Origin of the sequence: Pseudomonas sp. WS 5027, assembly GCF_012985695.1 — a bacterium.
Classification (GTDB): domain Bacteria; phylum Pseudomonadota; class Gammaproteobacteria; order Pseudomonadales; family Pseudomonadaceae; genus Aquipseudomonas; species Aquipseudomonas hygromyciniae.
On the sequence record NZ_JAAQWU010000026.1, the window covers coordinates 1 to 55,443 of the forward strand.

Genomic DNA, 55,443 nt, shown 5'->3' on the forward strand with positions numbered 1-55,443 from the left:
CCAAGCCCTGGTAATCCTCGCCCGCAAGCTCTGCCGGGTGGCATTCGCGCTGATGAAAAACCAGAGCGAATACCAACCGAACTTAAGGTTGCAGGGTTTACCTGCAACATAGAATCTCCCACATTGGAATTTCAGTGGGTTTTGGAGTTGGGTCAGTAGTGATACCACTTCACTTCCAGCATCACTTCGTTCACCGGTGTGGCCATGTGGCTGAACTCGCGCTGTGCGCTCAGGCGTACGCCGAGGTTACGTGACACTTCCCACTGCTGATTCAGGCTGATACTACGGCGTACTTCGCCATTGGTGAAGAAGTCGCCCTTGGCCTCCAGGCTGAGGTTACCCAGCGGGTTTTTCCACAAGACCCCGGTGTTGAAGCCGGCCGCCGGGGAGATGAATTCGCTGAAGTCGTTGTTATGTTCCACGCGCACGGTACCGAGGGCGAAGCCGAGCATGTCGTCGTGCAGTTGCCAGGTGCCGCCGGCACCGCCATTGACGTGGCTGACCAGGGTTTCGTCGTCATGTTTGCCCGGCACTCGCTCAAGGCCGCCGGTGACTTGCCAGGACAACGGCTGCAGCAGTTCATTACGCGGGGTCAGGGAGCGGATGGTCGCCAGGTCCAGTTGCTGCAGTTGCCAGTTGTTGCCTTCGTACTGGCGCAGTTTCATCTGCAGGATTTCGATCTGCGCGCCCAGTGGGAAGCCTTCGGCGTTGTCGTTGAGGTCGTGGTACGCCATGCGCAGGCCGTATTCGCCAAAGGCCTTGTCGCCACGGGTGCCGATGCCCGCTTGCCAGGTGCGCGATTCATGGCCGTTCTCCGGCAGGCCTGGGCGCTCGATCTGTAGGTCGGGCGCCGGGTTCTGGTTGATTGCACGCAGCAACTCGAAACTGCGCTGGGAGCGTTCGCTGTCGCGCTCCAGGCCGTTGGCACGGTAGCGGCCCAGGCGGTAGGCGGCGTCGATGATCAGGGCCTGGCGGTCTTTGCCCAGGCTTTTGAACGTGGGGTCTTGCAGTTGTTTCTGGTCATCGCTGATCTTCAGCACCCATTGTTGCTCGTCGCCGTCCAGGGGCTTGGCGCGTTCGAGCAACTCGCGCTCACGGGATGGGCGGTAATCGATTTTTTCCACCAGGCCCGCGTCCTTCACCGCTTTTACGGTATCGGTGGGGATGGCGGTCAGCGGGAACTGTTCGGTCAGGCGCAGGCCGGGGCGCGCCACTTGCAGCAGTTCCAGCAGACGGTACGAGCAGTTTTCGTCGAAGAAGAAGTAGTCGAACTGGATCTGCTTGAGCTCCCACACGTGCTCGACCATGCGCTCGGTTTCGACCTGGGTCAGGTTCAGGCGGTATTCCCACAGGTCACGGTTCTCCAGGCTGCGGTATTCCGAGAGTTTTTCCTGGTAGGGCACCAGGGCAAACAGGCCGGGATAACCGCCCATCAGGCCTTTCCAGGCGTAGAGGATGCTGTTGTCCGAGCCCTCAATGTAGGCGCCGAAGTTGATCGCGTAGCTGAGCAGGGCAGTCTTGTTGCTTTGTACGTCGGCCTGGTCGATGCGCAGCAAGGTATGGCCGAACATCGACGACGGGCTGTTGAGATAGGCCGCTGGGAAGATCATCACCGCGCTATGGGGCGCTACGTCCTTGAACCATTGCTTGAACTCAGCGCAGTCCACGGCCGGCAGGTCGCTCAGGTGCAACTGGTCCTTGAGCCAGCGGGTGCGCGCCGGGTACACGCATTGGGCGTGTTTTTCGCCGAGGCTGGCTGGGGCGTAAAGCGCATCGATGGTGGCCTTGAGCTCGGCGTCCGGGTGATGGGCGCCGTCTTTGGCAATGAAGAATTTCTGGTCGCTGACATAGCTGCGCCAGCCTTTTAGCTTGCCGGCTTCGTAGTGCCCCAGCGAAAGCCAGAACGGATCATTGGCCAGTTGCTGCAAACGTTGATCATCAAGATGCGGCGCCGCAGATAGCGGGGCGCAGGCGAAGAGTGCCAGGTAGGCAAGTCGTTTGAGCATAGGGGCAACTTAAGTCGGAATAAATAAAGACCCAAAGCGGGCAGGTCCAAAAAATAAAACCCGCGCCGGATAAGGGCGCGGGCAGGTCGAGCTTAAGCCTGGGTGGCGTATTTCGCCAGACGGGCGTCGCCTTTGAGAACAGCGATGGTGTTGGAGTGCACGTCTTCTGCGGTTACGTCAGCCTTGCTGAAGATCTGCTGGAAGTGTTCGTGAGTCACAGCGGCGAAGTGATCACGATCCTCTGGAGCAACGCCCAGGACCACGGCATAGGTGGTCAGTGCTTCGCCATTGCCTTTGGCCATGTCTTCGGACAGCTCGTTCATCATGCCATTCATGGCAATCCACGATTTGCCGCCGTAAGTCAGCGCGCTGTTGGTGCTGCAACCGTTGGTGCCCGAGGTCATGCCGAAGGTGGCGTTACCGGAGGTGCCGTTGGTGGTGGAGGCCAGGAAGTGGGCTGGCGTGCCGCGCTGGCCTTCGAACAGCATGTTGCCCCAACCGCAGTTCGGGCCACCTGGCGCTTCGGCCATTGCATTGAGGGAGACAACGGTGAAGAGAGTACCGAGAAGGATCCGTTTCATAGCTTTGTTCTCTTAGTGTGCAAACCAATGGACAAGGGTTCAGGCGCCTCATGGCGCCCTAGGGGCCAGTTATTAGTCCAACCCGCGCAGTTTGGAGTTTAGGCATGTTCCAAGGGTTCCGTGGTTTTTTGTAAAACAATCCATGCAGACCGGTTTTTTTGCACGCGGCATCCCGTGTCTATGCTTTACCTCAGTCGTGCCTTGCCAGCCAGCTACGCACGGCGCCAGAATGCCGCCATTGCCCCGCCTGATGTAAGGAAGCCCGATGCCTGATCCTGTTGCTGCCAGCTTGCGTCTAGCGCCCGAAGCGCTGACTCGTCCTTTCTCCGCTGAACAGTTCAGCTTCTCGACCACCAATGACTTGGAGCCCTTTCGCGGTGTGCTTGGCCAGGAACGCGCGGTTGAAGCGTTGCAGTTCGGTGTGGCGATGCCACGCCCCGGTTACAACGTGTTTGTCATGGGCGAGCCCGGTACCGGGCGCTTTTCGTTCGTCAAACGCTATCTCAAGGCCGAAGGCAAGCGCCTGCAGACCCCGGCAGACTGGGTCTACGTCAATAATTTCGACGAGCCCCGCGAGCCCCGTGCCCTGGAGTTGCCTGCGGGCGGCGCGGCGCCGTTCATCGCTGATATCAGTGGCCTGATCGACAATCTGGTCGCCACTTTCCCGGCAGTGTTCGAACACCCGACTTATCAACAGCGCAAAAGCGCCATCGACCGTGCCTTCAACCAGCGCTACGACCGTGCCCTGGATGTGATCGAGCGCCTGGCCCTGGAAAAGGACGTGGCGCTGTACCGTGACAGCAGCAACATCGCCTTTACCCCGATGCTCGATGGCAAGGCCCTGGACGAGGCCGAGTTCTCGCAACTGCCGGAAGCTGACCGTGAGCGCTTCCACACGGATATTTCCGAGCTCGAAGAACGCCTCAACGAAGAACTCGCCAGCCTGCCGCAGTGGAAGCGCGAGTCCAACAACCAGATGCGCCAGTTCAACGAAGAAACCATCACCCTGGCCTTGCAGCCATTGCTGGCACCGTTGTCTGAAAAGTACGCCGAGAACGCCGGCGTGTGCGGCTACCTGCAGGCGATGCAGGTCTATCTGCTCAAGACTGTGGTCGAGTTGTTGGTGGATGACGCAAAAACCGATGCCCAGGCGCGCAAGCTGCTGGAAGAGCAGTACTGCCCGAGCCTGGTAGTGGGCCATCCGCTCAATGGCGGCGCACCGGTGGTGTTCGAGCCGCACCCGACCTACGACAACCTGTTTGGCCGAATCGAATACAGCACCGACCAGGGCGCGCTCTATACCACCTATCGGCAACTGCGCCCGGGGGCGCTACACCGCGCCAACGGCGGCTTCCTGATCCTGGAAGCCGAGAAAATGCTCAGCGAGCCGTTTGTCTGGGACGCGCTCAAGCGGGCCCTGCAATCACGCAAGCTGAAGATGGAATCGCCGCTGGGCGAGCTAGGCCGCCTGGCCACCGTGACCCTCAACCCGCAAGTGATTCCATTGCAGGTCAAAGTCATCATCATCGGCGCCCGTTCGCTGTACTACACCCTGCAAGACCTGGATCCGGACTTCCAGGAGATGTTCCGGGTACTGGTGGATTTCGATGAAGATATCCCAATGGTCGATGAGAGCCTGGAGCAATTCGCCCAACTGCTGAAAACCCGCACCTCGGAAGAGGGCATGGCGCCGCTGACCTCCGATGCCGTGGCGCGACTGGCGACCTACAGCGCACGGCTGGCGGAGCACCAGGGGCGTTTGTCGGCGCGTATCGGCGACCTGTTCCAACTGGTCAGCGAAGCGGATTTCATCCGTCACCTGGCCGGTGATGAGCGTACCGACGCCGGGCATATCGAGCGTGCGCTGAAGGCCAAGGCCACGCGTACCGGGCGGGTCTCGGCGCGGATCCTCGACGACATGCTCGCCGGGGTGATCCTGATCGACACCGCCGGTGCGGCAGTGGGCAAGTGCAACGGGCTGACGGTGCTGGAGGTCGGTGATTCGGCGTTCGGTGTGCCGGCGCGGATTTCCGCCACGGTATACCCGGGCGGCAGCGGCATTGTGGATATCGAGCGCGAGGTCAACCTTGGGCAACCGATCCACTCCAAAGGTGTGATGATCCTCACCGGTTACCTGGGCAGCCGTTATGCCCAGGAATTCCCCCTGGCGATTTCCGCGAGCATTGCCCTGGAGCAATCCTACGGTTACGTCGATGGCGACAGTGCCTCGTTGGGCGAGGCCTGCACGTTGATTTCGGCGTTGTCGAAGACACCGCTCAAGCAGTGCTTTGCCATCACCGGCTCGATCAACCAGTTCGGCGAAGTGCAGGCGGTGGGTGGGGTCAACGAGAAGATCGAAGGCTTCTTCCGTCTGTGCGAGGCCCGTGGCTTGACGGGCGAGCAGGGCGCGATCATTCCCCAGGCCAACGTCGCCACGTTGATGCTCGATGAGAAGGTGTTGCAGGCCGTGCGGGCAGGGCAGTTCCATGTGTATGCCGTGCGCCAGGCCGACGAGGCGTTGAGCCTGTTGGTGGGCGAGCCTGCCGGTGAGCCGGATGCCGAAGGGCAATTCCCCGAGGGCAGCGTCAACGCCCGCGTGGTTGAGCGTCTGCGAGCGATCGCCGAGATGATCAGCGAGGAAGACCTCAAGGAAGCGGAGAAGGAGTTGGCGCAGCAGGCGTTGGCGGAGGCCAAGCCAACCTGATGCCGTCTCACCCTCTGTAGGCGCTGGCAAGCCGGCTCCTACAGAGGTGTTATGCGCCATATTTTTGGCTGGGTTCTGGGGGCCGACCGCCGTTGGTCCCTACAACCTTGGTTTGTACCGGATTTCTTCTATTCTCAGCTCAAGGGACATCTACAGGAGTCATGGGATAGAGACAGCCTTGCACCTGGAGGCTGAACACCGGATCTACCGAGGGTCGCCGCCATGCCGCGCAACCTTTGCCTCACCCGCCAGTGCCTGGGCCTGGTCACCCGAATTGAATGTTCCATTCGTCCTCTTGCGGGGGATGCTGGACTGTGGACGTTGCTGTTTGCCGCCGGAATGACCGGCGAGCAGCCCTCGACCATCAAATCCCAAGGGCCGTTCCATGGGCCGTTCGTCGCGGAAAATATTCTTGAATCGATTGTGCAAAGCCTGACACTGCACGGCTACGAGCTGGCCGACGACCCGCAGATATGGTGCCTTCACCTACAGGCTCACCTGCGCCAGCTCAATGGCGGTCGGCTGCCGGCTCTTCACCTGTAGGGCCGGTCTATTTGGTCTCGGGCTTGTCTAGCTTGACCTCAAAGCCATACTGCACGGTGTTCAGCGCAGTGCGCTGGTAGGTTTCAAGCTCGGTCGGTTGGCCATAAAAATAATGCACATCAAACAATGCCGTGCCGTATTCCGCGGCGCGGTGGCTGACACCGAGGATTTCCTTCAGGTAATTGCCGCTGGCGTCCTTGGCAAAGAGCCGCCAGCTGTCGGAGGGGAAGAGCGCCTGGTCGACAATCAGCGCGTTGTCCTTGATTGACAGCCCTTTGGGCAGTTGTGCGGTATTGATGGTGTTCTGTTCGATGGTGGCCAAGAACAGCGGGATCGATCCCACGGCAAATGCCGGGGTTTCCGGGAATAGGTTGAGGTCGTAGGTGATGGTGCCGCGCCATGGGTCGACTTCAAAGGCCTCGGTGGGTAACTCGATGGGCTCGCCGCGCTTGCCTTGATCATTTGCGGTAAAGAACGTCAGCGGGGCGTCGCTGCTGGTGCGGGTCGCGCCGATCAGGTCGTCATTGAACGTGAAGGGATGGTCAAAGGCGATGTGGGCGGCACTGGCGTCGTCCACCGATTGGCTGATCGTCACGCTGTTTTTCAGTTGCTCATCGGAGAGGCTGGCGCTTTGAACCCACTGCGCAGCCTGATCGTCATACACCGTGACCGGCATGGGCAAGCCCTGCACGGTTTTTTCCAGGCTGTTCTTGTCGAAGCGCCGTATCGGGAGTTCCAGGTCCTTTTGGGTGACTGTAGCGTCGGAGAAATCCAGCACACTGACTTGCAGGTTATCGATCACCCCGCTGAAGTAGACCTTGGCGTAGTGGCTGGATTGTTGTTGCTCAAAGGCTTTGCGCTCGTCTTCCAGTTGCTTTTCAAAGGTCTCGGACCAGGTTTTCTGCTTGCGCATCTGCTCCAGTTGTTTCTCGTAGAACGCCACCTGGGCGGCGCTTTCGTTGATCGAGCCGGAACGGGCAAGAAACTGCCCGGTGCTGTCCCGGGCCTGGACCAGCAGCGGGTTGGGCGACTCATCGGCCACTTGTGGCGCCAGGGGACTGGTGTTGGTCAGTTCGATCTCGGCGTAGTTGTTTTCCAGGGCCAGCAAGGTAAGCGTGATGTTTTGCTGGGTGTGTTTGCGGCCTACGTCTTGGCGTGTCAGGTCGAAGGCAAGGACTTTACTCGGCGCAATCACCTCGACCTTGCCCTTGAGGGTGACGGGTTGTGGCTGGCTCTTGTTGTCCGTCTCGATGCCTTCGATGAAGGGGTAGGTAACGGTCAGATCGTCCGGGTTGGTCAGGTTGGAGCTGCTGGGGCTCAGTTGAATGCCAGGGTCGGTTTCCGACCATTCCGGCTGGAATGGGATGATCTTGTTGTTGCTCAGGGTCACCGATTGCCATTCCAGGCCATGGGGGAAGGGGAATTGGTCCGGCATATTGAAACTGAACGGGAACACTGGTTGTAGATCGGTCAGGTAGTCCGAGTGCGAGTTCTTGCGCAGGACGAACAGCCCGTTGATGTAGGTATCCACCAGTGCTTGTGGCGTCGGGTAGTGCGCAAGCGCGGCCAGGGTGTTTTCCCCGTACTCGGTCTCGACGGGTTTGGCATCGAGTTTGATGCGTGCCCGCTCCAGTAGCAGCAGCGAGCCACCCAGTTCGCCTACGGCCTCCTTGAGGCGGGGGGCCTGGATGGCGTCCAGGGATTGCTCGAACTGAGCGGTTTTTTCTTCAAGGCTGGCTTGCTTGTGCTCGTCGCTGGGGGAACAGCCGCTGGCCGCCAGCAATGCTACACACAGGCCAAGACTGGCCAAGGGAGATCGCACATCCATTATTTGAGATTCCTGTCCGGCAGCATCGAGCCACTTTAATGAGGCCGACACTAGCAGAAAAATTGTCTTACAGAAGCGCTACAGGTCAGTTTCCGGGTGGTTATGGCGCGATGTGCGTGGCTGATATACTCGCCGCCATTTCTAGCCAAGCTGTGTGAGATTCCATGGAACGCTTTATCGAAAATGCAATGTACGCCTCCCGCTGGCTGCTGGCGCCGATCTATTTCGGCTTGTCCCTCGGGCTGCTGGCGTTGGCGCTGAAATTCTTCCAGGAAGTGATCCATCTGCTGCCCAATGTCTTTGCAATGGCCGAGTCGGAACTGATTCTGGTGCTGCTGTCGCTGATCGACATGGCCCTGGTGGGTGGTCTGCTGGTGATGGTGATGATTTCCGGCTACGAGAATTTTGTCTCGCAATTGGATATCGACGACAACAAGGAAAAACTCAACTGGCTGGGCACCATGGACTCTTCGTCGCTGAAGATGAAAGTGGCGGCGTCCATCGTGGCGATTTCCTCGATCCACCTGCTGCGTATCTTCATGGATGCCAAGAATGTCGATCCGCAGCACCTGATGTGGTACGTGATCATTCACATGACCTTCGTGATCTCGGCGTTTGCCATGGGTTACCTGGATAAAGTCACCAAGCATTGATCCAGGTCCGGCGCCTTTTGGCCCGGGATTTTGGGCTCATCAAGCGTAGGGCGAGTGTGCTAGTCTGCTCGCCCTTTTAGTTTGGATCACACGCAAGAAGCTGCGCTTTTGCAGGTTTTTTGCGGTTGTCCTACAGCGGAGCCTTTCCATGTCCGAAGTCAATCTGTCCACCGACGAAACCCGCGTCAGCTACGGCATTGGCCGTCAGTTGGGCGACCAACTGCGCGACAACCCGCCACCGGGCGTCAGCCTGGACGCTATCCTGGCCGGCCTGACCGACGCGTTCGGCGGTAAGCCAAGCCGTGTTGACCAGGAGCAAATGGCTGCCAGCTTCAAAGTGATCCGCGACATCATGCAAGCCGAAGCAGCGGCCAAGGCTGAAGCAGCCGCAGGCGCTGGCCTGGCATTCCTGGCTGAAAACGCCAAGCGTGAAGGTATCACCACCCTGGCTTCCGGCCTGCAGTTTGAAGTGCTGACCGCCGGTGACGGCGCCAAGCCGACCCGTGAAGACCAGGTGCGTACCCACTACCATGGCACCCTGATCGACGGCACTGTGTTCGACAGCTCCTACGAGCGTGGCCAGCCGGCAGAATTCCCGGTGGGTGGCGTGATCGCTGGCTGGACCGAAGCCCTGCAACTGATGAATGCCGGTAGCAAATGGCGCCTGTACGTGCCGAGTGAGCTGGCTTACGGCGCACAAGGCGTGGGCAGCATCCCGCCGCACAGCGTTCTGGTATTCGACGTCGAGCTGCTCGACGTTCTGTAAGACCTGCTGCTGAATTACCTGTAGGAGCGAGCTTGCTCGCGAAGGGCGTCAACGATAACGCATAGTTTCTGGACTAACGCGGTGCCTTTGATACCTTCGCGAGCAAGCTCGCTCCTACAGTGTTTTACGTCGTTGCTCATGGGTGAAACTTGCCATTGAGCTCCGTCACTGGGCGCAACGCTCGGGCATAGCAGAACAGAAACAGATTCCTCACTACCTCCTTCAGCACCCCGGGTTCACTGGAACTCAGGCCGTTGACGTCCAGGTCGCCCTGGTCCTGCAGTTCATTCAGCGCTTCTTCTTCCAGCACCGCACACACTTCGCCGGTTTCCCTATGAAGGATCCGCAGGTAAGGGTGCGGACGGTCCAGCCAGGCATCAATCAAATAAGTCATGGTTCGTCTCTCCTTGAAGGGGTTTCAATGAGAATAATTCTTATTCGTCGAATAGCAAGTCCCTATTGGCAATTTTCTGGTTTTTCTATGTGGGCGTTGTGCAAGGTCAAAATGGGTGGCTTTTTGCTACTTGGAGGGGGGTGATGCGGGGAGGGTGAGACGCCATCCCGCGACAGGCGCGGGATGGGGCAGGCAGGTCAGACCTTGCGGACGAACTCGGACTTGAGCTTCATCGGGCCGATACCGTCGATCTTGCAATCGATATCGTGGTCGCCATCGCACAGGCGGATGTTCTTGACCTTGGTACCGACCTTGACCACCAGCGAGGTGCCCTTGACCTTGAGGTCTTTGATCACGGTGATGGTGTCACCGTCTTGCAGAACGTTACCAACGGAGTCTTTCTTCACGGTTTCATCGTTGGCTGCTTCGGCTTCACCACCGACGGACCACTCGTGGGCGCATTCCGGGCAGATCAGCTGGGCGCCGTCTTCGTAGGTGTATTCGGAATTGCATTTTGGGCAGGGTGGCAACGTGCTCACTAAAGCTCCTTGAAAGTCAGGATGGCTAAAAGTCGCACATTATATAGGGTTTTGCTGGGGCGGGGGCGATGCGGTCTAAATGTGGGAGCAGGCAAGCCTGCTCCCACAGGGCGTCAGTGAGTACGCGCGACCGCAAACTCACTCAGCTCCACCAGGGCGTCCCGGTATTCGCTGGCTGGAAGGGCTTCCAGGCATTTGATGGCGCGGGCTACGTAGTCGCGGGCCAGTTGTGCGGTGTAGTCGAGCGAGCCCGAGGCTTCCACGGCTGCGCGGATGCTTTCCAGGTCCTCGATGCCGCCTTTCTGGATCGCCTTGCGCACCAGTGCCGCCTGTTCCGGGGTGCCTTCGCGCATGGTGTAGATCAGCGGCAGGGTCGGCTTGCCTTCGGCCAGGTCGTCACCGACGTTCTTGCCCAGGGTTTCAGCATCGCCGCGATAATCGAGCAGGTCGTCCACCAGTTGGAAGGCCACGCCCAGGTGATCACCAAAGGTGCGCAGGGCTTCGGCCTGTTCGGCGGTCGCCTCGCACAGCGCGGCGGCACTGTGGGTCGAGGCTTCGAAGAGCATCGCGGTCTTGCCGCGAATCACTTCCATATAGGTTTCTTCGGTGGTGCTCGCGTCACGCACCTTGGACAGTTGCAACACTTCGCCTTCAGCGATGATGCGCGTGGCCTGGGACAGGATTTTCATCACCGGCATCGAGCCCAGTTCAACCATCATTTCGAACGAGCGCGAATACAGGAAGTCGCCCACCAACACGCTGGGCGCGTTGCCCCACATGGCGTTGGCGGTCTCGCGACCACGGCGCATGCCGGACATGTCGACCACGTCGTCGTGCAGCAGGGTGGCGGTATGCAGGAATTCGATAGTCGCGGCCAGCAGGCGCAGGTCATCGCCTTCGCGGCCCAGGGCCTTGCCACACAGCAACACTAATAAAGGACGCAGGCGTTTACCGCCGGCCGAAGTAATATAGTCGCCAATTTTGGAGACCAGCGGCACTTTAGAAGTCAGCTGCTTCTTGATGATGCCGTCGACGGCGCTAAAATCGTCCGCCACCGCGCGGTAGAAAGCTTGGGGTTGCATCAGCGACAGTCGCTCCAGAAGGGTTGCGCGGCATGCTAGGACCCGCGCCCCCGGGTGTCAAGGCGCGATAGACGGCTACTTGCAAGCCTTCCCCAGCTTGCGTACAATCGCGCACCCTGAACTTCCTGGGCAGCACCTGCCTTACGCAATTGCATTCGGGACGTCCATCCCATGCAGCCATGCCAGCCAATACCTCTTCTTATAAAGCGCTGGGTGAGCAGGATTATCGGAGAAATACCATGTCGTACGCAGTAATTGTTACTGGTGGCAAGCAATACAAGGTCGCCCCAGGTGAATACCTGAAGATCGAAAAACTGGAAATCGCTACTGGCGAATCCGTTACTTTTGATCGCGTTCTGTTGGTCGCCAATGGCGATGACGTGAACATCGGCGCTCCAGTTGTTGCTGGCGCTACCGTTGTGGCTGAAGTGATCTCCCAAGGTCGTCACGATAAAGTCCGCATCATCAAGTTCCGTCGTCGTAAGCACCACATGAAGCGTATGGGCCACCGCCAGTGGTACACCGAGATCAAAATCACCGGTATTCAGGCTTAATTTCAGCCTAATTCCTCACTAGGAGAATTGACTCATGGCACACAAAAAAGCTGGTGGTAGTACCCGTAACGGTCGCGACTCAGAAGCCAAACGCCTTGGCGTTAAGATGTATGGCGGCCAGAAAATCATTCCGGGCAACATCATCGTGCGTCAGCGCGGCACCCAATTCCACGCCGGTTACGGTGTAGGCATGGGTAAAGATCACACCCTCTTCGCGAAAATCGAAGGCGTGATCAAGTTTGAAGTAAAAGGCGCGTTCAACCGCCGTTACGTGAGCGTTGTCTCGGCTTAATTGCGAGCTCGCTGGAAAAGCCCTGTCTTGCGACGGGGCTTTTTCGTTTGTGGGGTGAGTCTCTTGCAAAGCTGTTTGTAATGGGCTCCGGCGCTGGATTTGCGGTCGTCGATTGAGGTCGCTGCGCTCATTTTTGCAAGAGTCTTATGTCTTGGTTTCTTAAGCTCGTCCGTGCGGCGAGAGGCGTTTTGTTATGAAGTTCGTTGATGAAGTTTCCATCCGAGTAAAAGCAGGTGACGGCGGTAACGGTTGCATGAGTTTCCGTCGCGAAAAGTTCATCGAAAACGGTGGCCCGAACGGCGGTGACGGCGGTGACGGCGGTTCCATCTACATGATGGCCGACGAAAACCTCAACACCCTGGTGGACTACCGTTACACCCGGCACTTCGATGCCGAGCGTGGCTCCAACGGCGGTAGCACTGACTGCACCGGCAAAAAAGGTGAGGACCTGGTACTGCGTGTGCCGGTTGGCACCACGATCATCGACTCTGCCACCCAGGAAGTGATTGGTGACCTGACCAAGGCCGGCCAGAAGCTGATGGTTGTGCAGGGCGGCTGGCACGGTCTGGGTAACACCCGATTCAAGTCCAGTACCAACCGTGCGCCACGCCAGACTACGCCAGGCAAGCCGGGCGAGCAGCGTGACCTGAAGCTGGAAATGAAGGTGTTGGCGGATGTCGGCCTGCTAGGCCTGCCAAATGCCGGCAAAAGTACCTTCATTCGCTCGGTGTCTGCGGCCAAGCCTAAAGTGGCGGATTATCCGTTCACCACTCTGGTGCCGAACCTGGGCGTGGTCAGTGTCGATCGTTGGAAGAGCTTCGTGGTTGCGGACATTCCGGGTCTGATCGAAGGTGCCTCCGATGGCGCGGGCCTGGGGATTCGCTTCCTCAAGCACTTGTCCCGTACCCGTCTGTTGCTGCACCTCGTCGATATGGCGCCGCTGGATGAAACCAGCGCCCCGGACGCTGCAGAGGTGATCGTCAACGAACTGGCCAAGTTCAGTCCGTCCCTGGCTGAGCGTGACCGTTGGCTGGTGCTGAACAAGTGCGACCAGATCCTCGAGGAAGAGCACGAAGAGCGGGTCAAGGAAATCGTTGATCGCCTGCAGTGGGAAGGGCCGGTGTACGTGATCTCTGCCATTGCCAAAGAAGGCACCGAGCGTTTGACTCGTGACATCATGCGCTACCTGGAAGATCGTGCTGATCGCCTGGCTGCTGATCCGGTCTACAAGGCCGAGCTGGCGGATCTTGACCAGCGCATCGAAGACGAGGCGCGCGCGCAGTTGCAGGCGCTGGATGACCAGCGTGCCCTGCGTCGCAGTGGCGTCAAGTCGGTCCATGACATCGGTGACGATGATTGGGACGAGGAAGATGTGGATGATGAAGATGGTCCAGAAATCATTTACGTGCGTGACTGATCTGTTGCGATAAACTTAAGCGCCGCTCAATCGAGCGGCGTTTTAGTATCTGGAAATCGGTAGTCACGAATAACGTTATGGGCGGCGCTGGGTCGCGTGGCCCTCAATCTAAGGTTGAAGATGATGCGGAGCAAAGTGACGGGTGCGCAACGCTGGGTCGTAAAGATCGGAAGTGCGCTGCTGACGGCAGATGGCAAGGGGCTGGATCGCGCGGCCATGAGCGTCTGGGTTGAACAGATGGTGGCCTTGCATGAAGCGGGTGTCGAGTTGGTGCTGGTGTCGTCCGGGGCGGTTGCTGCCGGGATGAGCCGCCTTGGCTGGACCGCGCGACCCAGCGCGATGCATGAATTGCAGGCTGCTGCTGCGATTGGTCAGATGGGGTTGGTGCAGGCCTGGGAATCCAGCTTCGCCGAACATGGGCGTCATACCGCGCAGATTCTGTTGACCCATGACGATCTGTCCGACCGCAAGCGTTACCTCAATGCCCGTAGCACCTTGCGTGCCCTGGTCGAGCTCAAGGTGATCCCGGTGATCAACGAGAATGACACCGTGGTGACCGACGAGATCCGTTTTGGCGACAACGACACCCTGGCTGCCCTGGTGGCCAACCTGGTGGAGGCCGACCTGCTGGTGATCCTCACGGATCGCGATGGCATGTTCGACGCCGATCCGCGCAACAATCCGGATGCCCAGCTGATTTACGAAGCGCGGGCCGATGATCCGGCGCTCGACGCCGTGGCCGGCAGTGTCGGTGGCGCCCTGGGTCGTGGCGGCATGCAGACCAAGCTGCGCGCGGCGCGCCTGGCGGCCCGCTCCGGTGCTCATACCATCATCGTTGGCGGGCGCCTGGAGCGCGTGCTGGATCGCCTCAAGGCAGGTGAGCGCATCGGCACATTGCTGTCGCCCGAGCGCGGCATGCTGGCGGCGCGCAAGCAGTGGCTGGCCGGCCATCTGCAGACCCGTGGCACCCTGGTGCTGGATGCGGGCGCGGTGTCGGCGCTGTCCCAGGGGAACAAGAGCTTGTTGCCGGTAGGCGTCAAGCTGGTCCAGGGTAGCTTCCGTCGTGGTGAAATGGTGGTATGCGTAGCGCCGGACGGTCGTGAAATCGCCCGTGGCCTGGCCAACTATAGCGCCCTTGAGGCGCAGAAAATCATTGGGCAGTCGTCTGAGTCGATTGTCGGTCTATTGGGTTACATGGCTGAGCCGGAGTTGGTTCACCGCGATAACCTGATCCTGGTTTAAAGGAAAAGCTGCGATGCGTGTGATGAAGGGATTGTTGGGGTTGTTGGTGGCGATACCGCTGCTGGCTTCGGCCGAAGAGATTGGCCAGGTATCGACGGTGTTCAAGTTTGTCGGGCCAAACGATCGGATTGTGGTCGAGGCCTTTGATGATCCCAAGGTGGATGGCGTGACCTGCTACCTGTCTCGGGCCAAGACGGGCGGGGTGAAGGGCGGCCTGGGGCTGGCTGAGGATCGCGCCGAGGCCTCGATCGCCTGCCGCCAGGTGGGGCCGATTCGCTTCAAGGGTGAGCTCAAAGATGGTGACGAGGTGTTCAAGGAGCGCACGTCGCTGGTGTTCAAGACCATGCAAGTGGTGCGTTTCCTCGACAAGAAGCGCAATACCCTGGTGTATCTGGTCTACAGTGATCGCCTGATCGAAGGCAGTCCGCAGAATGCGGTGACGGCGATTCCAATCCTGCCGTGGCCTGGTGCGCAATAAGCACTGGCAATGCAGCGTTGCTTTATGTGGGGGCTGGCTTGCCTGCGATAGTGGTTTAACAGTCGACATCCATGTTGAATGTTATGTACCCGTCGCAGGCAAGCCAGCTCCCACATTTGTTTTGGGGTGTGGCATAAATCGTAGGCAATAAAAAACCGACCCTAGGGTCGGTTTTTTAACAAGCTTATCGCTTAGGCTGCAGCAGCAAGGTTCAGAGCCTTGATGTGGCCATTCAGACGACCTTTATGGCGAGCAGCTTTGTTCTTGTGGATGATGCCTTTATCGGCCATACGGTCGATAACTGGCACGGCCAGAACGTAAGCAGCTTGAGCTTTTTCAGCGTCTTTTGCGTCAATGGCCTTAACTACATTCTTGATGTAGGTACGAACCATGGAACGCAGGCTGGCGTTGTGGCTGCGACGCTTCTCAGCCTGTTTTGCACGTTTTTTGGCGGAAGGTGTGTTGGCCACCGTCGAGCTCCTCGAAAGACTTTTTAGGAAATAGCAAACAAAATAGGCCGCGAATCATGCCGATGAGTTGAAGTCTTGTCAAGGGCGGCTGATGCGAACTGCTGAGTGGTCGATCTGAAGAGGCGGGTTATTTATTTCCGGCGCTTGACCTGTAAACTCGCGAGCTTTGGCTCTGTGCTGTTGCAGGCGCGCAGTATCGCATAAGTGGGCGCTTTGTACGCCTGCTCTTTATCTATAGGCAAAAACTCTTTCAATGAATCTGCTCAAGTCGTTGGCCGCCGTCAGCTCTATCACGATGATTTCCAGGGTTCTGGGGTTTGTGCGTGACACCCTCATTGCACGTATTTTTGGCGCGAGCATGGCCACGGATGCCTTCTTTATCGCGTTCAAGCTGCCCAACCTGCTGCGGCGGATCTTCGCTGAGGGCGCGTTTTCCCAGGCCTTTGTGCCGATTTTGGCTGAGTACAAAACCCAGCAAGGCGAAGAGGCCACTCGCACATTCATCGCCTATGTCTCGGGCCTGTTGACCCTGGTGCTGATGCTGGTGACCATTGCCGGGATGCTCGCCGCACCCTGGATTATCTGGGCCACGGCCCCTGGTTTTGCCAACACACCGGAAAAATTCGCCCTCACCAGCGACCTGTTGCGGGTGACCTTTCCTTATATATTGCTGATCTCTCTGTCGTCCCTGGCAGGCGCGATCCTCAATACCTGGAACCGTTTCTCGGTGCCGGCATTTGTGCCAACCCTGCTAAACGTCAGCATGATCATCTTTGCCCTGTTCCTTACGCCGTACTTCGATCCGCCGGTCATGGCGCTCGGCTGGGCGGTGCTGGCTGGTGGTCTGGCGCAGCTTTTGTATCAGCTGCCGCACCTAAAAAAGATCGGCATGCTCGTATTGCCGCGCTTGAATCTCAAGGATACGGGCGTCTGGCGGGTCATGAAGAACATGCTGCCGGCGATTCTCGGGGTTTCGGTCAGTCAGATCTCCCTGATCATTAATACCGCGTTTGCTTCGCTGCTGGTCTCAGGCTCAGTGTCGTGGATGTATTACGCCGACCGTTTGATGGAGTTGCCCTCCGGTGTGCTGGGCGTGGCGCTGGGCACCATTTTGCTGCCGACCCTGGCGCGTACCTATGCCAGCAAGGACCGTCATGAATACTCGCGCATTCTCGACTGGGGTCTGCGCCTGTGCTTCGTGCTGGTGCTGCCATGCTCCCTGGCCCTGGGGATCCTGGCCGAGCCGCTGACCGTCTCGCTGTTCCAGTACGGTCAGTTCAGCGCCTTCGACGCCTTGATGACTCAGCGCGCGCTGGTCGCTTATTCGGTGGGGTTGCTGGGGATTATCGTGATCAAGGTCCTGGCGCCGGGCTTTTATGCCCAGCAAAACATTCGTACCCCAGTGAAAATTGCGATTTTCACCCTGGTGGTCACTCAGTTGTTCAACCTGATATTCATCGGGCCGTTGGCTCACGCGGGCCTGGCTTTGGCCATCAGTGCCGGTGCCTGCATCAACGCCGGCCTGCTGTTTTATCAACTGCGTAAACAAAAAATGTACCAGCCGCAGCCAGGCTGGGGTGTGTTTGCGCTCAAGTTGCTGCTGGCGGTGGCGGTGATGTCGGCGGTATTGCTGGGGCTGATGCACTGGATGCCGGCGTGGGACGAAGGACAGATGCTCGAGCGATTCCTGCGCCTGGGCCTGTTGGTCGTGGCCGGGGTGATCGCCTACTTTGGCATGTTATTGCTGCTGGGCTTCCGCCTGCGGGATTTCAATCGCAAGGCGCTGAATTGATCGCAATCAACAATAAGCCGGCTGTTTTGTCGATTCGAATCATTTGGCCTGTGCTGTTGCCTGTCGTCCGGGGCTGGGTGTGGTTATAATCGACCACTTTATGAGCAAGAAGCGCGTTATGCAGCTGGTTCGAGGTCTCCACAACCTGCACCCCGAGCATCGGGGGTGCGTCGCCACTATTGGCAACTTTGACGGTGTTCACCGTGGCCACCAGGCTATCCTGGCGCGGCTGCGCGAGCGCGCAGTCGAGTTGGGCGTGCCCAGCTGCGTGGTGATTTTCGAGCCGCAGCCCCGTGAATTCTTCACCCCCGAGACGGCCCCGGCCCGTTTGGCCCGCTTGCGGGACAAACTGCAACTGCTGGCCGAAGAAGGCGTGGACCGGGTCCTGTGCCTGGCGTTCAACCAGCGTTTGCGCAGCCTCAGCGCCACCGAGTTTGTTGACCGCATCCTCGTCGATGGCCTGGGTGTGCAGCATTTGGAGGTCGGTGACGACTTCCGCTTCGGTTGCGACCGCGTAGGGGATTTCGATTTCCTGCAACAGGCCGGCGTAACCCAGGGTTTTACTGTCGAAGCCGCGCAAACCGTCGAACTGGACGGCCTGCGCGTGAGCAGCACCCAGGTGCGAAATGCCCTGGCGGCGGCCGACTTCGCCTTGGCCGAGCGTTTGCTCGGTCGCCCGTTCCGGATTGCCGGGCGGGTCCTGCACGGCCAGAAGCTGGCGCGCCAACTGGGCACGCCAACCGCCAACGTGCAACTCAAGCGCCGTCGCGTGCCACTGACCGGGGTGTATCTGGTGAGTGTCGATATCGACGGCCAACCGTGGCCCGGAGTCGCCAATATAGGCGTCAGGCCAACGGTTGCAGGTGATGGCAAGGCCCACCTGGAAGTTCACCTTTTGGATTTTGCCGGGGATTTGTATGACCGGCGTTTGACGGTGGTTTTCCACCAAAAGCTGCGTGAAGAGCAGCGATTCGCCTCCTTGGAGGCGCTGAAAACGGCGATCAATGCGGATGTCGCCGCCGCCCGTGCACTAGCCGCACCTAGCGCCCATCGCTAATGAAGAGCCTTAAATGACCGACTATAAAGCCACGCTAAACCTTCCGGACACCGCCTTCCCAATGAAGGCCGGCCTGCCACAGCGCGAACCGCAGATCCTGCAGCGCTGGGACAGTATTGGCCTGTACGGAAAGTTGCGCGAGATTGGCAAGGATCGTCCGAAGTTCGTCCTGCACGACGGCCCTCCTTATGCCAATGGCACGATTCACATCGGTCATGCGCTGAACAAAATTCTCAAGGACATGATCATTCGCTCGAAAACCCTTGCGGGCTTCGACGCGCCTTATGTCCCGGGTTGGGACTGCCACGGCCTGCCGATCGAACACAAGGTCGAAGTGACCCACGGCAAGAACCTGGGCGCCGACAAGACCCGCGAGCTGTGCCGTGCCTACGCCACCGAGCAGATCGAAGGGCAGAAGTCCGAATTCATCCGCCTGGGTGTATTGGGCGACTGGGCCAACCCGTACAAGACCATGAACTTCAAGAACGAGGCCGGGGAAATCCGTGCCTTGGCCGAGATCGTCAAGGGCGGCTTCGTGTTCAAGGGCCTCAAGCCGGTGAACTGGTGCTTTGACTGCGGCTCGGCCCTGGCCGAAGCGGAAGTCGAGTACGAAGACAAGAAGTCCTCGACCATCGACGTCGCGTTCCCGATTGCCGACGATGCCAAGCTGGCCGAAGCCTTTGGCTTGGCGAGCCTGGCCAAACCAGCCGCCATCGTGATCTGGACTACCACGCCGTGGACCATCCCGGCCAACCAAGCGCTGAACGTGCACCCGGAATTCACCTACGCCCTGGTGGACGTCGGTGACCGCTTGCTGGTGCTGGCCGAGGAAATGGTCGAGGCTTGCCTGGCCCGTTACGAGCTGCAAGGTTCGGTAATCGCCACCACTACCGGCTCCGCGCTGGAACTGATCAACTTCCGCCACCCGTTCTACGACCGCCTGTCGCCGGTGTACCTGGCTGACTACGTCGAGTTGGGTTCGGGTACCGGTGTGGTCCACTCCGCGCCGGCCTACGGCGTGGACGACTTCGTGACCTGCAAAGCCTATGGCATGGTCAACGATGACATCCTCAATCCGGTGCAAAGCAATGGCGTATACGTGCCTTCGCTGGAGTTCTTCGGCGGCCAGTTCATCTTCAAGGCCAACCAGCCGATCATCGACAAACTGTCGGAAGTCGGTGCGCTGCTGCACACCGAAACAATCAAGCACAGCTACATGCACTGCTGGCGCCACAAGACCCCGTTGATCTATCGCGCCACCGCGCAGTGGTTCATCGGCATGGACAAAGAGCCTGTCGCCGGCGAAACCCTGCGCAAGCGTGCGATCAAAGCCATCGAAGACACCAAGTTCGTCCCGGCCTGGGGCCAGGCACGTCTGCACTCGATGATCGCCAATCGTCCGGACTGGTGCATCTCCCGCCAGCGCAACTGGGGCGTACCGATCCCGTTCTTCCTGAACAAGGAAAGCGGCGAACTGCACCCGCGCACCGTCGAACTGATGGAAGTGGTGGCCCAGCGCGTGGAGCAGGAAGGCATCGAAGCCTGGTTCAAGCTGGACGCTGCTGAGCTGCTGGGCGATGAAGCGCCGCTGTACGACAAGATCAGCGACACCCTCGATGTGTGGTTCGACTCCGGCACCACCCACTGGCACGTGCTGCGCAGTTCGCACCCGATGGGTCACGAGACCGGCCCGCGTGCCGACCTGTACCTGGAAGGCTCGGATCAACACCGTGGCTGGTTCCACTCGTCCCTGCTGACCGGCTGTGCCATCGACGATCACGCGCCGTACCGCGAACTGCTGACCCACGGTTTCACCGTCGACGAGAACGGCCGCAAGATGTCCAAGTCCCTGGGCAACGTAATTGCGCCGCAGAAGGTCAATGACACCCTCGGTGCCGACATCATGCGCCTGTGGGTGGCTTCCACCGACTACTCGGGCGAGATGGCCGTTTCGGAGCAGATCCTGCAACGCAGTGCCGATGCCTACCGCCGTATCCGCAATACCGCACGCTTCATGCTGTCGAACCTGACCGGTTTCAACCCGGCCACCGACATCCTGCCGGCTGAGGAAATGCTCGCTCTGGACCGTTGGGCCGTGGACCGTACCCTGTTGCTGCAGCGCGAGTTGCAGGAACACTACGGCGAATACCGTTTCTGGAACGTCTATTCGAAGATCCACAACTTCTGCGTGCAGGAGTTGGGTGGCTTCTACCTCGACATCATCAAGGACCGCCAGTACACCACCGGCGCCAACAGCAAGGCGCGCCGCTCGGCGCAAACCGCGCTGTATCACATCTCTGAAGCGCTGGTGCGCTGGATTGCACCGATCCTGGCCTTCACCGCCGACGAACTGTGGGAGTACCTGCCGGGCGAACGTAACGAGTCCGTGATGCTCAACACTTGGTACGAAGGCCTGACCGAATTGCCGGCCGACTTCGAACTGGGCCGCGAGTACTGGGAAGGCGTGATGGCCGTCAAGGTTGCGGTGAACAAGGAACTGGAAGTCCAGCGTGCGGCCAAGGCCGTCGGTGGCAACCTGCAAGCTGAAGTCACGCTGTTTGCCGAGGAGGGCCTGACCGCCGACCTGGGCAAGTTGAGCAACGAACTGCGCTTCGTGCTGATTACCTCGACAGCCAGCTTGGCGCCATTCGCCCAGGCCCCGGCTGATGCGGTCGCGACCGAAGTACCGGGCCTCAAGCTCAAGGTGGTCAAGTCGGCCTTCGCCAAGTGCGCCCGCTGCTGGCACTGCCGTGAAGACGTCGGTGTGAACCCTGAGCATCCGGAAATCTGCGGTCGTTGCGTCGACAACATCAGCGGTGCTGGCGAGGTTCGCCACTATGCCTAAATCCAGCCGTTTCGGACGTCTGGGTTGGCTCGCATTGAGCTTGCTGGTCCTGGTCATCGACCAGGTCAGCAAGGCTCACTTCGAGGGCACCCTGGAAATGTTCCAGCAGATCGTGGTGATTCCTGACTACTTCAGCTGGACCTTGGCCTACAACACTGGCGCCGCATTCAGCTTTCTGGCTGACGGCGGTGGCTGGCAGCGTTGGCTGTTTGCCCTGATCGCCGTGGTGGTCAGTGCGGTGCTGGTGGTCTGGCTCAAGCGCCTGGGTCGCAACGACACCTGGCTGGCTATCGCCTTGGCACTGGTGCTGGGCGGGGCGCTGGGCAATCTGTACGACCGCATTGCCCTTGGCCATGTGATCGACTTCATTCTGGTGCACTGGCAGAACCGCCATTATTTCCCGGCGTTCAATTTTGCCGACAGCGCCATCTGCGTTGGCGCTGTCATGCTGGCGCTGGATATGTTCAAGGGCAACAAACCCGGAGAAGCCGTAAATGACTGAACAAGTATTGGCCGAGCAACGCATTGGCCAGAACACGGAAGTCACCTTGCATTTTGCATTGCGCCTGGAGAATGGCGACACGGTCGACAGCACGTTCGACAAGGCCCCGGCGACCTTCAAGGTCGGCGACGGCAACCTGCTGCCGGGTTTTGAAGCCGCCTTGTTCGGCTTCAAGGCAGGCGACAAGCGCAACTTGCAGATTCCGCCGGAAAACGCCTTTGGCCAGCCCAACCCGCAAAACGTACAGATCATCCCGCGTTCGCAGTTCCAGGATATGGAACTGTCGGAAGGCTTGCTGGTGATCTTCAACGATGCGGCGAATACTGAACTGCCCGGCGTGGTGAAAACCTTTGATGACACTCAGGTGACCATCGACTTCAACCACCCGTTGGCCGGCAAGACCTTGACCTTTGATGTTGAAATCATCGACGTTAAAGCGCTCTAACTGACGATTCCGGCCTACTGTAGGAGCGAGCTTACTCGCGAAGATCTTCAACGATAATGCTGACATCCTGAATGATCGCAGTATCTGTGAAATTTTCGCGAGCAAGCTCGCTCCTACATGGCAAGACACGAGGCACAGCATGCAAATCAAACTCGCCAACCCCCGTGGCTTCTGCGCCGGCGTGGACCGGGCGATCGAAATCGTCAATCGCGCCCTGGAAGTCTTCGGGCCGCCGATCTACGTGCGTCATGAAGTAGTCCACAACAAGTTCGTGGTCGAAGATCTGCGTGCTCGCGGTGCGATTTTTGTCGAGGAACTGGATCAGGTGCCGGATGACGTTATCGTCATTTTCAGCGCCCACGGCGTTTCCCAGGCCGTGCGTACCGAAGCGGCAGGCCGTGGCCTGAAAGTCTTCGATGCGACCTGCCCGCTGGTAACCAAGGTGCATATCGAAGTGGCGCGCTACAGCCGCGACGGCCGTGAGTGCATTCTGATCGGCCATGCCGGTCACCCGGAAGTCGAAGGCACCATGGGTCAGTACGACGCCAGCAATGGCGGCGCGATCTACCTGGTGGAGGACGAAAAAGACGTCGCCGAGTTGCAAGTGCATAACCCTGAGAAGTTGGCATTCGTGACCCAGACCACGTTGTCGATGGATGACACCAGCCGCGTCATCGATGCCCTGCGTACTCGTTTTCCCGCCATCGGTGGGCCACGCAAGGACGATATCTGCTACGCCACGCAAAACCGCCAGGATGCGGTCAAGCAACTGGCCGATGAGTGTGACGTGGTACTGGTAGTGGGTAGCCCCAACAGCTCCAACTCCAATCGTCTGCGTGAACTGGCCGAACGCATGGCCACCCCGGCATACCTGATTGATGGCGCCGAAGACCTGCAGCGCAGTTGGTTCGACGGTGTCGAGCGCATCGGTATCACGGCGGGCGCTTCGGCGCCGGAAGTTTTGGTGCGTGGCGTAATCCAGCAGTTGCAGGCGTGGGGCGCGACAGGCGCGGACGAGCTGGCAGGGCGTGAAGAAAACATTACTTTTTCCATGCCCAAGGAGCTGCGGGTTCGTTCGCTGCTCTGAGTCCCAGCTCGCTGGTGTACCCCCGGCACAACGCCTGCTCGGCTTTGTCGCTGCGCAGGCTGATCCGGCCGGTGGGTGCCAGCACTACCTGATGCAGGCTCAGCGGCTGGTCCGTTGAGCACACATGCACGGTGCCAGCGCGAAACCCTCCCGCAGACAGCAGGGGTTCGCCCAACCCGCTGAAGCGAATTTGCGTGCGCACCGGGGTATTGCCCACGATGGGGATCCGCCCATTGTCCTGGCGCTCCAGCAGTACCGGGTTGTCGTCGTCCAGATGGCCGCGCCCATTCATGTCCACCACCACCCTCCAGCCTCGGCTCCAGTCGTCATCCAGCGCATGGATGACCACCGTCCGATTGCGCGCAATGGCTTGGGTACGGGCGTAGCGCAGGCCGGAGGCCAGTGCCTGTGCCGCGCTCAGTCGCGTTTGTGAGTCCAGCAGGCTCTTGAAACCAGGCACCGCCAATTGCGCCAGGATGCCGCTGACGATCAAGCCGAGCAGCAGTTCGATCAATGTGAAGCCGCGTTGTTTCATACATCGTCCCTCCGTGGACAGTTCATTCGTCTGTGGCAGGAATAGTTATAGCGGCGGCCCACGCCTGCGCAGTGATGGCCTTCCTGTCCAAAGTATTTCCCTATATTCCGAGGGGCAGCGCGGCTGCGCGAGCGGCGCTAGTCTTTGGCAACGCACGGCCATCTGGGCCGTTTTTATGACCCTCGACAAGGATGACGATGGCTATGCGAGCTTGCCCGACAACGTCTTGTGTTCCCGTTCCCGCAGGCCGGGAGGTCGGCATGAGCCTGATCGAAGTATTGGTCTCGCTGCTGATTCTCGGCGTTGGCCTGCTGGGGGCCGGGCTGATCCAGTTGAATGCACTCAAGTACACCGACAGTTCCAGAATGATCAGCCAGGCGAGTTTCATCGCCTATGACATGCTCGACCGGATCCGTGCCAACGCGGGTGCTGATTACGTCTGGGGAAGTGGCGATACTTCGCCCTCCAACACCTTGTCCGCGAGTGTTCGCGACCTGGATTTGCACGACTTCGTGGCCAACATCAGCCACTTGGCTGGCGATACCGCCAAAGGTTCGATTGCGGTCAACCAGCGTGAGGTCACCATTAGTATCAGTTGGGATGATTCGCGCGCAGCCAATGCTGGCAACACCCGTGAAACATTCACCCTGACCAGTCGGGTCGCCGTTGATCCGAGGCCTGCGCGATGAAGCGTTCCAGTTCGGGCTTTGGCCTGGTCGAGGCATTGCTGGCGGCAACCCTGGGGTTGATCGTGATCCTGGCGGCCGTCCAGGTAACGCTGGCCGCTCGCAGCACCGCTGCCAGCCAGCACGCCTCGGCGCTATTGCAGGATGATGGGCGATTTGTCCTGGGCAAGATGGTTCAGGAGATTCGTCTGGCGGGGATGTTCGGCTGCCTGTCCCTACCTTTGATTGCTCAGGCGCCTGCTGACTTTTCCAGGCCGGTCGGTGTAGTGGTCAATGGTGCCTCAACCAGCCTGACCCTGGTCACCGGCGATGTCGGTGACCAGGGCAGTCGACCTGACTGGACGGTGCTCAGCAATTGTATCGACAGCGCTCAGAGCTATTCGGGGGTACCACCCAAGCCAGGGCCCGGGCAGATCGCTTTTCCCGTGCGCAAGCTGACCTACACCTTTGAGTCGGGGCAACTGAAGCTCAGCACCCCGGCAACACCGGCCAAGGCGGTGCTGGTGGATAACGTGGGGGCGTTCGAATTGAGTTTCGGGATGGCCAGCCGGCCTGGGTCTAGTGTCGTGACCCGGTATGACAGCCGCCCCAGCGACGAATCGCTGATCCGCAGTGTGCGTGTGGTGTTGACGCTGCGCGATCCGGCAGGTCGCGTGCGGGACCAGGTCTACAGCGCCGTCGCAGCCGTGCGTAATCGCCTTGAATAGCGGGCGCGGGATATCGGCCTCCAGGCAGCGCGGCATGGTGTTGTTGATCAGCCTGGTATTGCTGCTGCTGTTGACGGCTCTCGGGCTTTCATCGATGCAGGGTGCAACGTCGCAGGAGCAACTCGCCGGCAGCATCAGGCATCGCAACCTATCGTTTCAAGCTGCCGAAGGCGGGCTCAGGCGCGGTGAGTCGGCTGTGCAGGCGCATGGGTTTGGTTTGCCGACCTGTCAGTCGCAAGTGACCTGTGCTCCGCCAAAAGAGGCGTATGCCATCAGTCATCCGGGCGTTGATCCTGTCTCGGCTATCGCCTGGGTCGGCCTGAAGGGGGGCGTCTACGGCATTCAAAATCTGGGGCCCGGTATCGGATTGGCACATTTGCCGCCCGATACCCCGGCGACTTTGTATCGGGTCACGGCAGTGGGGATCAGCGGTCAGTCGCGCACCGTCCTGGAGAGCGTCTATGCGCGAGTCGAGCCGGATGCCGATGGGCGATTCCGACGAATTCTATGGCGACAACTTCAGTAGGTGAGCATCACGATGAGCGACAACTGCAAAGGATTCACCTTGATAGAGCTACTGATTGCACTGGCGATCATTGCCACATTGGCCGCGGTGATTTATCCGGGATACACCGCCCATGTGAAAAAGGCCTACCGCACAGAAATCGTCGGTCTGCTCACGGAGCAAGCCCAGCATCTGGAACGCTATTACGTGAGAAATGGCACTTTTATTGATGCCAGCGGCGTCAGTACCGGCAATGATCGCTATAGAATCACGGTGATACTGAACCCGCAGGATTTCACCCTGACCGCGACGCCTTTTGCGGGGACGATGCTGGGTGATACCTGTGGTGAGTTCAGTTTGACCAGTACTGGCGCACGGGCTAATCCCGGCGCGGTGCCCGGTACCACTCGTCAGGAGTGCTGGGGGCGATGAGGCTGGTGGGCGATGGGGTGCCTGGGGCACTCCTTTCTTTTTATGGGCTGGATCGAACAATGACCAAGCAACAGCAAGTCGTAGTTGTCGGTGGTGGTGTTATCGGGCTGTTGACGGCGTTCAACCTGGCAACGCAGGGGCAGGCAGTAGTCGTGCTGGACCGTTCAGCGGTCGGGCAAGAGTCTTCCTGGGCCGGTGGCGGGATTGTTTCGCCGTTATACCCATGGCGCTACAGCCCAGCCGTCACGGCGCTGGCCCATTGGTCCCAGGATTTTTACCCGCAATTGGCCCAGCGCCTGTTTGCCGCCACTGGTGTGGATCCCGAGGTTCATACCACGGGCCTGTATTGGCTGGACCTCGACGACGAGGCCGATGCCCTGGCCTGGGCCGTGCGGGAAGGCCGGCCACTGAGCAAGGTGGACGTGTCGGCCGCCCGTGATGCGGTTCCAGTGCTGGGGCCGGGTTTTTCACAGGCCATTTATATGGCGGACGTGGCCAATGTGCGTAATCCACGCCTGGTCAAATCCCTCAAGGCTGCGTTATTGGCGTTGCCTGGCGTGACCCTGCACGAGCATTGCGCAGTACAGGGCTTTATTCAGGAGGGCGGCGGCATCGTCGGAGTCAATACGGCTCAGGGAGAGGTGCGTGGAGACCAGATCGTGCTCGCGGCCGGTGCCTGGAGTGGTGAATTGCTGGGTAGCCTGGGGCTGACGTTGCCGGTGGAGCCGGTCAAGGGGCAGATGATTCTGTACAAGTGCGCCTCTGACTTTCTTTCGAGCATGGTCCTGGCGAAAGGGCGCTATGCGATTCCTCGCCGGGATGGGCACATCCTGGTTGGCAGTACGCTGGAACATGAAGGCTTCGACAAGACACCGACCGAACCGGCCCTGGAAAGCCTGAAAGCCTCGGCAGTGGAGTTGATTCCGGCGCTGGCGGATGCCGAAGTGGTGGGCCATTGGGCCGGGTTGCGGCCTGGTTCACCCGAGGGCATCCCTTATATCGGCAAGGTGCCAGGGTTTGAAGGGTTGTGGCTGAACTGCGGGCATTACCGCAACGGCCTGGTATTGGCACCTGCGTCTTGTCAGTTGTTTGCTGACTTGCTGCTGGGGCATGAGCCGGTCATTGATCCGGCCCCTTATGCGCCCGCTGGTCGGATATAGAGGCGGCCCTCTGTAGGTACTGGCCTGCCGGCGATGGCGGCAGATGTTTGTGGGGTGATCTTCTGATCGCCATCGCTGGCAAGCCAGCTCCCACAGTTCCGGGATTTTCAGCGCTCGATTGACTTCGGTCCCTGCTCGAGGTGCGCTTGAGTGCAGTACCACTCCTGGCGCTGGCTTAATGCCCGGTCCTGGGGCAAGTGCACACCGCAGTGCGCACAGCGAACCATGGGCGCGGCGCCTTGTTCGTTGGACTGTTGCTGGGTCGAAGCGGGGCGCTTGAGCTTGCGCCAGAACCATACCGCAGCAGCAATCAGGGCAATCCAGAACAGTAAACGAACCATGGCAGGCAGTTTCTCGACAGGGAATTCGGCAGTTTAGCCAAGGATGTTAGCGGCGCACAGGGTAATAAAGTCGCGCCATGAAAAAAGGAGCCCCGAGGGGCTCCTTCTTGCGCTACCAGACTGATTTTCAGTCAAAGACACCGAATGTCATGTAGCTGAACCACGAGCGATCCTGGTTGTTGCCCAGGGCTTCTGGTGCTTGTTCCTTGATCACGTCGCCGTTCTCGTCATGGGGCTTGAGTTCGGACGGAATGGCGTCCTTGGCGTCCTGGTACTGCTTGAGGATGTCCTGGTTGGCGCGGGTTTCGCCCGGCGGCAATGGCGGACGGGACTCGATCAGGCCCAAGGTGTACTTGCTCAGCCACGAGCGGTTATCCGCTTCGGCAACCTGCGGGACAAACTGGCCGTCTTTCAGGCTAGGGTGGTCCGGGTAGTTGAGTTTCAGGGTCTGCAAGCTGGTGTCTGCCAGGGTGTCGAGGTGCAGGCGCATGTAGGCTTCAGTCATTACTGCCAGGCCATCACCCACCGAAGGGGTTTCCTGGAAGTTTTCCACCACATAGCGGCCACGGTTGGCGGCAGCGACATAAGCCTGGCGCGTCAGGTAGTAGTGGGCTACGTGGATTTCGTAGGAGGCCAGCAGGTTGCGCAGGTAGATCATGCGCTGCTTGGCGTCCGGCGCGTAGCGGCTGTTGGGGAAGCGGCTGGTCAGCTGGGCGAACTCGTTATAGGAGTCGCGCGCGGCACCTGGGTCACGCTTGGTCATGTCCAGCGGCAGGAAGCGCGCCAGCAGGCCTACGTCCTGGTCAAACGAGGTCAGGCCCTTGAGGTAGTAGGCGTAGTCCACGTTCGGGTGCTGCGGGTGCAGGCGGATAAAACGCTCGGCAGCGGACTTGGCAGCTTCCGGCTCGGCGTTCTTGTAGTTCGCATAGATCAGTTCGAGCTGGGCCTGGTCGGCATAGCGGCCAAACGGATAACGCGACTCCAAGGCCTTGAGCTTGGCCGTGGCGCTTGTGTAGCTATTATTGTCCAGGTCGGCCTGAGCCTGCTGGTACAGCTCGACTTCACTGAGGTTTTCGTCGACGACGTCCTTTGTTGACGAGCAAGCAGCAGTCATGGCGAGGATGGCGATCAGCAGCAGGTGTTTCACTTGCATGGCGGCTTGCGTCCCTATGACGGCCGCTGTCTTGGGCGGGGCCGTCCTGTTATGATGAGCGCCCCGATGAAAGCCTCGGGGCAAAAGACGCCGTATTTAACCACAAGCGCGCAGCCGAAACCAAAGGCTGTGCCACGCCTAGTCTGAGCATGTCCGATAAAATTGAACTTCGCGCAGAGGTGCCGTCCGAATTGGGCGGCCAACGCCTCGATCAAGTCGCCGCACAACTATTCGCTGAGCACTCGCGCTCGCGCCTTTCCGCCTGGATCAAAGACGGCCGCCTGACTGTGGATGGAGCGGTTATCCGCCCGCGAGACATAGTTCATGGCGGTTCGGTTCTTGAGCTGACTGCCGAGCAGGAAGCCCAGGGAGAATGGATCGCCCAGGACATCGAGCTGGATATCGTCTATGAAGACGACGACATCCTGGTGATCAACAAACCCGCAGGCCTGGTGGTTCACCCGGCCGCTGGGCACGCTGATGGCACCTTGCTCAATGCCTTGTTGCACCACGTGCCGGACATCATCAATGTCCCGCGCTGCGGCATCGTCCACCGCCTGGACAAGGACACCACCGGTCTGATGGTGGTGGCCAAGACCATCCAGGCGCAGACGCAGTTGGTCACACAATTGCAAAGCCGCAGCGTCAGTCGCATCTATGAGTGCATCGTGATTGGTGTGGTCGTGGCCGGTGGCAAGATCAATGCGCCTATCGGTCGTCACGGCCAGCAGCGCCAGCGCATGGCGGTGATGGAGGGTGGCAAGCAGGCCGTCAGCCACTACCGCGTGCTGGAGCGTTTCCGTTCCCACACCCATGTGCGGGTCAAGCTGGAAACCGGTCGTACCCACCAGATCCGGGTGCATATGGCGCATATCAACTTCCCGTTGGTCGGCGATCCGGCCTACGGTGGTCGTTTCCGTATTCCGCCGGCCGCCAGTGTGACCATGGTTGAATCGCTGAAGTCGTTCCCGCGCCAGGCGTTGCATGCACGCTTCCTGGAGCTGGATCATCCGACGAGCGGTGAGCGGATGAGCTGGGAATCGCCACTGCCCGACGATTTTGTCTGGTTGCTGTCGCTACTCAAGCAAGACCGCGAGGCCTTTGTCGGATGAATGACTGGCTGATTCCTGACTGGCCTGCGCCGGCCAGGGTGAAAGCCTGCGTCACCACCCGTGCGGGCGGCGTCAGCCTGGCGCCGTTCGACAGCCTCAATCTTGGCGATCATGTCGAGGACAGCCCTGAGGCTGTGCTTGAGAATCGCCGTCGCCTCACTGCCGCGTTCGATATCCAGCCAGCATGGCTGCGTCAGGTTCATGGTGTGGTCGTGGTCGAGGCCGACCCAGGGCAGATTGCCGAGGCAGACGGCAGTTGGACCGATACGCCGGGCATTGCCTGCACGGCGATGACCGCTGATTGCCTACCGGCCTTGTTTTGCAACAAAGCCGGGACCCGGGTTGCTGCGGCCCATGCCGGTTGGCGTGGACTGGCCGCGGGAGTGCTGGAAGCTGCCGCCGAAAGCCTGGACGCTGCGCCTGCCGACGTACTGGTCTGGTTAGGCCCGGCGATTGGCCCGAAGGCCTTTGAAGTGGGCCCGGAAGTGCGTGAAGCCTTCGTGCAGCAACATCCACAGACCGCGCAGGCGTTCGTTCCCAGCCATAATCCCGGCAAGTTCCTGGCCGACATCTATCAGTTGGCGCGTCTGCGCCTGGCTGCGCGCGGTATTACCGCCGTTTACGGTGGCGGTTTGTGTACCGTGACCGACCCACGCTTCTTTTCTTACCGGCGCAGCCCGCGCACCGGTCGATTTGCCTCCCTGATCTGGCTAGAACGCTAGACTCTCCTGATCCATATCAAGCATTGCCAGCTTGAATCCTCCAGAATCCACCCCATCTATAAGGGTATCTGGCAGGTTTCTTCATTCAGGATGCGTTAATCGCGAGCAGCCTCGCTCGCACATAGCTCCGGCCTGCTCAAAAGGAAGGTGACTAATGCGTATTGATCGTTTAACCAGCAAATTACAATTGGCGTTATCGGATTCCCAATCCCTGGCGGTTGGCCTCGACCATCCGGCCATCGAGCCTGCGCACTTGATGCAGGCACTCCTTGAACAGCAGGGTGGTTCGATCAAACCCCTGTTGATGCAGGTGGGCTTTGACGTCAACAGCCTGCGCAAGGAGTTGAGCAAAGAGCTCGACCAACTGCCGAAAATCCAGAATCCGACGGGCGACGTGAATATGTCCCAGGATTTGGCGCGCCTGCTCAACCAGGCAGATCGCCTGGCCCAGCAGAAGGGTGACCAGTTCATCTCCAGCGAACTGGTGCTGCTCGCCGCCATGGATGACAACAGCAAGCTAGGCAAATTGTTGCTGGGCCAGGGCGTGAGCAAAAAGGCCCTGGAAAATGCCATCAACAACCTGCGCGGCGGCGAGGCGGTGAACGACCCCAACCATGAGGAGTCGCGCCAGGCCCTGGACAAATACACCGTCGACCTGACCAAGCGCGCCGAAGACGGCAAGCTGGATCCGGTAATTGGTCGTGATGACGAAATTCGTCGCACCATCCAGGTCCTGCAGCGTCGCACCAAGAACAACCCGGTGCTGATCGGTGAGCCTGGGGTGGGTAAAACCGCCATCGCTGAAGGCCTGGCCCAGCGCATCATTAATGGTGAAGTGCCGGACGGCCTCAAGGGCAAGCGCTTGCTGTCCCTGGACATGGGGGCGTTGATCGCCGGTGCCAAGTTCCGTGGCGAGTTCGAAGAGCGCCTCAAATCCCTGCTTAACGAGCTGTCGAAGCAGGAAGGGCAGATCATTCTGTTTATCGACGAACTGCACACCATGGTCGGCGCCGGTAAAGGCGAAGGCTCGATGGACGCAGGCAACATGCTCAAGCCAGCACTGGCCCGGGGTGAGTTGCATTGCGTGGGTGCAACTACGCTCAACGAATACCGCCAGTACATTGAAAAGGACGCAGCCCTTGAGCGTCGTTTCCAGAAAGTCCTGGTGGAAGAGCCGAGCGAAGAAGACACCATCGCGATCCTGCGTGGCCTCAAAGAGCGCTATGAAGTCCACCACCGCGTGGCGATCACCGACGGCGCGATCATCGCGGCGGCCAAATTGAGCCATCGCTATATCACTGATCGCCAGTTGCCGGACAAGGCTATCGACCTGATCGACGAAGCGGCCAGCCGCATTCGCATGGAGATCGACTCCAAGCCTGAAGTGCTGGACCGCCTGGAGCGGCGCCTGATTCAACTGAAAGTCGAATCCCAGGCGCTGAAGAAAGAGGACGATGACGCAGCGAAGAAACGCCTGGAAAAACTCCAGGAAGAAATCGTCCGCCTGGAACGTGAGTATTCGGACCTGGAAGAAATCTGGACCTCGGAAAAAGCTGAAGTACAGGGATCCGCACAAATCCAGCAAAAGATCGAGCAGTCGCGCCAGGAACTGGAGGCTGCACGCCGTAAAGGCGATCTGAACCGCATGGCCGAGTTGCAGTACGGGGTGATCCCGGACCTGGAGCGCAGCCTGCAAATGGTCGACCAGCATGGCCACAGCGAAAACCAGTTGTTGCGCAGCAAGGTGACCGAGGAAGAGATTGCCGAGGTGGTTTCCAAATGGACCGGCATTCCCGTATCGAAGATGCTGGAAGGCGAGCGTGACAAACTGTTGCGTATGGAAAGCCTGTTGCACCAACGCGTGATTGGCCAGGAAGAGGCCGTGGTAGCGGTGTCCAATGCGGTACGGCGTTCCCGGGCCGGTTTGTCCGACCCGAATCGCCCAAGCGGCTCGTTCATGTTCCTCGGCCCGACCGGTGTGGGTAAGACTGAGCTATGCAAGGCCTTGGCCGAGTTCCTCTTTGATACTGAAGAGGCGATGGTGCGCATTGATATGTCCGAGTTCATGGAGAAACATTCCGTGGCTCGCTTGATCGGGGCGCCACCAGGCTATGTGGGCTACGAGGAGGGCGGCTACCTGACCGAAGCGGTACGGCGTAAGCCTTACTCGGTGATTCTGCTGGATGAGGTCGAGAAGGCCCATCCGGATGTGTTCAACGTGTTGCTGCAAGTGCTGGAAGATGGCCGGTTGACGGACAGCCACGGGCGTACCGTGGACTTCCGTAATACGGTGATCGTGATGACCTCCAACCTGGGCTCGGTACAGATCCAGGAAATGGTCGGGGATCGTGAAGGTCAGCGTGCTGCGGTAATGGATGCACTGACCAGTCACTTCCGCCCGGAATTTATCAACCGGGTCGATGAAGTGGTGATCTTCGAGCCTTTGGCGCGGGATCAGATCGCGGGCATTACCGAGATCCAGTTGGGTCGCCTGCGCAGCCGTCTGGCAGAGCGCGAGCTGATGCTGGAACTGAGCAGCGAGGCCTTGGACAAGTTGATCGCTGTAGGTTACGACCCGGTCTATGGCGCGCGGCCATTAAAACGTGCGATCCAGCGCTGGATCGAGAACCCGCTGGCCCAACTGATCCTCTCGGGCAGCTTTATGCCGGGGACCAGCGTCAAGGCCACCGTGGAAAACGACGAAATCGTCTTCCACTAAGCGCCGATTGGGTGGTTATAAGCAGAGGCCCCGCATTGCGGGGCCTTTTTTTTCGATAGGGCGTTGAACTGTAAGGCAAAGGCTTGTAAAGTGCGCCCCGCAGCAACGTCAGCCCAAGGGTTTCTTCTCCCCAAGGAGAAATCAGAAAGAAGCGCAAATCATTGTCTTAAAAGCAATTTAAAGGGTTGACAGGGGTTTTTAAGATTGTAGAATAGCGCGCCTCAGACACGCTAACGTAGCGATACAGACAGCGTCGAAGAGAAGGATACACCGCAGTAAAAGTTGTACATTTGAAATATGTAGTTCCGTGATAGCTCAGTCGGTAGAGCAAATGACTGTTAATCATTGGGTCCCAGGTTCGAGTCCTGGTCACGGAGCCAATTTCAAACCGGGGTATAGCGCAGTCCGGTAGCGCGCCTGCTTTGGGAGCAGGATGTCAGGAGTTCGAATCCCCTTACCCCGACCATTTTTGGGTCGTTAGCTCAGTTGGTAGAGCAGTTGGCTTTTAACCAATTGGTCGTAGGTTCGAATCCCACACGACCCACCATTTTTGAGACCAGTTAACGCTGGAATCGAATCTTAAGATCAGAGGCCAAAAGCACTGATCGAAGAAGGCGACTTGAAAAGGTCGCCTTTTTTTTACCGGGGTATAGCGCAGTCCGGTAGCGCGCCTGCTTTGGGAGCAGGATGTCAGGAGTTCGAATCCCCTTACCCCGACCATATTAAAAATCCTCGTATCGAAAGATACGGGGATTTTTTTTGCGTGGAATTTAACAACCGCGCAGATCAGTGAGAGGGAGCGAGCTCCCTCTCACATTGACCTGCCCCGTCCGGGGCCGTGTTGTTAGTGAAGTTTGAGCCGCGGCTCGGTGCCCCGCCCAATCTTGCTGCCCAACATCAACATCATCGTGCGGAAGAACCCATACAACGCCATCTGGTGCATGCGGTACAGCGACACATAGAACATCCGCGCCAGCCAGCCTTCGAGCATCACGCTGCCGGTCAGATTGCCCATCAAGTTACCCACAGCCGAAAAGCGCGACAGCGAGATCAGTGAGCCGTAGTCGGTGTACTTGTAGCTGGGCAGTGCTTTGCCTTCGATACGCAATTTCAGCGATTTGGCCAGCAACGACGCCTGCTGATGGGCCGCTTGCGCCCGTGGTGGAACGTTGCGGTCGGTCCCCGGCTGCGGGCAGGCCGCACAGTCGCCAAAGGCGAAGATATTCTCGTCACGGGTGGTCTGCAGCGTAGGCAGCACTTGCAGTTGGTTAATGCGGTTGGTCTCCAGGCCGTCAATGTCCTTGAGGAAGCCCGGCGCGCGAATCCCTGCGGCCCATACCTTGAGGCTGGCGGGAATCACCTGGCCACTGCTGGTAATCAGGCTGTCGGCGGTGACTTCACTCACTGCCGAGTTGGTCATGACGGTCACCCCGAGTTTTTCCAGGGTTTTATGCACAGGTCCGCTGATCCGCTCTGGCAGGGCCGGCAATACCCGTGGTCCGGCTTCGATCAGGGTGATGGACATGTTTTCTGGCTTGATCCGGTCCAGGCCATAGGCCGCCAGTTCATGGGCAGCGTTGTGCAACTCTGCAGCCAACTCGACGCCGGTAGCGCCAGCGCCAACGATTGCCACACTGATTTTTTCCACCACGTCAGTTTGCCCGGCATGGGCGCGCAGGTAGTGGTTGAGCAATTGTTGGTGGAAGCGTTCCGCTTGTTTGCGGGTATCAAGAAACAGACAGTGTTGTGCCGCGCCTTCGGTACCGAAGTCGTTGGTGGTGCTGCCGACAGCAATCACCAGGGTGTCATAGCTCAACACGCGGGCAGGCACCAGTTCCCGGCCTTCTTCATCAAGGGTCGCGGCCAGCTGGATTTTTTTCTGTTCACGATCGAGCCCGCTCATGCGCCCCAGTTGGAACTCGAAGTGGTTCCATTTTGCCTGGGCAACGTAATTGAGTTCGTCTTCAGAGGAGTTCAGCGAGCCGGCGGCAACTTCGTGCAGCAGGGGTTTCCAGATATGGGTAAGGTTGGTGTCCACCAGGGTGATGCTGGCGGTGCCGCGCTTGCCCAGAGTCTTACCCAGGCGGGTAGCCAACTCCAGGCCGCCGGCGCCGCCGCCGACGATAATAATACGATGGGTCATGGGGATATCTCGCAAGGCTAAAAGAAATCGGTGCAGTTACCCGAGCGAGCGCCAGGCAGCTCATAGCGTCAGGTAACTCAAAAGGCGGCTCAGGAGGCCCAGGCCAATCACCACAATCAACACCACCCCAAGGAGCAGCCACGGCCGGAAAGGCTTGCGCTCAACCTGGTGTTGGGACAGTTGCAGGTACTCTTCGACATGTTGTTGGTCGTCAGGGTTCAGGCGGCTGGTCATAAAGGCCTCGTCAGGTAGACGTTGCAAAAGGGCACCACGTTACAGGCTGATACCCACGTCGAACACTATGCTGCGCCCCAAGTTGTTGCGCAAGAAATCCGGGGCGTCCGGATGGGCGAACAATACGCGCGCAAAGGTCGGGCCAACCAATGACAGCGAGCGCCAGCCCTGGCGAAGGTATTCGGTGGGCGGCGGGAAATGGCTGTTGAGGTCCAGCACTTCGCGTTTGAGGCTGGCGAAGGCGATGATATCCAGCTCCCCCAGGTCCATGCCGCGTTCTTTATAGTTGTGGGCCTTCTTGCGCAGGGTCGGCGCCAGGCGCAGGAGGAACTCATGGGCGGGAATGCGCCTGGGCTTGGCTTCACGTCGCACCAATTGGCTCAGGGAAAAAGCACTGCGCCGCCGCCGCAGTTCGTCGCGCCATTCGTCATTCAGGCGCCGGCCTTCGTCCAGCACAAAAAACACTTCGAAACTGGCATCGCGAAACAGCACATCCGGCGGCTCTTGACCGGCGGCATGAAACTCTTCGGCGCGGTAGGGCACATTCAGGCCTTGTAGCAGGCGCTGGCAGACCCAACGCTCACGCTCCCATTTGCGGGCATTGGACAGGAACGCGTTGGCTTGTTCGGCCGCTATGGTGAGCAGGCGCAAATAATCTGAGTCATCCATGGTTCCAGCTTAGCGTTCAAATGATGACCGCAGGAAGTCCCGTGTGAAAAGGCTCGGTGTAGACTGGCGGTCCGGTTGATGGTTTTGCACAAGGAGTTCGCGGTGAGGCTTTTGGTTGCGGTGTTTCTGATCTTTCTGCCCCTATGGGCTCAGGCGGCTGAACTGGGGGAGCGGCTGGCGCCGTGGACCCTGCTCGATCAATTCGATCAGCCCTATACCCTGGATAATCAGGCGCAGGTCCTGCTGGTAGCGCGCAGCATGGACGCCGCCAAGCAGGTGGATGCGGCATTGCAGGGCCGACCCAAGGGCTATCTGGAGGCACGCCATGTGGTGTTTGTCGCCGATATCCAGCGTATGCCGAGGCTGATCGCCAAGCTCTTCGCCGTCCCCGCGATGCAGGCCTACAACTACCGGGTCATGCTCGACCGTGATGCGCGGATCACGCCGCGTTATCCGGCGCCTGTGGATAAAGTGCTATGGCTGCAATTGGAAGACGGCAAGCTCGTCGCGCGCCATGAATACAGCTCTGCCACCGAACTGCGCCAGGCCCTGGAGCAGGTGCAGCCGTGATCAGTGCCGCCATGCTGGCGCCGCAAACCCTGTGGCTGGGCTGGCTGTTGTATGCACCGGTGATTGTATGGGCGATCCTGCGCTCGTCCTGGGTCGAACTGTTTGCCGACCGGCGGCGCCAGCATTTGCTGTTTGGCACGGTGTTCGCGCTGTTCATGCTTTGGCTGGTGCGTCGGGATTTCGATACCGGGGTGTCCTACCACTTTATTGGCATGACCGCCGTGACCCTGTTGCTCGACTGGCCGCTGGCAATCGTCGGAGGATTGGCGGCGCAACTGGGCCTGGTGCTGCTTGGGCGCCAGGACTTGGCGGCGGTCGGGGTCAACGGCGCGCTGCTGGTCCTCTTGCCGGTATTGGTGACTGAGACGTGTGCGTTGCTGGTGGAGCGGGCGCAGCCGCGCAACCCCTTTGTGTATATCTTCTGTTCCGGTTTTTTTGCCGCCGCATTGTCGGCGTTGCTATGCCTGTTGGCCGGCCTGGGTCTGCTGTGGCTGGACGGTCGCTTCGCCATGCCCGAGTGGATCGAGGACTTTATCGGCTACCTGTGGCTGATCATCTTTCCCGAAGCGTTCATCAACGGCATGGTGATCAGTGCCTTGGTGGTGTTTTGCCCGGAGTGGCTTGAGACTTTCAACCGCACGCGCTACCTCTCGGCGCCCTGGAAGGACGACAATTCGCGACCTTGATCCAAATCAAAGGCGAGACGCGCAAGTGGTCGCATGCTCTGCGAAACTTCCAGGAGCACGATCATGAGTGTGTACGAGTGGGCACGGCAGGAGTTGCGCAGAAGCCAGGATGCGGCACAGGAAATCGGTTTTGATCCGGGCTTGAGCCTGCGCGCCTTGCTCAGTGCGGTGGTGCAGCAGAGCAAGGGCGTGCGCAGTGCCGAAGACTTGGCCGACGAGTTGCAATTTCTCGCAGAAAACCTCGACGACCAGCAGGACTACGGCTTTATGCGGCCTTAGTGGGCACGCGGTGGCAGGTCTTCGGAGAACAGTTCGTCTTCGGCGTCCGGGCTGACCGGAATCTTGTGTTCTTCCGCGGCCCAGGCACCCAGGTCGATCAGTTTGCAGCGATCCGAGCAGAATGGCCGGTTGAGGTTGGTCGCTTTCCATTCCACGGGGGCGCCGCAGGTTGGGCATTCGACGGTCAAGGGTTGGCTCATGTTCGGCCTCCACGCAAAGTAAGGTAAAAATGGTGCAGTCGCTCGACCTCGGCCTGGAGCCAGGCCAGGTCCTGATCATTGACCAGTACATCGTCGGCATGGCGCAGGCGATCTTCCCGTGAGGCCTGGGCCTTGAGAATCGCCTGCACCTGTTCTTCGCTGATGCCGTCGCGCAGCAGGGTACGCTGAATCTGCGTTGATTGCGGCACATCGATCACCAGGATGCGTTGGGTCATGGTGTATTGACCGGACTCGATCAACAACGGCGACACCAAAATCCCATAGGGCGAGCGGGTGCGGGCCAGATGGCTGTGGATCTCGTCGGCAATCAGCGGGTGCAGTAGGGCTTCCAGCCACAGGCGTTCTTGCGGCGCCTCGAAAATGCGTTTGCGCAAGGCCGCGCGATCCAACTGGCCATCAGGCAGCAGGATCGCACTGCCGAAGTGCTCGGCAATCTTCGCCAACGCCGGGCGGCCAGGCTCCACCACCCAGCGTGAGGCGTGATCGGCGTCGATCAGGTCCACGCCAAGGTCGATAAAGTGCTGGGCCGCAGCGCTTTTGCCGCTGCCGATGCCGCCCGTCAGGCCAAGAATCCAGGGTGTTGCGACAGAAGTGGTCATTTGAAACCGACAGACTGCAAATAGAAGTCGGTTATTTGACCACCCCAGAGCAATGCAATCCAGCCGGCAATCGCCAGATAGGGGCCAAAAGGCAGGGGCACCGATGTTTGCGCGTTACGCATGCGCAACAGAATCACCCCTGCTATTGCACCCACCAGCGACGCCAGCAACAGCGTCAGCGGCAGAACCTGCCAGCCACCCCAGGCGCCGAGCAGTGCTAGCAGCTTGAAGTCGCCATAGCCCAGGCCGTCCTTGCCAGTGCACAGTTTGAACAGCCAGAACACCGACCACAGGCTCAGATAACCGGCAACCGCGCCCAACAGAGCATCGGGCAACGCTACATACAGCTCGAAGTAGTTGAGGATCAGCCCAAGCCACAGCAGCGGCAGCACCAGCACATCCGGTAATAGTTGGTGATCGGCATCAATCAGGCTCATGGCCAGCAAGCCCCAGCTCAAGAACAGCACGCCAGCGGCCGGCCAGCCGAAGCCGTAGTGCCAGGCGATAAATGCCGAGAGCAGTCCGCAGGCCAGTTCGGTAAGTGGATAGCGTGGGCTGATGGAGCCATGGCATCGTGCGCAACGCCCCCTGAGCAGCAGATAACTGAACACCGGGATATTTTCCCACGGGCGAATCGGCTGGTCGCAGTGCGGGCAGCAGGAGTTTGGATGCAACAGGTTATAGGTCGGGCCACCGGGTTCCGGGGGCAGGCCGAGTATCTCGTGGGCCTGGGCGCGCCAGTCCCGTTCGAGCATTTTGGGCAGGCGCCAGACCAGCACATTGAGGAAGCTGCCGACGATCAGCCCCAGCACCAGTGCTGCCCAGACGAACAGCCAGGGATGGAGGATCAGGAGTTGGTCCAGGGCCATATTCAAAACGCCGTTCCAAGCTGGAAGATCGGCAGGTACATGGCGATCACCAGTGCCCCGACAATGCCGCCGAGCACCACCATGATCAGCGGTTCCATCAAGCTGCTCAGGTTGTCCACCAGGTTGTCGACGTCCGTTTCATAATGATCGGCGACCTTCTCCAGCATGCTATCCAGCGCGCCCGACTCTTCGCCGATGGCTGTCATCTGGATCGCCATGCCTGGGAACAGGCCACTGGCGGTCATGGTTCGATTCAATTGCATTCCTATTGCCACGTCCTGACGCATACGCGTGATTGCCTGTGTGAACCGCTCGTTGCCGGCGGCTCCGGCCACTGAATCCAGCGCCTGCGCCAGCGGTACACCGGCGGCAAAGGTGGTGGCGAGTGTACGAGCGTAGCGGGCGACTGCGGTTTTTTTCAGCAGTGTGCCTGCCAGCGGCAGTTTCAACAAACCAGCGTCCAGCCACAGGCGAAAACCGCTGTGTCGGCGGTAGGATCGGCGTATCCCCCAGACCGTCGCGGCCACGACCAGCAATAGCATCCACCACGCGCCCTGCATGAATTCGGACAGCCCGATAACCAGCAGGGTAAAGCGCGGCAGAGGTGTGTCGATGCCGGCGAACAGGCTCTCGAATTGGGGTACGACGTGGATCAGCAGGATGCTGCTGACCAGCGTCGCCACGAGCAGGACCATCAGCGGATAGGTCATGGCCTTCTTGATCCGGGCCTTGAGGCGTTGGCTCTTTTCCAGGTGGATGGCTACCCGTTCCAGCAGGGGCTCCAGGGTGCCGGCCTGTTCTCCGGCCGCGATCAGGCTGCAGTACAAGGGGTTGAAGCACTGCGGCTGTTTCAATAGCGCGCCGGTCAGGCTGTTGCCGGCGCCAATCTCCTGCTTCAATCCTTGGACCATCGTGCGCATGGCCCGGCTGTCAAAGCCTTCGCCAATCATATCGAAGGCTTGCAGCAGGGGAACTCCCGCCTTCAGCAGGGTCGCCAGTTGGCGGGTGAACAGCGCAATATCGGCTGGGGTGATTGGGTTGCCCAGGCCGGCAAGGAGGCTGGAGCGCATCTGTACCCGAGCCGGGTTGATACCTTGCCGGCGTAATTGTGCCTTGATCACGGCCGGGCTATGGCCACGGGTTTCGCCGGACACCTTGCGGCCATTGCGTAGCGTGCCTTCCCAGGCATAGGTGGTGGTGGGGCTCACAGTGACATTATTCATTGGCAGCTACAGCTCATCGGCAGGTGACGATCTACAGCTTAGTCAGGCCTCTGTGTCCGGCCGGCTATTGGGGAACGGAAAAATGTCAGATTGTGCGTCTTGTGAGGGCTTGGTCCGACGCGGATGAGTACACTGGCGCGGTTGTCGAGGGCGGGGCGCAGGATGTGCCTTGCGATGGGTTTTTATTCTGGAGAGTAAGTGTGATGCGTCAGAACGGCTTTACTTTGATCGAGTTGTTGATCGTCGTGGCGATCATTGGCATCTTGGCCACGATTGGCCTGCCCATGTATACCAAGCACCAGGCCAAGGCCAAGTTCACGGCAGGGCTGGCGGAAATCTCGGCGTTGAAGGCGGGCTTCGAAGACACCTTCAACCAGGGCGCGGTGCCCACGCTGGCGCTGATCGGTGGCACCAGTCCGACCGCCAACTGCACGATCAGCGTTGCAGGTGATGTGGCTGCGGGGACTGGCTCGATCGCCTGTGAGATCCTCGATGCGCCTGCGCCCATACAGGGCAAGCTCATTACCCTGGTGCGCGGTGCCAGTGAGGGTTGGAAGTGCACCACGACCGCTGACGAGCAGTACATTGCAAAGGGTTGCGCGGTTGTCAAATGAGGTCGGGCCACCTAAATCAGTGACGGGAGCCAGCCGTAACGGGCTCCCAGGCACTCCACAGGGAAGTAAAGGTTGCCCATGACGTTATCCGTGCAACAGCGAGGAAGCGTATTCCTGGTGCTGGCGCTGAGCCTTTTGCTACTGGGTATCACCCTATCCTTCAGTGGTCATGACTGGCAGCGTGTGATGCAGGTCGGCGTGGGAGTGGGTGGGTTGCTCTATGGCTTGGCGACTCCCGTCGGGCGGTTGCTCGACAAGCCCACCGCTATCGGCCTGGCGCTGGTGTTCGGTCTGGGCTTGATATCCTCGTCGTTGGCCCACCAGCCTCTATGGGCGTTGACCGAGTGGGCGCTGATGCTCACCTGTGGGGTGATTGCCGCTGCTTTTGCCCGGCTGCGGCGCAATGGCGATCAAACCCTGGATCAGGCGCTGATCCTGTTTGTGTTGCTGCTGTGCCTGATCAAGACTCTTCAATATGGCTACGCAGGTGTGCTTGCGTTTACCAGTGGCAAACTGACACTGGACACCGACCTTCTGCTTTCCGGGTTCTCCAACAAGCGCTTCTACGGCCAGTTCCAGACCATTACCTTGCCCTTGCTGGCGTTGCCTTTGCTGCTCCCGAGCACGTCGCGGTTGATGCGTGGTCTGGTATTCGCGCTGTTGTGTGCCTGGTGGTTGATTGCGATCAGTGGCGGCACCCGTGGCACCTGGTTGGGTATCGTCGTTGCAGCGCTCGTCCTGGCTTTTTTGGGGACTACGGGGCGTCGCTGGTTGGTCTGGCAGGTGGCTGCGCTGTGTGGCGGGCTGTTTTTGTACTGGCTGTTGTTCACGGTCCTGGCGCGTTATCTGGGGCTGGAAATTGCCAGTCTTTCCAATGACCGGCTCACCACCAACCTTTCAGGGCGTGAAGTGATCTGGTGGCAAGCCTGGGACATGATCCGCGAACGGCCATGGCTCGGTTTCGGGCCGATGCACTTTGCTGATATCCCCAACCCGATCGCCGCCCACCCGCACCAGGCCATTCTGCAGTGGGCCAGTGAGTGGGGTGTGCCCTCGGCCTTGTGTGTGTCGCTGCTGGCGCTACGCGGTGGTTGGTTCACGTTGAGGGTGATCCATCGGCAAGGGCCGACAGGTACACCGCAAGACCTGTTGCGCCTGTGTCTGTTCGCAGCGTTGGTGGGCGCGACGGTGCAGGCGATGGTCGACGGGGTGATTGTGATGCCCTATTCGCAACTCTGGTTGGCGCTGGTGGTGGGCTGGCTGATGGCGTTGCATCCATGGCACACGCCGGTTGGCGAGCCGATGCCGCTGTTGCATCGGGCCTGGCAGGTGTCGGCCGTGTTAGCGGTGGCGTTGCTGGTATTTGTCGTGTACCGCTACCTGCCTGGCTCCACGGAACGCAGCCAGCACTACATCGACATTGCCAAAGGCAGTCTGCAGCCACGGTTCTGGGTCCAGGGAGTCATTGCGCCGCACATCCGGTAAGTTGCCGGGCGCCCAATGCAGTGCTAGCTTTAGCCCACCGCCCGTGTAGCTCAGTTGGTAGAGCAGCGCACTCGTAACGCGAAGGTCGCAGGTTCGATTCCTGTCTCGGGCAAAAAGGCACCACAGTTTTCAGATGATCCCAGAATGGTTCTGAAGGCCAGACGAACCGGTATTCGTGCCCGTTCTTTTGTATCTGCGCAACCTTGATGACCCAGATGCATCCCCATTCCTCGATCTAAGAGAACGACATGACCACGACAGAAATGACCCAGGAAGTACGGCACGCAGAAGCCCTCAAAAAGTATCTAGAGGAGTCGCCGCAGCTTAAGGAAGAGATCAAGGACCTGAGTGCTGATGATCAGCGCGACCAGATCCTGTGGGCATTCGAGGACGAGGCCGAGAGCCAGGGCCTTCAGCCTTGGGAGCTGACCCTCAAGTACACGTCCACGCCAGAGGAGTTCGAAGTGGAACGGCTGATCCTGCACAAGGAGGCTGCCGAGGTGTTGGGTGTCGAGTGGGAAGAGTACTGCGAGATGAACAATCTGGTGGTTTAAGCGCTGTTTTTTTGTCTCTCGGGCCTAATCGCCAGGCCGGTTCCTACAGAGTTGTGCAGCACCTGTAGGAGCCAGCCTGGCGATGACGGTTTCAGATACTGAGCCTCATCGACAAATCTACCGCCTTCACATCCTTGGTCATCGCCCCGATGGAGATGTAGTCCACGCCGGTCTCGGCAATGGGCAGCAAGGTGCTTTCATTGATCCCGCCGCTGGCTTCCAACTTCGCCTTGCCGGCGTTCAAGCGTACGGCTTCGCGCATGTCGTCCAGGCTCAACTCATCCAGCATGATGATATCGGCGCCCGCCGCCAGGGCTTCGCGTAACTCTTCCAGGCTTTCCACTTCGACTTCCACCGGCTTGCCGGGGGCGATCTTGTGGGCGGCAGTAATGGCCTGGGCAATGCCACCGCAGGCGGCGATATGGTTTTCCTTGATCAGGAACGCGTCATACAGGCCGATGCGGTGATTGTGGCAGCCGCCGCAGGTCACTGCGTACTTTTGCGCCAGGCGCAGGCCGGGCAGGGTCTTGCGGGTGTCCAGCAGCTTGACCTGGGTGGCGGCGACGAAGTCCGCCAGGTATTGCGCACGCGTGGCCACGCCCGACAACAGCTGCAGGAAATTCAGCGCACTGCGCTCTCCCGTCAGTAATGAGCGGGCGGGGCCTTCGAGGTGGAACAGCACTTGGTTGGGGCTGACGCGCTCACCGTCGCGCACCTGCCAATGTACCGCAACCCGCGGGTCCAACTGGCGGAACACGGCATCGACCCAGGCGGTGCCACTGATGACGGCAGTATCACGGGTGATGATCGTGGCCTTGGCCAGCCGTTCGGCCGGGATCAATTGCGCGGTGATATCGCCGCTGCCGATGTCTTCCAGCAGTGCACGGCGCACGTTGGCTTCGATTTCGGCGGTGAGGTCGGCGAGGCGTAGATTCGGCATAGCGGGCTCCACATACAAAGTGTCCCGATTATAGGGGCATGGCAGCGCCGAACCCAAGGTATGCAGGCACAACCTGGCTGATTACAAAGCTCCTACAGAGTTTGCTGGCGCTACAGGGTCTATTTGCAAGATAATCTCGCGCCTTGCAATTGGCGTCATAGCTTTGACGTCTCGGTGATCTACAGATAATCGCCACCAGCCAGTATTCCAGCGGCGGTTGCGGCGAGCGCTCATCAAACCGAACCCCGTCATTCCAGGAGGCCAGCATGCACAATGACGCAAAGGTGGTGCCGATCAATAAGATCGCCGCCCAAGCGATGCCGTCGCCGCTCGCCCGCCTGCCTGTGATTGTGCTTCAGGTTCGTGACAAGGCCACGCAGCAACTCGACCGGGGTTTGCAGGAGCTGTTCGATAACGCCGACGACACCCTGTTCGAAATGGCCGACAAGGCGCGCAACAACGCCGACCACAATATTTTCTTTGAGGCTATGCGCGACCTGCGCCTCAAGCGCAAGAACTTCGAGCGTGTGTTCATGGAGCAGCTCTTCGCCGCGTTCGCCAACCTGGGGCTTGCCGGGCAAGGCGAGCTGCTGCTGCCAACGGTCTCCTACGAGGCAGCGCCGGGCGTGTCGGCCGACGACCTGGAAAAAGCCGTGGCCCTGGAGGCCATGCTCGACAAGGTCATGCACCGTGACGGCCTGGCCCTCGGACAACTGACAGCGCGCCTCGGTGCATTGCTGGGCAAGGGCCTGAATGATCGGGAAAACCCCCTTGGCCCGGCGATGCTCTGCGAGTACTTCCTGCGGGCCGGGCGCAGCCTGGGGGTGGAGATCCGGGTCAAGCTGATCATTTTGAAACTGTTTGAAAAGTACGTACTCAGCGATGCCGACTTGCTGTACGGCGAGGCCAATCAGTTGTTGGCCGCCACGGGCGTGCTGCCCGAGCTCAAGGCTGTACCTTCGCGCCGTCCCGGCGAGCGTGCCAGCAGAGCCAGCCCGCCGGTCAAGGCGGCACCGGCTGCCGACCCGCAGGCCGACGAGGCGGAGCAACAAGTGTTCGCCGCCCTGCAGGAGCTGCTGCTGAAGGTGCGCGGCAGTGTGGCTCCGACCCTGGAGGCCAGCGCCCAGGCCCAGCCGATTTCCACCCGCGACCTGCTGCGCCTGCTGTCCCACCTGCAGCAATATGTGCCGGAGCCTGCGGTCGAGGACGATTTTGACTTGCGTCGCCAATTGGAAGAACTGCTCACCCGGGTCAGCGTCAAGAGTGGCAAGTCGCGGGTAGTGGAGGATGCTGACGAGGATGTGATCAACCTGATCGCCATGCTGTTCGAGTTCATCCTCGACGACCGCACCTTGCCTGACTCCCTCAAGGCGTTGATTGCGCGCCTGCAGATTCCCATGTTGAAAGTGGCCGTGCTGGACAAGAGTTTTTTCAGCCGTGGCAGCCACCCGGCGCGGCGCTTGCTCAATGAAATCGGGACTGCCGCCATGGGCTGGGGCAAGCGTGATGATTACCAGCGTGACAGCCTGTACCTGCGTATCGAGCAGGTGGTGCAACGCCTGTTGAACGACTTTGTCGATGACCCGGCGATTTTCTCTGTGCTCTTGCAGGAGTTCACCGCTTATACCCAGGACGAACGCCGCCGCAGTGAGCTGCTCGAACAGCGTACCCGCGACGCCGAAGAGGGGCGCGCCCGCACCGAGCAGGCCCGGCAGCGGGTCGCCGATGCAGTCAATCAGCGCTTGCTGGGCAAGGTCTTGCCGCATTTCGTGGTGCAGTTCCTGCAACAGGCGTGGAGCCAGGTCTTGTTGCTCGAATGTCTCAAGCACGGCCAGCACTCGCCGCAATGGCAGGCACGGCTGCAGACCATGGACGAATTGATCTGGAGTGTCGGCCTGAGTGAAGACACCGAGGCCGGCCGCTGCCTGCTGGAGCAATTGCCCGCGCTGCTCAAGGCCCTGCGTGAGGGGTTGAGCGAGGCGGCGTTCGACTCCTTTGTCACCCGGGAGTTTTTTATCCAGTTGCAGACTCTGCATACCCAGACGTTCCAGGGCACGACGCAGTCCAGCGTGGCGCTGGTCGAAGTGCGCGGGGATGCGAGTGCGGTGATGCCTGCGCAGACGGTCAGCCTGGCGGAGGATGATCCCGATCTGCTCAAGGTCCGGCAGTTACGCATCGGCAGTTGGGTCGAGTTCCGCGAAGATGAAGAAAACACCCTGCGCTGCAAGCTGACGGCGATTATCGCTCCGGCCAACAGCTACATATTTGTCAATCGCACAGGCCTCAAGGTACTGGAAAAAAACTGTACGGAGCTGGCCCTGGAGTTCAAGCGTGGCGGGGTGCGCACCTTGGATGACGCGCTGTTGTTCGACCGCGCACTGGCTTCGGTGATTGGCAATCTGCGGCAACTCAATCGCGCCAAGTGATCGCAACCACCAGGCCGATCACGGCATACTGAGCGCTCCTAAGTCTTGCGCAAGGAACCTGTATGCAGTTGGACCCCGCCAGCGGTTGGTGCCAGGGCATTGCCCATTGCCCGTCGCCCAACTTCAATGAACGCCCAGGCGGCGAGATTTCCCTGTTGGTGGTGCATAACATCAGCTTGCCACCTGCCCAGTTCGCCACGGGCAAAGTGCAGGAGTTTTTCCAGAATCGCCTGGATGTCACGGAACATCCCTACTTTGCAGGCATAGTTGACCTACGGGTATCCGCGCATTTTCTGATTGAGCGTGATGGTGCGGTGACGCAATTTGTTTCCTGTCAGGACCGAGCCTGGCACGCGGGCGTCTCCTGTTTCGAGGGGCGCGAAACCTGCAATGACTTTTCCCTGGGAATCGAGCTGGAAGGGACCGATGACCAGCCCTTTACCGGTGCCCAGTATCAATCCTTGATCGACCTGAGCCGCCAATTGCTGGCCGCTTACCCGGGCATCACGCTTCAGCGCATTTGCGGTCATAGTGACATCGCCCCAGGACGCAAGACCGATCCTGGACCGGCTTTTGATTGGGCGCGTTTTCGTGGCGCCTTGCAGGATGGAGGACATGCACAATGAGTTTCCTGGTGTTGGTGCTGGCGGTATGGATCGAGAAGTTCTCGGCCTTGCGTCAGCGGGTGCAGCGCGATGGCGGCTGGCTGCGCGAACTGGCCCGGCTTGAGTCGAGCGCTCGGCTGGGCAAACAGCCTTGGTTGATCCTGGCGCTGCTGGTGTTGCTGCCGGTGGCGCTACTGGGGCTGTTGTTGCTGGTCCTGGAGCCGGTGGCCTATGGCTTGCTGGCGCTGCCGGTGCACCTGCTGGTGGTGATCTACAGTCTGGGCCGCGGTGATCTGCTCGGCCAACTGGGGCCGTTTCGCGATGCCTGGCGCCGGGGCGACCTGCAAGCGGCTGAACATGTTGCCGAGCGCGACCTGGCGATTGGCGCCGACAGCGGCGAGCAACTGCTGGAGCGGGTCCAGGGCCATTTGCTGTGGCAGGCCTACCAGAGCTTTTTCGCGGTGATTTTCTGGTACTTCCTCCTCGGTCCGGTGGTGGCTCTGGCCTACCGCTTGCTGGCGCTGGCCAGTGAACACAGTCAGAACCCATTGGTGGCCGAGCGTGCCGGGCAATTGCGCCATGCGTTCGACTGGTTGCCGGTGCGGTTGCTGGCGGCGAGTTTTGCCTTGGTGGGCAACTTTGTCGCGGTCAGTCGGGTGATGCTGCATGAGCTGCTGAGCTGGGATATCAGTGCCGCGCAACTGGTGGAAAAGGTTGGCCTGGTGGCCGGCGAAATTCCTGCGCCGGTGGTTGGTGCCGAAGGTATCAACAGCCTGGATCGGTTGTGGGAACTGCTGCTGCGCGCGGCTGTGCTGTGGTACGCCGGGTTTGCGATCTGGACTGTTTTGCCCTGAGAAGCGCCCTTTGTAGGAGCGAGCTTGCTCGCGAAAAACTTACAGGCGCCGCGTTCATTCAGTAAGCACGCGTTATCGTTGACGTTTTTCGCGAGCAAGCTCGCTCCTACAGAAGGCGATGACCGCTTAACTGACTGGCAATTAGGGCAAGCCCGCTCCCACAGAGAATCTGTTGTGGCTTCAAAAAATCGGTTGGCGACTAAGCTCCGCCGATCGCGTTAACCTTAAGTTACAAAACTCCCCGCCGATTTAGGCTATACAGACAGCGCGCCCAATAGTGGCTTTCTGCCGCTGCCCTGCGCCTTCAATAAAAATAAAAGAAAAGGGAGTTCATCTGTGAAGAGCTTGCTCTATCCCGCCATCGCGTTGATGAATCGCCTGAGCTTCGGCATGAAGTTCAGCCTGATCAGTGTGTTGTTTTTCCTGCCGATGCTGGTGACCAACTATTACCTGGTCCGGGATTCCTGGCTTGAGTTCCAGGGCACGCAGGTTGAGTTGCAGAGTCTGGACCTACTGGGCAGCAGCCTGATCCTGCGCCGCGACCTGGAAACCTTGAATAATCAGGTGCAAATCAACGCCACCCTCGGCCAGGCAGGCAAGGCGGGCGATATCGAAAGTCAAATCAGCGCATTGGAACAGCGTGTCCTTGAACGCCTGCAAGGCTTCCAGGCGATGACGGCCGATCCCGAGCAGGTCGCGGTGTTCGAGGGCAAGCGCGACGAGATGATCGCAGCCTTCAAGGCCCAGCAAAGCGAATCTTCGTTGCTGAGCAAAAGTGCGCTGATTGGCAAGTTGCTCAATAAGGCGCAGATGTTCAGCCAGATCATTGCCAGCCAGTCGGGGTTGAGCCGTGATGTGCAGGGTGATGTGCGCCAACTCAGCGAGCTGGTGACCAGCGTCACCCCGCAAGTCACCCAGACCTTGGGCGAGGGCCGGGCCATGGGCGCGTACTCCCTGGGCCAGGGCTTTCTCAACTCATCGTCCAGCACGCGCTTTGATGAACTGCTGCAGCAGTTGGAAAAACTCCAGGCGGAATACGGCTTGAAAGTGCAGGACGCCATGGGTTCCAGCAAGGCCGTCCATGGCGCGTTGGATACCTTGGCCCAAGCCAGCCACGCCAGCCTCAAGCAGGGCAGCGAACTGTTCGAGGAGCAGGTGGTGATGGCCGAGACGCTGGAGGCGCCGTGGCAGGCTTTCTATGATCAAGTGACGGCCTTGATGGCCAAGACCTACCAGTTGGACGATGCGACCCTGTCCTTCCTCGACCAGCAATTGCAACAACGCCTGGCGCAGAACCGCACGCACATGGTGTTGCTGGTCGCGGCGCTGGCAGCGGTGTTCTTGCTGATCTTCTATCTGTACGGCGGCTTCTACGCATCGACCCGCACCACCCTGCGCCGCTTGGGCGCGATGATGGATAAGGTCGCCGCAGGGGACATGACCGTCAGCTTCAAGTCCCAGAGCCGCGATGAGCTGGGAGAGTTGGGCGAGGTGTTCAATGGCACCGTGGCCAAAATCCATGACTTGATTGAACGGGTAGGGCAGACCGTCCATGAAGTCGAGCATCAGGCCGGGCAAGTGGAATCGGTTTCGGCGCGCAGCAACCAGGCAGTGTCGGGCCAGCGCAGCCAGATCGAACAGGTGGCGACGGCCATGAACCAGATGTCGGCGACCGCCCATGAAGTGGCGCGCAGTGCGGCGGCGGCTGTCAGCAGCGCCCACAGCGTCAACGATGAAACCCTCAGCGGGCGTGGCCTGGTGCAATCCCAGCAGGGCAGCATCGCGCAACTGGCGTCGGAGATCGACCAGTCAGTGCTGGTGATCAATCAATTGGCCATCGACAGCCAATCCATCAGCAGTGTGTTGGAGGTGATCAAGAGCATTGCCGAACAAACCAACCTGCTGGCGTTGAACGCGGCCATCGAGGCGGCACGGGCGGGTGAACAAGGGCGTGGGTTTGCCGTGGTGGCCGATGAGGTGCGCACCCTGGCCCGGCGCACCCAGCACTCCACCGAAGAAATCGAGCAAATGATCGCCAAGCTGCACCAAGGTGTCGGCGCGGCCGTGAAGGCCATGGGCAGTAGTCATAAAATGGCCAGCGGCACGGTCGGCCAGTCGGAAAAAGTCCAGCTGGCCCTGGAAAACATCCTGGGTGCGGTAGGCATGATCGTCGATCAGAACCAGCAAATCGCTGCGGCGGTGGAGCAACAGACGGCAGTGGCCCACGACATTGACCAGAATATTGTCGAGATCAATCGGGCTGGCGAGCACGCAGCCCAAGGCGCGCACCAGACAGAAGAGGCCAGCCGGCAATTGTCCTTGCAGGTGATTGAGCTGAAAAAGCTGATCGGTGCATTTCGCGTGTAGGACTCAGGCGTAGGCTTTGTCTGTTGGATGTGTGGTGCATGTCCTGTTTTCCCGCGTGAGCTTCTCTCGCAACGAGATTGGGTGAGAATTTGTTTCACACCCCATCCAGCGCTCCCGGGAGGCAGGGCCATGACCGAGACTACCCTTGGCGTGAAAGGGCATTGCGCCCATTGCGACATCACCTTTGCACTCAAACCCTGGCAGCTCAACGCCATTGCTCTGGACGAGCCCTTTGATTGTCCGTATTGCCACAAAGTCCTGCAGCTCAATTGCCCCAAGCAACTGCGCCAGTTGAAGTCCCTGGACAACCTGGCGTTGCTGCGCCCGAGCATGCTGGTGTTGACCAGCGTGGCTCTGCTGGTGGCCTTGGTGGTTGAGTGGGTCGGCTTGATCAGCAAGATCGGGCAATTGAACGTGTCGCTGGTGGCGATCCTGATTCATTTCCTGACCCTGCGCCACGCCCGCCACCGGCATCGCATGACCCTGATGCTACAGGCGGTCAACCCCATCATCGAGCGGCCAGTTGAACAGTTCGCAGGCGTTGCGGGTGCTCGCTTCGGCCAACGCTGAAGGGCTGATGCCCATCCGTTCGGCCAGGGCATCGCAGATTGCCGGCAGGTGCTGCGGGCTGTTGCGCTGACCGGGGTACATGGCGGGCGCCATATCCGGCGAGTCGGTTTCCAGTACCACTGACTCCAGCGGCAGTTGAGCGATGACCTTGTGCATGCGCAAGGCCTGGGGCCAGGTCGGCGCGCCGCCCAGGCCCAGCTTGAACCCCAGCTTGATGTATTCGCGGGCCTCTTCGCGGCTGCCGGCGAAGGCGTGGATGATCCCGCCCCGGGGCAGGCGGATGCGCTTGAGGGTGGCGATAACGGCCGCATGGCTGCGCCGTACATGCAACAGCGCTGGCAGTTGGAAGTCCACAGCCAACTGCAACTGGGCTTCAAACAGTACTTGCTGGCGCTCGCGATCCAGGTGCTCGAGAAAGTAATCCAGGCCAATCTCACCGACTGCGCATAATTGGCGATGCCCCTTGAGGCGTGTCAGCCAATCCCCCAGTTCGACTAGGTCTGTGGGGCGATGCTCATTCAGGTACACCGGATGCAGGCCAAAGGCCGCGTACAGGTCCGGGTCCTGTTGTGCTAGCTCCCATAACCGTTGCCAATTAGGCTGGTACACCCCCAATACCACCATGCGCCGCACGCCGAGCTGGCGGCTGTGCTTGAGCACCTCGTCGCGATCCGCGTCAAAGTCCTCGAAGTCGAGGTGGGTGTGGGTGTCGACCAGCTCCATGCCTATATCTCGTGAATCCGCTGCTTGAAGGTCCGGCCAATGGCATGCACGCCCGGCTGGTAGTGCTGCTCTTCAATTGCCGCGAGCGCCAGGCGCAGGGCCGTATCGGCGATCAGCGCGTGTTGCTGGGCCATGGCGTTGACCGGCAGCGGTAGGAAGTCCAGCAACTGAGTGTCACCAAAGGTGCCCAGACGCAACGGCCGGGATTTGAGCGGGAAGTCATGCAGTGCGTCAAACACCCCTTGCAGCAGGACGTAGGAAGTCGTCACCAGCGCATCGGGTAAATGCCCCAGTCGTTGCAGGAGTTCTTCCATCAATTGGCGGCCGCAGTCGCGGCTGAAGGCTTCGCCGTGCTCGATCAGGACTTCGCCCTTGAAGTCGTGCAGTGCTTGCTGGAAACCCGCCGCGCGCTCCTGACTGATGCTCAGCTCGGGGCGGGCACCCATCAAGACGATCTGCCGGGGTAGCGGTTGCAGCAGGCTGCTGGTCAATTGTTGGCAGGCCTGGCGGTCATCGCTGACCACTGAGCAGAACTGTTCAGGCGCCATCACCCGGTCGATAGCAATTACCGGCAGGCCCTTGGCTTGCAGCTCGCGATAACTGTCATCGCTGGCGGGCAGACAACTGGCGACGAACAGTGCATCGCAACGTCGTGCGCGGAACAGTTGCAGCAACTGGCGCTCGCTGTTGGCATCATCGTCGGAACTGGCGATCAGCAACTGATAGCCACGGGCCCGTGCGCCTTGTTCCAACAGCTTGGCAATCCGCGCGTAACTGGGGTTTTCCAAGTCTGGCAGGATAAAGCCCAAGGTACGCGTGTGCCGGCTGCGCAACCCGGCGGCCTGGGGGTTGGGAGTAAAGCCGTGCTCCTCGACCACCGCTCGCACCCTTTCGACGGTGGCGCTGCTGATCCGTTGCTGTGCGGCCTTGCCATTGATGACGTAGCTGGCGGTGGTCACGGACACACCGGCTAAGCGTGCAATATCACTGAGTTTCAAACCGGGATTTCCTTGTTTTTTAGAGCTTGCCCCGACATTTTGTCCAATCGTAACCGATTCCTGCACGCGACCATTGTCGCAACTCAAGCGCCGAGTGGTGCTTCAAGGATGCAGAATTACCCAGTAATCTGCCATAAATTCTAGATTAAACGTTTCAGCAGGCGTATTTTTACGATGATCGCTACTGAGTACCTACTGCCAATTGACCACTCAGTCAGTTATTTTTGCACGGTTTAATCAAAACAATACCTAGTGCGCACCCCGCACTAACTAGGAGAAAGGCATGCTTGAGCTCACCGTAGAGCAGATATCCATGGGCCAGACGGCTGTGGATAAGTCTGCTGCCTTGCAACTGCTCGCCGAAAAACTGGTGGCCGATGGCCTAGTCGCCGAGGGCTACCTGAGCGGCCTGCAAGCCCGTGAAGCGCAAGGCTCGACCTTCCTAGGCCAAGGTATTGCGATCCCCCATGGCACCCCCGAAACCCGCGACCAGGTGTTCGCCACCGGCGTGCGCCTGCTGCAATTTCCAGAGGGTGTGGATTGGGGCGATGGCCAGATCGTCTACCTGGCGATTGGCATCGCCGCCAAATCCGATGAGCATCTGCGCCTGCTGCAGCTGCTGACCCGAGCCCTCGGTGAAACCGACCTGGGCCAGGCGTTGTGCCGCGCCACTTCGGCTGATGCGCTGCTCAAACTGCTGCAAGGCGCGCCCCAGGAGCTGGCGCTGGATGCACAAATGATCGGCCTGGGCGTGTCCGCCGACGATTTTGAAGAGCTGGTATGGCGCGGCGCCCGCCTGTTGCGCCAGGCCGATTGCGTGAGCAATGGCTTTGCCGCCGTGTTGCAGCAAGTTGATGCATTGCCCCTGGGTGATGGCCTGTGGTGGTTGCACAGTGAGCAAACGGTCAAGCGCCCGGGCCTGGCCTTCGTCACCCCAGACAAACCCATGCGTTACCTGGGCCAGCCATTGAGCGGCCTGTTCTGCCTGGCCAGCCTCGGCGAAGCCCACCAGGCATTGCTTGAGCGCCTGTGTGCCTTGCTGATTGAAGGGCGCGGCCAGGAACTGGGGCGTGCTACCAGCAGCCGGGCGGTCCTCGAAGTGCTGGGTGGCGAATTGCCCGCCGACTGGCCCAGCGCACGCATTGCCCTGGCCAATGCCCACGGCCTGCATGCGCGGCCGGCCAAGGCCCTGGCGCAGCTCGCCAAGCAGTTCGACGGTGAAATCCGCGTGCGGATCGTAGACGGGCAGGGCGGCGCCGTGTCGGTCAAGAGCTTGAGCAAACTGCTCAGCCTCGGCGCCCGGCGCGGTCAGGTCCTGGAATTTGTCGCCGAGCCCGCCATTGCCGACGACGCTCTGCCGGCGTTGTTGGCGGCGGTGCAAGCTGGCCTTGGCGAAGAGGTCGAGCCGCTGCCGGCCGTCAGTGCGCGGGTTGAAGAGGTCGAGAGTGAGCCGCTGCTCAGCGCGCCAGCCTCCGGCAGCCTGATTCAGGCCATCGCCGCCGCGCCCGGGATTGCCATCGGCCCGGCCCATATCCAGGTGTTACAGCCGTTTGACTATCCACTGCGCGGCGAGTCGGCCAGCGTCGAGCGCGAGCGTTTATCCGCTGCATTGCGCGATGTACGCGGCGATATTCAGGGTTTGATCGAGCGCAGCACGTCCAAGGCGATCCGCGAGATTTTCATCACCCACCAGGAAATGCTCGACGACCCGGAACTGACCGACGAAGTCGACACCCGCCTCAAGCAGGGCGAAAGCGCCGAAGCGGCGTGGATGAGTGTGATCGAAGCCGCCGCCAAACAGCAGGAGTCCTTGCAGGACGCGTTGCTCGCCGAACGCGCCGCCGACCTGCGGGATATCGGCCGGCGGGTGCTGGCGCAACTGTGTGGCATCGACACCCCGCAGGAGCCCGACGAACCTTACATTCTGGTGATGGACGAAGTCGGCCCGTCGGATGTGGCACGCCTTGACCCGGCACGGGTGGCGGGGATTCTCACCGCGCGCGGTGGTGCTACGGCCCACAGCGCCATCGTCGCCCGCGCCTTGGGGATCCCAGCGCTGGTCGGCGCCGGGCCGGCGGTGTTGCTGCTGGCCTCGGGCACGCCGTTGTTACTCGACGGCCAGCGCGGGCGCCTGCATGTGGATGCCGATGCCAGCACTTTGCAACGCGCCACCCAGGAGCGCGACTCCCGTGAGCAACGGCTGCAGGCCGCTGCCGCACAGCGTCATGAACCGGCTTTGACCCGCGATGGGCATGCTGTGGAAGTGTTCGCCAATATCGGCGAAAGCGCCGGCGTGGCTGGCGCCGTCGAGCAAGGCGCCGAGGGTATTGGCCTGCTGCGTACCGAGTTGATTTTCATGGCCCATTCCCAGGCCCCGGACGAAGCCACCCAGGAGGCCGAGTACCGCCGTGTGCTCGACGGCCTGGCCGGCCGTCCGCTGGTGGTGCGCACCTTGGATGTGGGCG

General features: G+C 60.0%; 55 protein-coding genes, 5 tRNA genes and 1 pseudogene (1 of these 61 only partly in view). 41 read left to right on the forward strand and 20 right to left on the reverse strand.

From position 1 onward, the window contains the following. Positions 1 to 112, forward strand: a pseudogene (locus HBO09_RS28690) (IS110 family transposase); the annotation flags it as partial. A 40-nt stretch (positions 113 to 152) separates the two neighbouring features. Here the strand turns inward: HBO09_RS28690 and HBO09_RS24655 are convergent. After that, positions 153 to 2,006 (reverse strand): DUF4105 domain-containing protein, encoded by a 1,854-nt coding sequence (locus HBO09_RS24655; protein ID WP_169998544.1) that lies wholly within the window; start codon positions 2,004 to 2,006, stop codon positions 153 to 155. 92 nt (positions 2,007 to 2,098) lie between these two features. Next, on the reverse strand, positions 2,099 to 2,587 hold the full coding sequence (locus HBO09_RS24660; RefSeq protein WP_029292080.1) for a DUF3015 domain-containing protein: 489 nt from the start codon (positions 2,585 to 2,587) through the stop codon (positions 2,099 to 2,101). A 265-nt stretch (positions 2,588 to 2,852) separates the two neighbouring features. Between HBO09_RS24660 and HBO09_RS24665 the strand changes: the two genes are divergently transcribed. After that, the gene (locus HBO09_RS24665; protein ID WP_169998546.1) at positions 2,853 to 5,291 is read left to right on the forward strand and encodes an AAA family ATPase; all 2,439 of its coding nucleotides are present in this window, start codon (positions 2,853 to 2,855) and stop codon (positions 5,289 to 5,291) included. Positions 5,292 to 5,513: 222 nt separating this feature from the next. Further along, on the forward strand, positions 5,514 to 5,834 hold the full coding sequence (locus HBO09_RS24670; RefSeq protein ID WP_169998548.1) for a hypothetical protein: 321 nt from the start codon (positions 5,514 to 5,516) through the stop codon (positions 5,832 to 5,834). Between the two features lie 7 nt (positions 5,835 to 5,841). Here HBO09_RS24670 and HBO09_RS24675 read toward each other — a convergent pair whose 3' ends face one another. Then, positions 5,842 to 7,662 (reverse strand): hypothetical protein, encoded by a 1,821-nt coding sequence (locus HBO09_RS24675; protein WP_169998550.1) that lies wholly within the window; start codon positions 7,660 to 7,662, stop codon positions 5,842 to 5,844. 164 nt (positions 7,663 to 7,826) lie between these two features. Here HBO09_RS24675 and HBO09_RS24680 point away from each other — a divergent pair, with 164 nt between their 5' ends. Together HBO09_RS24680 and HBO09_RS24685 are read left to right on the forward strand one after the other, a co-directional pair. Next, the gene (locus HBO09_RS24680; RefSeq protein WP_029292073.1) at positions 7,827 to 8,315 is read left to right on the forward strand and encodes a TIGR00645 family protein; all 489 of its coding nucleotides are present in this window, start codon (positions 7,827 to 7,829) and stop codon (positions 8,313 to 8,315) included. 148 nt (positions 8,316 to 8,463) lie between these two features. Continuing rightward, a complete protein-coding gene (locus HBO09_RS24685; RefSeq protein ID WP_169998552.1) occupies positions 8,464 to 9,081 on the forward strand; it encodes an FKBP-type peptidyl-prolyl cis-trans isomerase in 618 nt (205 codons plus the stop codon). A 136-nt stretch (positions 9,082 to 9,217) separates the two neighbouring features. Here HBO09_RS24685 and HBO09_RS24690 read toward each other — a convergent pair whose 3' ends face one another. The 3 genes from HBO09_RS24690 to HBO09_RS24700 form a co-directional block, all read right to left on the reverse strand. Further along, positions 9,218 to 9,475, reverse strand: a complete 258-nt coding sequence (locus tag HBO09_RS24690) for a hypothetical protein (protein WP_038443494.1) — start codon at positions 9,473 to 9,475, stop codon at positions 9,218 to 9,220. Between the two features lie 197 nt (positions 9,476 to 9,672). Then, complete coding sequence (locus HBO09_RS24695; RefSeq protein ID WP_169998554.1) at positions 9,673 to 10,014, reverse strand: zinc ribbon domain-containing protein YjdM; 342 nt, start codon at positions 10,012 to 10,014, stop codon at positions 9,673 to 9,675. Positions 10,015 to 10,127: 113 nt separating this feature from the next. Next, positions 10,128 to 11,096 (reverse strand): polyprenyl synthetase family protein, encoded by a 969-nt coding sequence (locus tag HBO09_RS24700; RefSeq protein ID WP_032861875.1) that lies wholly within the window; start codon positions 11,094 to 11,096, stop codon positions 10,128 to 10,130. 239 nt (positions 11,097 to 11,335) lie between these two features. Here HBO09_RS24700 and rplU point away from each other — a divergent pair, with 239 nt between their 5' ends. The 5 genes from rplU to HBO09_RS24725 all read left to right on the forward strand — a co-directional run bounded on the left by rplU (position 11,336) and on the right by HBO09_RS24725 (position 15,079). Then, complete coding sequence (rplU, locus tag HBO09_RS24705) at positions 11,336 to 11,650, forward strand: 50S ribosomal protein L21 (RefSeq protein WP_003176051.1); 315 nt, start codon at positions 11,336 to 11,338, stop codon at positions 11,648 to 11,650. A 34-nt stretch (positions 11,651 to 11,684) separates the two neighbouring features. After that, positions 11,685 to 11,942 (forward strand): 50S ribosomal protein L27, encoded by a 258-nt coding sequence (gene rpmA, locus HBO09_RS24710; protein ID WP_029292052.1) that lies wholly within the window; start codon positions 11,685 to 11,687, stop codon positions 11,940 to 11,942. A gap of 193 nt (positions 11,943 to 12,135) precedes the next feature. Next, entirely contained in the window at positions 12,136 to 13,359 is a 1,224-nt protein-coding gene (gene cgtA, locus HBO09_RS24715; RefSeq protein ID WP_154906582.1) for an Obg family GTPase CgtA, read from the forward strand. Between the two features lie 123 nt (positions 13,360 to 13,482). Beyond that, positions 13,483 to 14,601 (forward strand): glutamate 5-kinase, encoded by a 1,119-nt coding sequence (gene proB, locus HBO09_RS24720; protein ID WP_057441105.1) that lies wholly within the window; start codon positions 13,483 to 13,485, stop codon positions 14,599 to 14,601. Positions 14,602 to 14,614: 13 nt separating this feature from the next. Further along, a complete protein-coding gene (locus tag HBO09_RS24725; protein WP_169998556.1) occupies positions 14,615 to 15,079 on the forward strand; it encodes a CreA family protein in 465 nt (154 codons plus the stop codon). 191 nt (positions 15,080 to 15,270) lie between these two features. Here HBO09_RS24725 and rpsT read toward each other — a convergent pair whose 3' ends face one another. Further along, positions 15,271 to 15,549, reverse strand: coding sequence for a 30S ribosomal protein S20 (rpsT, locus tag HBO09_RS24730; protein ID WP_003215870.1), 279 nt, complete (start codon positions 15,547 to 15,549; stop codon positions 15,271 to 15,273). A gap of 253 nt (positions 15,550 to 15,802) precedes the next feature. Here rpsT and murJ point away from each other — a divergent pair, with 253 nt between their 5' ends. The 6 genes from murJ (at position 15,803) to ispH (ending at position 23,277) form a co-directional block, all read left to right on the forward strand. Continuing rightward, positions 15,803 to 17,341 (forward strand): murein biosynthesis integral membrane protein MurJ, encoded by a 1,539-nt coding sequence (gene murJ, locus HBO09_RS24735; protein WP_169998558.1) that lies wholly within the window; start codon positions 15,803 to 15,805, stop codon positions 17,339 to 17,341. Positions 17,342 to 17,459: 118 nt separating this feature from the next. After that, positions 17,460 to 18,398 (forward strand): bifunctional riboflavin kinase/FAD synthetase, encoded by a 939-nt coding sequence (gene ribF, locus HBO09_RS24740; RefSeq protein WP_169998560.1) that lies wholly within the window; start codon positions 17,460 to 17,462, stop codon positions 18,396 to 18,398. 13 nt (positions 18,399 to 18,411) lie between these two features. Next, positions 18,412 to 21,243: an isoleucine--tRNA ligase gene (gene ileS / locus HBO09_RS24745; RefSeq protein WP_169998562.1), complete on the forward strand. Its 2,832-nt coding sequence runs from the start codon at positions 18,412 to 18,414 to the stop codon at positions 21,241 to 21,243. Beyond that, positions 21,236 to 21,745 carry a signal peptidase II gene (gene lspA / locus HBO09_RS24750; protein WP_169998564.1) on the forward strand — a complete coding sequence of 170 codons (510 nt, stop codon included), beginning with the start codon at positions 21,236 to 21,238 and terminating at the stop codon, positions 21,743 to 21,745. Before ileS ends, lspA begins: the two co-directional genes overlap by 8 nt. A 7-nt stretch (positions 21,746 to 21,752) precedes the next feature. Next, positions 21,753 to 22,190: an FKBP-type peptidyl-prolyl cis-trans isomerase gene (gene fkpB / locus HBO09_RS24755; RefSeq protein ID WP_169851210.1), complete on the forward strand. Its 438-nt coding sequence runs from the start codon at positions 21,753 to 21,755 to the stop codon at positions 22,188 to 22,190. Between the two features lie 139 nt (positions 22,191 to 22,329). Next, on the forward strand, positions 22,330 to 23,277 hold the full coding sequence (gene ispH, locus HBO09_RS24760; protein ID WP_032861885.1) for a 4-hydroxy-3-methylbut-2-enyl diphosphate reductase: 948 nt from the start codon (positions 22,330 to 22,332) through the stop codon (positions 23,275 to 23,277). Here ispH and HBO09_RS24765 read toward each other — a convergent pair. Beyond that, positions 23,231 to 23,812, reverse strand: coding sequence for a GspH/FimT family pseudopilin (locus HBO09_RS24765; protein ID WP_169998566.1), 582 nt, complete (start codon positions 23,810 to 23,812; stop codon positions 23,231 to 23,233). The genes ispH and HBO09_RS24765 overlap by 47 nt on opposite strands. 260 nt (positions 23,813 to 24,072) lie before the next feature. On the opposite strand from HBO09_RS24765, the gene pilV reads away from it, so the two are divergent. The 5 genes from pilV to thiO are packed head-to-tail and all read left to right on the forward strand — an operon-like array spanning position 24,073 to position 27,302. Beyond that, entirely contained in the window at positions 24,073 to 24,501 is a 429-nt protein-coding gene (gene pilV / locus HBO09_RS24770) for a type IV pilus modification protein PilV (protein WP_262381330.1), read from the forward strand. Beyond that, entirely contained in the window at positions 24,498 to 25,205 is a 708-nt protein-coding gene (locus tag HBO09_RS24775) for a pilus assembly protein PilW (RefSeq protein WP_169998568.1), read from the forward strand. Before pilV ends, HBO09_RS24775 begins: the two co-directional genes overlap by 4 nt. A gap of 34 nt (positions 25,206 to 25,239) precedes the next feature. Further along, positions 25,240 to 25,731, forward strand: coding sequence for a PilX N-terminal domain-containing pilus assembly protein (locus tag HBO09_RS24780; RefSeq protein ID WP_169998570.1), 492 nt, complete (start codon positions 25,240 to 25,242; stop codon positions 25,729 to 25,731). A 12-nt stretch (positions 25,732 to 25,743) separates the two neighbouring features. Beyond that, positions 25,744 to 26,142, forward strand: a complete 399-nt coding sequence (locus tag HBO09_RS24785; RefSeq protein ID WP_169998572.1) for a type IV pilin protein — start codon at positions 25,744 to 25,746, stop codon at positions 26,140 to 26,142. A gap of 59 nt (positions 26,143 to 26,201) precedes the next feature. After that, positions 26,202 to 27,302, forward strand: coding sequence for a glycine oxidase ThiO (gene thiO, locus HBO09_RS24790; RefSeq protein WP_169998575.1), 1,101 nt, complete (start codon positions 26,202 to 26,204; stop codon positions 27,300 to 27,302). A 107-nt stretch (positions 27,303 to 27,409) separates the two neighbouring features. Here thiO and HBO09_RS24795 read toward each other — a convergent pair whose 3' ends face one another. Together HBO09_RS24795 and HBO09_RS24800 are read right to left on the reverse strand one after the other, a co-directional pair. Next, on the reverse strand, positions 27,410 to 27,643 hold the full coding sequence (locus HBO09_RS24795) for a PP0621 family protein (protein ID WP_169998577.1): 234 nt from the start codon (positions 27,641 to 27,643) through the stop codon (positions 27,410 to 27,412). 127 nt (positions 27,644 to 27,770) lie between these two features. Further along, complete coding sequence (locus tag HBO09_RS24800) at positions 27,771 to 28,796, reverse strand: outer membrane protein assembly factor BamD (RefSeq protein WP_169998579.1); 1,026 nt, start codon at positions 28,794 to 28,796, stop codon at positions 27,771 to 27,773. Positions 28,797 to 28,945: 149 nt separating this feature from the next. Between HBO09_RS24800 and rluD the strand changes: the two genes are divergently transcribed. The 7 genes from rluD (at position 28,946) to HBO09_RS24835 (ending at position 34,069) form a co-directional block, all read left to right on the forward strand. Next, complete coding sequence (gene rluD / locus HBO09_RS24805; RefSeq protein ID WP_029292014.1) at positions 28,946 to 29,908, forward strand: 23S rRNA pseudouridine(1911/1915/1917) synthase RluD; 963 nt, start codon at positions 28,946 to 28,948, stop codon at positions 29,906 to 29,908. Further along, entirely contained in the window at positions 29,905 to 30,630 is a 726-nt protein-coding gene (gene pgeF / locus HBO09_RS24810) for a peptidoglycan editing factor PgeF (protein WP_169998581.1), read from the forward strand. The genes rluD and pgeF overlap by 4 nt, the downstream gene beginning before the upstream one ends. Before the next feature lie 154 nt (positions 30,631 to 30,784). Beyond that, a complete protein-coding gene (clpB, locus tag HBO09_RS24815; RefSeq protein ID WP_092230488.1) occupies positions 30,785 to 33,349 on the forward strand; it encodes an ATP-dependent chaperone ClpB in 2,565 nt (854 codons plus the stop codon). Positions 33,350 to 33,653: 304 nt separating this feature from the next. Then, positions 33,654 to 33,729, forward strand: a tRNA-Asn gene (locus tag HBO09_RS24820). Positions 33,730 to 33,738: 9 nt separating this feature from the next. Beyond that, positions 33,739 to 33,815 (forward strand) — tRNA-Pro (locus HBO09_RS24825). A gap of 5 nt (positions 33,816 to 33,820) precedes the next feature. Further along, positions 33,821 to 33,896 (forward strand) — tRNA-Lys (locus HBO09_RS24830). Between the two features lie 96 nt (positions 33,897 to 33,992). Further along, a tRNA-Pro gene (locus HBO09_RS24835) sits at positions 33,993 to 34,069 on the forward strand. Between the two features lie 124 nt (positions 34,070 to 34,193). On the opposite strand, the gene HBO09_RS24840 is transcribed toward HBO09_RS24835, so the two are convergent. From HBO09_RS24840 to HBO09_RS24850, 3 genes are read right to left on the reverse strand one after another with little or no spacing between them, the layout of a single operon-like run. Continuing rightward, the gene (locus HBO09_RS24840; protein WP_169998583.1) at positions 34,194 to 35,492 is read right to left on the reverse strand and encodes an NAD(P)/FAD-dependent oxidoreductase; all 1,299 of its coding nucleotides are present in this window, start codon (positions 35,490 to 35,492) and stop codon (positions 34,194 to 34,196) included. A gap of 60 nt (positions 35,493 to 35,552) precedes the next feature. Continuing rightward, complete coding sequence (locus HBO09_RS24845; RefSeq protein ID WP_032861901.1) at positions 35,553 to 35,726, reverse strand: DUF3094 family protein; 174 nt, start codon at positions 35,724 to 35,726, stop codon at positions 35,553 to 35,555. A 39-nt stretch (positions 35,727 to 35,765) separates the two neighbouring features. Continuing rightward, positions 35,766 to 36,395 (reverse strand): DUF1780 domain-containing protein, encoded by a 630-nt coding sequence (locus tag HBO09_RS24850; protein WP_169998585.1) that lies wholly within the window; start codon positions 36,393 to 36,395, stop codon positions 35,766 to 35,768. A 102-nt stretch (positions 36,396 to 36,497) separates the two neighbouring features. On the opposite strand from HBO09_RS24850, the gene HBO09_RS24855 reads away from it, so the two are divergent. The 3 genes from HBO09_RS24855 to HBO09_RS24865 all read left to right on the forward strand — a co-directional run bounded on the left by HBO09_RS24855 (position 36,498) and on the right by HBO09_RS24865 (position 37,930). Then, entirely contained in the window at positions 36,498 to 36,965 is a 468-nt protein-coding gene (locus HBO09_RS24855; protein ID WP_169998587.1) for an FAD/FMN-containing dehydrogenase, read from the forward strand. Further along, a complete protein-coding gene (locus tag HBO09_RS24860) occupies positions 36,962 to 37,651 on the forward strand; it encodes an energy-coupling factor ABC transporter permease (RefSeq protein WP_169998589.1) in 690 nt (229 codons plus the stop codon). The genes HBO09_RS24855 and HBO09_RS24860 overlap by 4 nt, the downstream gene beginning before the upstream one ends. Positions 37,652 to 37,714: 63 nt before the next feature. Then, a complete protein-coding gene (locus HBO09_RS24865; protein WP_057441062.1) occupies positions 37,715 to 37,930 on the forward strand; it encodes a hypothetical protein in 216 nt (71 codons plus the stop codon). On the opposite strand, the gene yacG is transcribed toward HBO09_RS24865, so the two are convergent. Genes yacG through HBO09_RS24885 form a run of 4 tightly spaced genes read right to left on the reverse strand, consistent with a single transcriptional unit; the run spans position 37,927 to position 40,842 of the window. After that, positions 37,927 to 38,130 carry a DNA gyrase inhibitor YacG gene (yacG, locus tag HBO09_RS24870; protein ID WP_032861907.1) on the reverse strand — a complete coding sequence of 68 codons (204 nt, stop codon included), beginning with the start codon at positions 38,128 to 38,130 and terminating at the stop codon, positions 37,927 to 37,929. The genes HBO09_RS24865 and yacG overlap by 4 nt on opposite strands. After that, positions 38,127 to 38,750: a dephospho-CoA kinase gene (coaE, locus tag HBO09_RS24875; RefSeq protein WP_169998591.1), complete on the reverse strand. Its 624-nt coding sequence runs from the start codon at positions 38,748 to 38,750 to the stop codon at positions 38,127 to 38,129. Before coaE ends, yacG begins: the two co-directional genes overlap by 4 nt. Beyond that, the gene (locus HBO09_RS24880) at positions 38,747 to 39,613 is read right to left on the reverse strand and encodes an A24 family peptidase (RefSeq protein WP_275941683.1); all 867 of its coding nucleotides are present in this window, start codon (positions 39,611 to 39,613) and stop codon (positions 38,747 to 38,749) included. The genes coaE and HBO09_RS24880 overlap by 4 nt, the downstream gene beginning before the upstream one ends. Positions 39,614 to 39,621: 8 nt before the next feature. Next, the gene (locus HBO09_RS24885) at positions 39,622 to 40,842 is read right to left on the reverse strand and encodes a type II secretion system F family protein (protein WP_169998593.1); all 1,221 of its coding nucleotides are present in this window, start codon (positions 40,840 to 40,842) and stop codon (positions 39,622 to 39,624) included. Between the two features lie 203 nt (positions 40,843 to 41,045). Here HBO09_RS24885 and HBO09_RS24890 point away from each other — a divergent pair, with 203 nt between their 5' ends. The 4 genes from HBO09_RS24890 to HBO09_RS24905 all read left to right on the forward strand — a co-directional run bounded on the left by HBO09_RS24890 (position 41,046) and on the right by HBO09_RS24905 (position 43,495). Then, positions 41,046 to 41,456, forward strand: coding sequence for a pilin (locus HBO09_RS24890; RefSeq protein ID WP_169998643.1), 411 nt, complete (start codon positions 41,046 to 41,048; stop codon positions 41,454 to 41,456). 78 nt (positions 41,457 to 41,534) lie between these two features. Continuing rightward, positions 41,535 to 42,941, forward strand: a complete 1,407-nt coding sequence (locus HBO09_RS24895) for an O-antigen ligase family protein (RefSeq protein WP_169998595.1) — start codon at positions 41,535 to 41,537, stop codon at positions 42,939 to 42,941. A gap of 39 nt (positions 42,942 to 42,980) precedes the next feature. Beyond that, positions 42,981 to 43,053, forward strand: a tRNA-Thr gene (locus HBO09_RS24900). A 136-nt stretch (positions 43,054 to 43,189) separates the two neighbouring features. After that, a complete protein-coding gene (locus HBO09_RS24905) occupies positions 43,190 to 43,495 on the forward strand; it encodes a DUF6388 family protein (RefSeq protein ID WP_169998597.1) in 306 nt (101 codons plus the stop codon). 91 nt (positions 43,496 to 43,586) lie between these two features. Here the strand turns inward: HBO09_RS24905 and nadC are convergent, their stop codons facing one another. Further along, on the reverse strand, positions 43,587 to 44,435 hold the full coding sequence (nadC, locus tag HBO09_RS24910) for a carboxylating nicotinate-nucleotide diphosphorylase (RefSeq protein WP_169998599.1): 849 nt from the start codon (positions 44,433 to 44,435) through the stop codon (positions 43,587 to 43,589). A 266-nt stretch (positions 44,436 to 44,701) separates the two neighbouring features. Between nadC and HBO09_RS24915 the strand changes: the two genes are divergently transcribed. The 5 genes from HBO09_RS24915 (at position 44,702) to HBO09_RS24935 (ending at position 51,257) form a co-directional block, all read left to right on the forward strand. Further along, positions 44,702 to 46,861 (forward strand): DUF1631 domain-containing protein, encoded by a 2,160-nt coding sequence (locus HBO09_RS24915; RefSeq protein ID WP_169998601.1) that lies wholly within the window; start codon positions 44,702 to 44,704, stop codon positions 46,859 to 46,861. Positions 46,862 to 46,923: 62 nt separating this feature from the next. After that, the gene (ampD, locus tag HBO09_RS24920) at positions 46,924 to 47,487 is read left to right on the forward strand and encodes a 1,6-anhydro-N-acetylmuramyl-L-alanine amidase AmpD (protein ID WP_169998603.1); all 564 of its coding nucleotides are present in this window, start codon (positions 46,924 to 46,926) and stop codon (positions 47,485 to 47,487) included. Beyond that, positions 47,484 to 48,320 carry a regulatory signaling modulator protein AmpE gene (gene ampE / locus HBO09_RS24925; RefSeq protein WP_169998605.1) on the forward strand — a complete coding sequence of 279 codons (837 nt, stop codon included), beginning with the start codon at positions 47,484 to 47,486 and terminating at the stop codon, positions 48,318 to 48,320. Before ampD ends, ampE begins: the two co-directional genes overlap by 4 nt. A gap of 336 nt (positions 48,321 to 48,656) precedes the next feature. Then, a complete protein-coding gene (locus HBO09_RS24930) occupies positions 48,657 to 50,687 on the forward strand; it encodes a methyl-accepting chemotaxis protein (RefSeq protein ID WP_169998608.1) in 2,031 nt (676 codons plus the stop codon). 129 nt (positions 50,688 to 50,816) lie between these two features. Continuing rightward, entirely contained in the window at positions 50,817 to 51,257 is a 441-nt protein-coding gene (locus tag HBO09_RS24935; RefSeq protein ID WP_169998610.1) for a hypothetical protein, read from the forward strand. Here HBO09_RS24935 and HBO09_RS24940 read toward each other — a convergent pair. Continuing rightward, positions 51,177 to 51,980 carry a TatD family hydrolase gene (locus tag HBO09_RS24940; protein WP_169998612.1) on the reverse strand — a complete coding sequence of 268 codons (804 nt, stop codon included), beginning with the start codon at positions 51,978 to 51,980 and terminating at the stop codon, positions 51,177 to 51,179. The two genes, HBO09_RS24935 and HBO09_RS24940, sit on opposite strands and share 81 nt — an antisense overlap. Positions 51,981 to 51,982: 2 nt before the next feature. Next, complete coding sequence (gene cra / locus HBO09_RS24945) at positions 51,983 to 52,978, reverse strand: catabolite repressor/activator (RefSeq protein WP_169998614.1); 996 nt, start codon at positions 52,976 to 52,978, stop codon at positions 51,983 to 51,985. Between the two features lie 283 nt (positions 52,979 to 53,261). Here cra and ptsP point away from each other — a divergent pair, with 283 nt between their 5' ends. Further along, positions 53,262 to 55,443, forward strand: the 5' portion of a protein-coding gene (ptsP, locus tag HBO09_RS24950) for a phosphoenolpyruvate--protein phosphotransferase (RefSeq protein WP_169998616.1). Its footprint extends 677 nt past the window's final position; only the first 2,182 of its 2,859 coding nucleotides appear in the window; its start codon is at positions 53,262 to 53,264; the stop codon falls past the right edge of the window.

Coding starts and splice junctions, on each gene's coding strand:
- HBO09_RS24935 (WP_169998610.1), top strand. CDS start 50,817: ATGACCGAGACTACCCTTGGCGTGAAAGGGCATTGCGCCCATTGCGAC.
- HBO09_RS24890 (WP_169998643.1), top strand. CDS start 41,046: ATGCGTCAGAACGGCTTTACTTTGATCGAGTTGTTGATCGTCGTGGCG.
- HBO09_RS24905 (WP_169998597.1), top strand. CDS start 43,190: ATGACCACGACAGAAATGACCCAGGAAGTACGGCACGCAGAAGCCCTC.
- HBO09_RS24940 (WP_169998612.1), bottom strand. CDS start 51,980: ATGGAGCTGGTCGACACCCACACCCACCTCGACTTCGAGGACTTTGAC.
- HBO09_RS24885 (WP_169998593.1), bottom strand. CDS start 40,842: ATGAATAATGTCACTGTGAGCCCCACCACCACCTATGCCTGGGAAGGC.
- HBO09_RS24865 (WP_057441062.1), top strand. CDS start 37,715: ATGAGTGTGTACGAGTGGGCACGGCAGGAGTTGCGCAGAAGCCAGGAT.
- coaE (WP_169998591.1), bottom strand. CDS start 38,750: ATGACCACTTCTGTCGCAACACCCTGGATTCTTGGCCTGACGGGCGGC.
- HBO09_RS24765 (WP_169998566.1), bottom strand. CDS start 23,812: ATGAAACAACGCGGCTTCACATTGATCGAACTGCTGCTCGGCTTGATC.
- HBO09_RS24800 (WP_169998579.1), bottom strand. CDS start 28,796: ATGCAAGTGAAACACCTGCTGCTGATCGCCATCCTCGCCATGACTGCT.
- HBO09_RS24725 (WP_169998556.1), top strand. CDS start 14,615: ATGCGTGTGATGAAGGGATTGTTGGGGTTGTTGGTGGCGATACCGCTG.
- HBO09_RS24780 (WP_169998570.1), top strand. CDS start 25,240: ATGGTGTTGTTGATCAGCCTGGTATTGCTGCTGCTGTTGACGGCTCTC.
- HBO09_RS24795 (WP_169998577.1), bottom strand. CDS start 27,643: ATGGTTCGTTTACTGTTCTGGATTGCCCTGATTGCTGCTGCGGTATGG.
- yacG (WP_032861907.1), bottom strand. CDS start 38,130: ATGAGCCAACCCTTGACCGTCGAATGCCCAACCTGCGGCGCCCCCGTG.
- pgeF (WP_169998581.1), top strand. CDS start 29,905: ATGAATGACTGGCTGATTCCTGACTGGCCTGCGCCGGCCAGGGTGAAA.
- proB (WP_057441105.1), top strand. CDS start 13,483: ATGCGGAGCAAAGTGACGGGTGCGCAACGCTGGGTCGTAAAGATCGGA.
- pilV (WP_262381330.1), top strand. CDS start 24,073: ATGAGCCTGATCGAAGTATTGGTCTCGCTGCTGATTCTCGGCGTTGGC.
- HBO09_RS24895 (WP_169998595.1), top strand. CDS start 41,535: ATGACGTTATCCGTGCAACAGCGAGGAAGCGTATTCCTGGTGCTGGCG.
- lspA (WP_169998564.1), top strand. CDS start 21,236: ATGCCTAAATCCAGCCGTTTCGGACGTCTGGGTTGGCTCGCATTGAGC.
- thiO (WP_169998575.1), top strand. CDS start 26,202: ATGACCAAGCAACAGCAAGTCGTAGTTGTCGGTGGTGGTGTTATCGGG.
- HBO09_RS24690 (WP_038443494.1), bottom strand. CDS start 9,475: ATGACTTATTTGATTGATGCCTGGCTGGACCGTCCGCACCCTTACCTG.
- HBO09_RS24685 (WP_169998552.1), top strand. CDS start 8,464: ATGTCCGAAGTCAATCTGTCCACCGACGAAACCCGCGTCAGCTACGGC.
- HBO09_RS24850 (WP_169998585.1), bottom strand. CDS start 36,395: ATGGATGACTCAGATTATTTGCGCCTGCTCACCATAGCGGCCGAACAA.
- HBO09_RS24700 (WP_032861875.1), bottom strand. CDS start 11,096: ATGCAACCCCAAGCTTTCTACCGCGCGGTGGCGGACGATTTTAGCGCC.
- ispH (WP_032861885.1), top strand. CDS start 22,330: ATGCAAATCAAACTCGCCAACCCCCGTGGCTTCTGCGCCGGCGTGGAC.
- HBO09_RS24775 (WP_169998568.1), top strand. CDS start 24,498: ATGAAGCGTTCCAGTTCGGGCTTTGGCCTGGTCGAGGCATTGCTGGCG.
- ileS (WP_169998562.1), top strand. CDS start 18,412: ATGACCGACTATAAAGCCACGCTAAACCTTCCGGACACCGCCTTCCCA.
- HBO09_RS24845 (WP_032861901.1), bottom strand. CDS start 35,726: ATGACCAGCCGCCTGAACCCTGACGACCAACAACATGTCGAAGAGTAC.
- murJ (WP_169998558.1), top strand. CDS start 15,803: ATGAATCTGCTCAAGTCGTTGGCCGCCGTCAGCTCTATCACGATGATT.
- rplU (WP_003176051.1), top strand. CDS start 11,336: ATGTCGTACGCAGTAATTGTTACTGGTGGCAAGCAATACAAGGTCGCC.
- HBO09_RS24840 (WP_169998583.1), bottom strand. CDS start 35,492: ATGACCCATCGTATTATTATCGTCGGCGGCGGCGCCGGCGGCCTGGAG.
- HBO09_RS24660 (WP_029292080.1), bottom strand. CDS start 2,587: ATGAAACGGATCCTTCTCGGTACTCTCTTCACCGTTGTCTCCCTCAAT.
- HBO09_RS24680 (WP_029292073.1), top strand. CDS start 7,827: ATGGAACGCTTTATCGAAAATGCAATGTACGCCTCCCGCTGGCTGCTG.
- cgtA (WP_154906582.1), top strand. CDS start 12,136: ATGAAGTTCGTTGATGAAGTTTCCATCCGAGTAAAAGCAGGTGACGGC.
- clpB (WP_092230488.1), top strand. CDS start 30,785: ATGCGTATTGATCGTTTAACCAGCAAATTACAATTGGCGTTATCGGAT.
- HBO09_RS24915 (WP_169998601.1), top strand. CDS start 44,702: ATGCACAATGACGCAAAGGTGGTGCCGATCAATAAGATCGCCGCCCAA.
- ampE (WP_169998605.1), top strand. CDS start 47,484: ATGAGTTTCCTGGTGTTGGTGCTGGCGGTATGGATCGAGAAGTTCTCG.
- ribF (WP_169998560.1), top strand. CDS start 17,460: ATGCAGCTGGTTCGAGGTCTCCACAACCTGCACCCCGAGCATCGGGGG.
- nadC (WP_169998599.1), bottom strand. CDS start 44,435: ATGCCGAATCTACGCCTCGCCGACCTCACCGCCGAAATCGAAGCCAAC.
- HBO09_RS24785 (WP_169998572.1), top strand. CDS start 25,744: ATGAGCGACAACTGCAAAGGATTCACCTTGATAGAGCTACTGATTGCA.
- rpmA (WP_029292052.1), top strand. CDS start 11,685: ATGGCACACAAAAAAGCTGGTGGTAGTACCCGTAACGGTCGCGACTCA.
- HBO09_RS24665 (WP_169998546.1), top strand. CDS start 2,853: ATGCCTGATCCTGTTGCTGCCAGCTTGCGTCTAGCGCCCGAAGCGCTG.
- HBO09_RS24655 (WP_169998544.1), bottom strand. CDS start 2,006: ATGCTCAAACGACTTGCCTACCTGGCACTCTTCGCCTGCGCCCCGCTA.
- rluD (WP_029292014.1), top strand. CDS start 28,946: ATGTCCGATAAAATTGAACTTCGCGCAGAGGTGCCGTCCGAATTGGGC.
- HBO09_RS24675 (WP_169998550.1), bottom strand. CDS start 7,662: ATGGATGTGCGATCTCCCTTGGCCAGTCTTGGCCTGTGTGTAGCATTG.
- ampD (WP_169998603.1), top strand. CDS start 46,924: ATGCAGTTGGACCCCGCCAGCGGTTGGTGCCAGGGCATTGCCCATTGC.
- HBO09_RS24670 (WP_169998548.1), top strand. CDS start 5,514: ATGCCGCGCAACCTTTGCCTCACCCGCCAGTGCCTGGGCCTGGTCACC.